General features: G+C 74.4%; 42 protein-coding genes, 6 tRNA genes and 1 riboswitch (1 of these 49 running past the window's edge). Of the genes, 18 read left to right on the forward strand and 30 right to left on the reverse strand.

What is annotated here, in order from left to right; genetic code table 11:
• Positions 1-327: 327 nt before the first annotated feature.
• A complete protein-coding gene (locus ACF1ED_RS28600; protein WP_043232439.1) occupies positions 328-894 on the reverse strand; it encodes a MarR family winged helix-turn-helix transcriptional regulator in 567 nt (188 codons plus the stop codon).
• A 155-nt stretch (positions 895-1,049) separates the two neighbouring features.
• Between ACF1ED_RS28600 and ACF1ED_RS28605 the strand changes: the two genes are divergently transcribed.
• Positions 1,050-2,312, forward strand: a complete 1,263-nt coding sequence (locus ACF1ED_RS28605; protein WP_391765274.1) for an MFS transporter — start codon at positions 1,050-1,052, stop codon at positions 2,310-2,312.
• A 4-nt stretch (positions 2,313-2,316) separates the two neighbouring features.
• On the opposite strand, the gene ACF1ED_RS28610 is transcribed toward ACF1ED_RS28605, so the two are convergent.
• Complete coding sequence (locus tag ACF1ED_RS28610) at positions 2,317-3,981, reverse strand: SpoIIE family protein phosphatase (protein ID WP_391765276.1); 1,665 nt, start codon at positions 3,979-3,981, stop codon at positions 2,317-2,319.
• A 106-nt stretch (positions 3,982-4,087) separates the two neighbouring features.
• Positions 4,088-5,488, reverse strand: a complete 1,401-nt coding sequence (locus ACF1ED_RS28615) for an NAD(P)/FAD-dependent oxidoreductase (RefSeq protein WP_391765277.1) — start codon at positions 5,486-5,488, stop codon at positions 4,088-4,090.
• A gap of 340 nt (positions 5,489-5,828) precedes the next feature.
• Between ACF1ED_RS28615 and ACF1ED_RS28620 the strand changes: the two genes are divergently transcribed.
• Both ACF1ED_RS28620 and ACF1ED_RS28625 read left to right on the forward strand, forming a co-directional pair.
• The gene (locus ACF1ED_RS28620) at positions 5,829-6,653 is read left to right on the forward strand and encodes a TetR/AcrR family transcriptional regulator (RefSeq protein ID WP_391765279.1); all 825 of its coding nucleotides are present in this window, start codon (positions 5,829-5,831) and stop codon (positions 6,651-6,653) included.
• A gap of 216 nt (positions 6,654-6,869) precedes the next feature.
• Positions 6,870-8,903, forward strand: coding sequence for a sigma-70 family RNA polymerase sigma factor (locus tag ACF1ED_RS28625; RefSeq protein ID WP_391765281.1), 2,034 nt, complete (start codon positions 6,870-6,872; stop codon positions 8,901-8,903).
• On the opposite strand, the gene ACF1ED_RS28630 is transcribed toward ACF1ED_RS28625, so the two are convergent.
• On the reverse strand, positions 8,890-12,285 hold the full coding sequence (locus tag ACF1ED_RS28630) for a BTAD domain-containing putative transcriptional regulator (RefSeq protein WP_391765283.1): 3,396 nt from the start codon (positions 12,283-12,285) through the stop codon (positions 8,890-8,892). The genes ACF1ED_RS28625 and ACF1ED_RS28630 overlap by 14 nt on opposite strands.
• Positions 12,286-12,492: 207 nt before the next feature.
• Complete coding sequence (locus tag ACF1ED_RS28635) at positions 12,493-14,715, reverse strand: asparagine synthase-related protein (protein WP_391765285.1); 2,223 nt, start codon at positions 14,713-14,715, stop codon at positions 12,493-12,495.
• Between the two features lie 883 nt (positions 14,716-15,598).
• Between ACF1ED_RS28635 and ACF1ED_RS28640 the strand changes: the two genes are divergently transcribed.
• The 4 genes from ACF1ED_RS28640 to ACF1ED_RS28655 all read left to right on the forward strand — a co-directional run bounded on the left by ACF1ED_RS28640 (position 15,599) and on the right by ACF1ED_RS28655 (position 20,706).
• Positions 15,599-17,050: an MFS transporter gene (locus ACF1ED_RS28640; RefSeq protein ID WP_391765287.1), complete on the forward strand. Its 1,452-nt coding sequence runs from the start codon at positions 15,599-15,601 to the stop codon at positions 17,048-17,050.
• Positions 17,051-17,213: 163 nt separating this feature from the next.
• Complete coding sequence (gene lhgO, locus ACF1ED_RS28645) at positions 17,214-18,398, forward strand: L-2-hydroxyglutarate oxidase (RefSeq protein ID WP_391765289.1); 1,185 nt, start codon at positions 17,214-17,216, stop codon at positions 18,396-18,398.
• A gap of 109 nt (positions 18,399-18,507) precedes the next feature.
• Entirely contained in the window at positions 18,508-19,227 is a 720-nt protein-coding gene (trmB, locus tag ACF1ED_RS28650) for a tRNA (guanosine(46)-N7)-methyltransferase TrmB (protein ID WP_391765606.1), read from the forward strand.
• Between the two features lie 141 nt (positions 19,228-19,368).
• Positions 19,369-20,706 carry a PrsW family intramembrane metalloprotease gene (locus ACF1ED_RS28655; protein ID WP_391765608.1) on the forward strand — a complete coding sequence of 446 codons (1,338 nt, stop codon included), beginning with the start codon at positions 19,369-19,371 and terminating at the stop codon, positions 20,704-20,706.
• A 9-nt stretch (positions 20,707-20,715) separates the two neighbouring features.
• Here the strand turns inward: ACF1ED_RS28655 and ACF1ED_RS28660 are convergent, their stop codons facing one another.
• From ACF1ED_RS28660 to ACF1ED_RS28700, 9 genes are all read right to left on the reverse strand, one after another.
• A complete protein-coding gene (locus ACF1ED_RS28660; RefSeq protein ID WP_391765290.1) occupies positions 20,716-21,669 on the reverse strand; it encodes an aldo/keto reductase in 954 nt (317 codons plus the stop codon).
• An 82-nt stretch (positions 21,670-21,751) separates the two neighbouring features.
• Positions 21,752-22,951, reverse strand: a complete 1,200-nt coding sequence (locus ACF1ED_RS28665; RefSeq protein ID WP_391765292.1) for a M23 family metallopeptidase — start codon at positions 22,949-22,951, stop codon at positions 21,752-21,754.
• 11 nt (positions 22,952-22,962) lie between these two features.
• Positions 22,963-23,114: riboswitch (cyclic di-AMP (ydaO/yuaA leader) on the reverse strand.
• Positions 23,115-23,349: 235 nt separating this feature from the next.
• Positions 23,350-24,600 carry a PP2C family protein-serine/threonine phosphatase gene (locus ACF1ED_RS28670; RefSeq protein WP_391765294.1) on the reverse strand — a complete coding sequence of 417 codons (1,251 nt, stop codon included), beginning with the start codon at positions 24,598-24,600 and terminating at the stop codon, positions 23,350-23,352.
• A 172-nt stretch (positions 24,601-24,772) separates the two neighbouring features.
• Positions 24,773-26,026, reverse strand: coding sequence for an MFS transporter (locus ACF1ED_RS28675; RefSeq protein WP_391765296.1), 1,254 nt, complete (start codon positions 26,024-26,026; stop codon positions 24,773-24,775).
• Positions 26,023-27,075 carry a PLP-dependent cysteine synthase family protein gene (locus tag ACF1ED_RS28680; RefSeq protein WP_391765298.1) on the reverse strand — a complete coding sequence of 351 codons (1,053 nt, stop codon included), beginning with the start codon at positions 27,073-27,075 and terminating at the stop codon, positions 26,023-26,025. The genes ACF1ED_RS28675 and ACF1ED_RS28680 overlap by 4 nt, the downstream gene beginning before the upstream one ends.
• Positions 27,076-27,161: 86 nt before the next feature.
• Complete coding sequence (locus ACF1ED_RS28685; RefSeq protein WP_391765300.1) at positions 27,162-27,584, reverse strand: hypothetical protein; 423 nt, start codon at positions 27,582-27,584, stop codon at positions 27,162-27,164.
• A gap of 134 nt (positions 27,585-27,718) precedes the next feature.
• A complete protein-coding gene (locus ACF1ED_RS28690; protein WP_391765302.1) occupies positions 27,719-28,459 on the reverse strand; it encodes a MerR family transcriptional regulator in 741 nt (246 codons plus the stop codon).
• A gap of 184 nt (positions 28,460-28,643) precedes the next feature.
• Positions 28,644-28,717, reverse strand: a tRNA-Met gene (locus tag ACF1ED_RS28695).
• A 50-nt stretch (positions 28,718-28,767) separates the two neighbouring features.
• Positions 28,768-29,262, reverse strand: a complete 495-nt coding sequence (locus ACF1ED_RS28700; RefSeq protein ID WP_391765304.1) for a rhodanese-like domain-containing protein — start codon at positions 29,260-29,262, stop codon at positions 28,768-28,770.
• A 287-nt stretch (positions 29,263-29,549) separates the two neighbouring features.
• Between ACF1ED_RS28700 and ACF1ED_RS28705 the strand changes: the two genes are divergently transcribed.
• Positions 29,550-30,551, forward strand: coding sequence for a sigma-70 family RNA polymerase sigma factor (locus tag ACF1ED_RS28705; protein ID WP_391765306.1), 1,002 nt, complete (start codon positions 29,550-29,552; stop codon positions 30,549-30,551).
• Between the two features lie 31 nt (positions 30,552-30,582).
• Here the strand turns inward: ACF1ED_RS28705 and ACF1ED_RS28710 are convergent, their stop codons facing one another.
• From ACF1ED_RS28710 to ACF1ED_RS28740, 7 genes are all read right to left on the reverse strand, one after another.
• Positions 30,583-31,269: a phosphatase PAP2 family protein gene (locus ACF1ED_RS28710; protein ID WP_391765308.1), complete on the reverse strand. Its 687-nt coding sequence runs from the start codon at positions 31,267-31,269 to the stop codon at positions 30,583-30,585.
• Positions 31,266-32,717, reverse strand: coding sequence for a diacylglycerol/lipid kinase family protein (locus ACF1ED_RS28715; protein WP_391765310.1), 1,452 nt, complete (start codon positions 32,715-32,717; stop codon positions 31,266-31,268). The genes ACF1ED_RS28710 and ACF1ED_RS28715 overlap by 4 nt, the downstream gene beginning before the upstream one ends.
• A 222-nt stretch (positions 32,718-32,939) precedes the next feature.
• Positions 32,940-33,012: transfer RNA gene (locus tag ACF1ED_RS28720), tRNA-Lys, on the reverse strand.
• Positions 33,013-33,115: 103 nt separating this feature from the next.
• Positions 33,116-36,229 carry a FlgD immunoglobulin-like domain containing protein gene (locus ACF1ED_RS28725; RefSeq protein ID WP_391765312.1) on the reverse strand — a complete coding sequence of 1,038 codons (3,114 nt, stop codon included), beginning with the start codon at positions 36,227-36,229 and terminating at the stop codon, positions 33,116-33,118.
• A 210-nt stretch (positions 36,230-36,439) separates the two neighbouring features.
• A complete protein-coding gene (locus ACF1ED_RS28730; protein WP_391765314.1) occupies positions 36,440-38,752 on the reverse strand; it encodes a DEAD/DEAH box helicase in 2,313 nt (770 codons plus the stop codon).
• 212 nt (positions 38,753-38,964) lie between these two features.
• Positions 38,965-39,705, reverse strand: a complete 741-nt coding sequence (locus ACF1ED_RS28735; protein ID WP_391765315.1) for a hypothetical protein — start codon at positions 39,703-39,705, stop codon at positions 38,965-38,967.
• Between the two features lie 154 nt (positions 39,706-39,859).
• Positions 39,860-40,210, reverse strand: a complete 351-nt coding sequence (locus ACF1ED_RS28740; RefSeq protein WP_043224744.1) for a metallopeptidase family protein — start codon at positions 40,208-40,210, stop codon at positions 39,860-39,862.
• Positions 40,211-40,315: 105 nt separating this feature from the next.
• On the opposite strand from ACF1ED_RS28740, the gene ACF1ED_RS28745 reads away from it, so the two are divergent.
• The 3 genes from ACF1ED_RS28745 (at position 40,316) to ACF1ED_RS28755 (ending at position 40,598) form a co-directional block, all read left to right on the forward strand.
• Positions 40,316-40,388 (forward strand) — tRNA-Glu (locus ACF1ED_RS28745).
• A gap of 40 nt (positions 40,389-40,428) precedes the next feature.
• Positions 40,429-40,502: transfer RNA gene (locus ACF1ED_RS28750), tRNA-Asp, on the forward strand.
• Positions 40,503-40,524: 22 nt separating this feature from the next.
• Positions 40,525-40,598, forward strand: a tRNA-Phe gene (locus tag ACF1ED_RS28755).
• 40 nt (positions 40,599-40,638) lie between these two features.
• Here the strand turns inward: ACF1ED_RS28755 and ACF1ED_RS28760 are convergent.
• Together ACF1ED_RS28760 and ACF1ED_RS28765 are read right to left on the reverse strand one after the other, a co-directional pair.
• Positions 40,639-41,478, reverse strand: coding sequence for a cytochrome c biogenesis CcdA family protein (locus ACF1ED_RS28760; RefSeq protein WP_391765317.1), 840 nt, complete (start codon positions 41,476-41,478; stop codon positions 40,639-40,641).
• Entirely contained in the window at positions 41,475-42,227 is a 753-nt protein-coding gene (locus ACF1ED_RS28765; protein ID WP_391765319.1) for a DsbA family protein, read from the reverse strand. Before ACF1ED_RS28765 ends, ACF1ED_RS28760 begins: the two co-directional genes overlap by 4 nt.
• 129 nt (positions 42,228-42,356) lie before the next feature.
• Here ACF1ED_RS28765 and hrpA point away from each other — a divergent pair, with 129 nt between their 5' ends.
• Both hrpA and ACF1ED_RS28775 read left to right on the forward strand, forming a co-directional pair.
• Positions 42,357-46,370: an ATP-dependent RNA helicase HrpA gene (gene hrpA / locus ACF1ED_RS28770; protein ID WP_391765321.1), complete on the forward strand. Its 4,014-nt coding sequence runs from the start codon at positions 42,357-42,359 to the stop codon at positions 46,368-46,370.
• A gap of 97 nt (positions 46,371-46,467) precedes the next feature.
• Positions 46,468-46,541 (forward strand) — tRNA-Asp (locus ACF1ED_RS28775).
• Positions 46,542-46,976: 435 nt separating this feature from the next.
• On the opposite strand, the gene bldC is transcribed toward ACF1ED_RS28775, so the two are convergent.
• Together bldC and ACF1ED_RS28785 are read right to left on the reverse strand one after the other, a co-directional pair.
• Entirely contained in the window at positions 46,977-47,183 is a 207-nt protein-coding gene (gene bldC / locus ACF1ED_RS28780) for a developmental transcriptional regulator BldC (RefSeq protein WP_003949541.1), read from the reverse strand.
• Between the two features lie 546 nt (positions 47,184-47,729).
• Entirely contained in the window at positions 47,730-48,584 is an 855-nt protein-coding gene (locus tag ACF1ED_RS28785; RefSeq protein WP_391765323.1) for a hypothetical protein, read from the reverse strand.
• 153 nt (positions 48,585-48,737) lie between these two features.
• Between ACF1ED_RS28785 and ACF1ED_RS28790 the strand changes: the two genes are divergently transcribed.
• On the forward strand, positions 48,738-49,820 hold the full coding sequence (locus ACF1ED_RS28790) for a Leu/Phe/Val dehydrogenase (RefSeq protein ID WP_391765325.1): 1,083 nt from the start codon (positions 48,738-48,740) through the stop codon (positions 49,818-49,820).
• A gap of 289 nt (positions 49,821-50,109) precedes the next feature.
• On the forward strand, positions 50,110-50,364 hold the full coding sequence (locus ACF1ED_RS28795) for a DUF3073 domain-containing protein (protein ID WP_189852480.1): 255 nt from the start codon (positions 50,110-50,112) through the stop codon (positions 50,362-50,364).
• 143 nt (positions 50,365-50,507) lie between these two features.
• Here the strand turns inward: ACF1ED_RS28795 and purM are convergent, their stop codons facing one another.
• On the reverse strand, positions 50,508-51,587 hold the full coding sequence (gene purM, locus ACF1ED_RS28800) for a phosphoribosylformylglycinamidine cyclo-ligase (RefSeq protein WP_391765327.1): 1,080 nt from the start codon (positions 51,585-51,587) through the stop codon (positions 50,508-50,510).
• A gap of 44 nt (positions 51,588-51,631) precedes the next feature.
• Positions 51,632-53,158 (reverse strand): amidophosphoribosyltransferase, encoded by a 1,527-nt coding sequence (purF, locus tag ACF1ED_RS28805; RefSeq protein WP_391765329.1) that lies wholly within the window; start codon positions 53,156-53,158, stop codon positions 51,632-51,634.
• A 305-nt stretch (positions 53,159-53,463) separates the two neighbouring features.
• Between purF and ACF1ED_RS28810 the strand changes: the two genes are divergently transcribed.
• Both ACF1ED_RS28810 and ACF1ED_RS28815 read left to right on the forward strand, forming a co-directional pair.
• Positions 53,464-53,556 (forward strand): putative leader peptide, encoded by a 93-nt coding sequence (locus ACF1ED_RS28810; RefSeq protein ID WP_324616102.1) that lies wholly within the window; start codon positions 53,464-53,466, stop codon positions 53,554-53,556.
• Between the two features lie 58 nt (positions 53,557-53,614).
• Positions 53,615-55,006, forward strand: a complete 1,392-nt coding sequence (locus ACF1ED_RS28815) for a sulfatase (RefSeq protein ID WP_391765331.1) — start codon at positions 53,615-53,617, stop codon at positions 55,004-55,006.
• Here ACF1ED_RS28815 and ACF1ED_RS28820 read toward each other — a convergent pair.
• Together ACF1ED_RS28820 and ACF1ED_RS28825 are read right to left on the reverse strand one after the other, a co-directional pair.
• Entirely contained in the window at positions 55,000-55,818 is an 819-nt protein-coding gene (locus ACF1ED_RS28820) for an META domain-containing protein (protein ID WP_391765333.1), read from the reverse strand. The genes ACF1ED_RS28815 and ACF1ED_RS28820 overlap by 7 nt on opposite strands.
• Positions 55,819-55,857: 39 nt before the next feature.
• Entirely contained in the window at positions 55,858-56,646 is a 789-nt protein-coding gene (locus tag ACF1ED_RS28825) for a sterol carrier family protein (protein ID WP_391765334.1), read from the reverse strand.
• Between the two features lie 66 nt (positions 56,647-56,712).
• On the opposite strand from ACF1ED_RS28825, the gene ACF1ED_RS28830 reads away from it, so the two are divergent.
• Positions 56,713-57,120 (forward strand): nuclear transport factor 2 family protein, encoded by a 408-nt coding sequence (locus ACF1ED_RS28830; protein WP_391765336.1) that lies wholly within the window; start codon positions 56,713-56,715, stop codon positions 57,118-57,120.
• Between the two features lie 159 nt (positions 57,121-57,279).
• Here the strand turns inward: ACF1ED_RS28830 and purL are convergent, their stop codons facing one another.
• Positions 57,280-57,671 carry the final stretch of a phosphoribosylformylglycinamidine synthase subunit PurL gene (purL, locus tag ACF1ED_RS28835; protein ID WP_391765338.1) on the reverse strand. 1,858 nt of this gene lie beyond the right edge of the window, so the window shows 392 of its 2,250 coding nt (coding positions 1,859-2,250); the start codon falls outside the window, past its right edge — the gene reads right to left on this strand; it ends in the stop codon at positions 57,280-57,282.

Below are 57,671 nucleotides of genomic sequence, written 5' to 3' on the forward strand. Positions count from 1 at the left end.
CGTTTCGCTTTCGCTCCGGGCCCTTCCGGCGTTTCCGACTCTATCAGATCCTTTCGGCGTCTGATTCCCAGTCAGAGGGGGTTGTCTTCACGGCTGTTGGGCCGTTCCGACGTCTCAGACCTTAGCGGATTCCCTCGGTCAACTCATAATCGAGTCGTTCGAATTGAATTTCGGCACGCCGAAATTCATCCCGTGAGGGAGACCGTGCTGGGTTGAGGTGCCGCTACCGCGGCGGGATGGCTGTCGCAGAACCGTTCCGGCTCCGTGACAACTCGGAGAACACTACGCATCGCCCCGGGGGGTGTCAACCCCCCTCCGGTGGCGTCCTCAGTCGAGGTCCGTGAGCCTGCCGCCGGCGTCGGGCTGGCTCAGCTCCACCCTGCGCAGGAGGCGGATGAGGGCGTCCCCCAGGGCGCCGCGCTCCTCGGGCTCCAGGTCCTGGAGGAGCTTCTCCTCGAAGTCCGTGGCCATGCGCATCGCCTCCAGCCACTTCGTACGACCCTCGTCGGTGAGTTCGACGATCACGCGGACGCGGTTGTTCTCGTCGCGGTCGCGGGTGACCAGCCCCTCGCCGGCCATGCGGTCGATGCGGTGGGTCATGGCGGCCGGCGTGAGGCCGAGCCGCTTGGCCAGTTCGCCCGGGCCCAGACGGTACGGCGCGCCGGAGAGGACGAGGGTCTTGAGGACCTCCCACTCCGCGTTGCTGATGCCGAGGTCGGCGAGCTGGCGGCCGTACGCCACGTTCATCCGGCGGTTCAGCCGGCCGAGGGCGGAGACCACCTTCTCCACCTGGGGGTCCAGGTCGCGGTACTCGCGCTGGTAGGCGGCGATCTGCTCGTCGAGCGTCGGCTCCTGCGGCTCTTGCGAGGCGGGGCGCTCGGGGGTGTCGGACATGGGGCCGAGTATTCCACGCTCCTCGTTGGCGTTGAAGTCCTTCCATGTGTACTGTTAAGGATCGAACTTTAGGATTGAAGTCTTGAGGGTTCAGGCGTACAGGGCTGAACCCGCGACCGAAGTGGGTGAGTGTGACCAAGGCGAGGGGCGCCGCGATGCGCCGGATTCAGGCAGGCAGCGCGCTGAGCGCGTTCGGACTCGGCTTCACCGTGCCGTACCTCTATGTGTACGTGGCGCAGGTGCGGGATCTGGGCGCGACGACCGCGGGTGTGGTGCTGGCCGTCTTCGCCATGGCCGCGCTCGTGGTGCTGCCGTTCAGCGGGCGGGCGATCGACCGGCGCGGGCCCGTGCCGGTGCTGCTGGTCGCCTCGGGACTGGCCGCGGTCGGTGCCGTGGGGATGGGGCTGGCGTCGAGCGTGCCGGCGGCGGTGGGCGCCGCCGCGCTGCTCGGTGCGGGGACGGCGGTGCTCCAGCCGGCGCTGGCCACGATGATCGTGTGGTGCTCCGAGCCCGCCGGGCGGACCCGGGCCTTCGCGCTCCAGTTCTTCCTGCAGAACCTCGGTCTGGGCGTCGGCGGTCTGATCGGCGGCCAGCTGGTCGACGTGAGCCGGCCCGACAGCTTCCTGCTGCTGTTCTCGATCGAGGCGGCGATGTTCCTGGTGCTGGCCGCGGTGGTCGGCACCGTGAAGACGGCCGGCTCGCCCTCGCTCCAGGGCGCGCGGCCCGCCGGGGGCGGCGGGGTCCGGGCGCTGCTCGGCCACAAGGCGATGGTCCAGCTGTGCGTGCTCGGCTTCGTCCTCTTCTTCGCCTGCTACGGACAGTTCGAGTCGGGTCTGGCCGCCTACGGCACCGAGGCCGCGGGCATCGCGCCGTCGACGCTCGGCATCGCGCTGGCCGCCAACACGGCGGTGATCGTGCTGGCGCAGTTCCTGGTGCTGAAGTTCGTGGAGCGCCGCAAGCGCTCCCGGGTGATCGCGGCCGTGGGTCTGATCTGGGCGCTGGCCTGGATCATCGCCGGGTACGCGGGCCTCGGACACGGCAGCCAGGCGATGGCGACGGCCGCGTTCGTCTCCACGTACGCGCTGTTCGGTCTCGGTGAGGCGATGCTGTCGCCGACCGTGGCGCCGCTGGTCGCCGATCTGGCGCCGGAGTCCATGGTGGGCTCGTACAACTCGGCCTTCGCCCTGGTGAAGCAGTTGGCGCTGGCGGTCGGTCCGGCGGTGGGCGGTCCGATGGGCGCGTCGCTGCACGGTCCGTACATCGTGACCTTCGTGCTGTTCTCGCTGCTGGTCACCGTGCTCGCGGTGCGGCTGGGCAGGCAGCTCACGCCGGTGCAGAACCAGCCGTCGCTCGCCGCGAAGCCCTCGCTGGTCGTGGCGCGGCACCAGCCGGAGCGGGAGACGGCCGGCGCCGCCTGACCCGCTAGCCGGGCAGGGCGAACTCGCACCACACCGCTTTGCCGCCGCCCGGAGTGCGGCGGCTCCCCCAGGACGAGGCGATCGTCGCGATGATGGAGATCCCGCGACCCGCCTCGTCCTCCGTTTCCGCCCGGCGGCGGCGCGGCAGGTGGTCGTCGCCGTCGGTGACCTCGATGATCAGGCGGCGGTCGGTGCGGCGCAGCCGCAGGCGCATCGGCGGGGTGCCGTGCTGGAGGCTGTTGGCGACGAGCTCGCTGGTGGCGAGGACGCCGAGGTCGCGCAGTTCGACGGGGAAGCGCCACGAGGAGAGGACTCCGGAGGCGAAGGCACGCGCGCGCGGGGCGGCCTCGACGCCGCCGAGGAGTTCGAGGGCCGCGTTGTGGAACAGCTCGGCGTCGGCGCCGTCGCGGGCGGGGTGCTGGACGACGAGGACGGCGACGTCGTCGTCGTGCTCGGCGGTGACGCCGAGGGCGCGGAGCAGCCGGCCGCAGATCACCTGGGGGGTGCCGCTGGCGCCGGCGAGCGCGCGGGCGAGGGCCTCGACGCCCTCGTCGATGTCCTCGCGGCGGCGCTCGACCAGTCCGTCGGTGTAGAGGACGGCGGTGGAGCCGGGGGGCAGGGCGATGGAGCCGGAGGCGTGCAGCCAGCCGCCGGTGCCGAGCGGGGGCCCGGTGGGGTCGCCGGCCGTGCGGACGGTGCCGTCCTCGTCCCGGACGAGGATCGGGAGGTGGCCCGCGGAGGCGTAGACGAGCTTGCCCTCGTTGGGGTCGTGGACGGCGTAGACGCAGGTGGCGATCTGGCTGGCGTCGATCTCGGCGGCGAGGCCGTCGAGGAGCTGGAGGACCTCGTGCGGGGGCAGGTCCAGGCGGGCGTAGGCCCGGACGGCGGTGCGGAGCTGGCCCATGACGGCGGCGGCGCGGACGCCGCGGCCCATGACGTCGCCGATGACGAGGGCGGTGCGGCCCGCGCCGAGGGTGATGACGTCGTACCAGTCGCCGCCGACGGCCGCGTCGGCGACGCCGGGCTGGTAGGTGGCGGCGATCCGCAGGTCGTCGGGCTGCTCCAGCTCCTGCGGGAGGAGGGAGCGCTGGAGGGTGACGGCGGTCTCGCGGTGGCGGCGCTCGCTGGCGCGGAGCCGCTCGGCGGCCTCGGCGTGGTCGGTGACGTCGGCGGCGTGGACGAGGACGCCGGCGCCTTCGAGGTGCGGGCTGTCGACGGGCAGGCAGGTGACGGTGTACGAGCCGCCGTCGGCGGTGCGGCGGGACTTCACGGTGCGGGGCTTGCCGCTGCGCAGGACCTGGTCGAGGAGCGGCAGCAGGCCGAGCTCCTCGGCCTCGGGGCAGGTGGCGGCGACGGTGGCGCCCGGAGTGCGGGGGCCGAAGGCGGCGGCGTACGCCTCGTTGACGTACGCGATGCGGTGCTCGGGGCCGTACAGGAGTGCGACGAGACCGGGGAGGCGGCCGAGGAGGTCCCGTACGGAGAAGTCCTCCAGGGCGGGGACCTCGGTGTCCACGGTGTCCTCCGCGTGCTCGGGGCCCTCGGCGGTCTCGGCGGATCGCTCCGGCCGCGGACCGTACTCACCGCGGGCGGCGGGCACGGAGCCTTCGCTCCCCCGCGCCGCGCGGCGCTGCGTGCCGGGGAGCCGGGCGCTCCAACGGGTGAAGTTCACGGATCTGTATGCCTCGTGGTGTCGGTGCCGTGCGGAGTCACGCTGTGCAGGTGTGAGCCCACCTATGGTCACACGTCCAGTGTGGACGAGTGCACTGACAGTGATGTCAGGAGGACGTCTTGTCGTTCCCGGCGGAGCCGGGCTCGGGCGGCGGGGGTGGTGGGGCGGCCGCGAGTTCGAACTCGGCCCTGGGGTGTTCCAGGGAGCCGAGGGAGACGACCTCGCGCTTGAAGAGGCCGGAGAGGGTCCATTCGGCGAGGACGCGGGCCTTGCGGTTGGCGGTGGGCATCCGGCTGAGGTGGTAGGCGCGGTGCATGAGCCAGGCCGGGTAGCCCTTGAGCTTGCGGCCGTACACGTGGGCGACGCCCTTGTGGAGGCCGAGGGAGGCGACGGAGCCCGCGTACGCGTGCGCGTACTCCTTGAGCGGGCGGCCGCGGAGGGAGGCGGCGAGGTTCTCGGCGAGGACCTTGGCCTGGCGGACGGCGTGCTGCGCGTTGGGGGCGCAGGGGGTGCCGGGTTCCGCCGCGGTGACGTCGGGGACGGCGGCGGCGTCGCCGGCCGCCCACGCGTGGGGGGTGTCCGCCACGGCGAGGTGGGGGGTGCAGCGGATCCGGCCGCGCTCGTCGAGGGGGAGGTCGGTGGCGGCGAGGACGGGGGCGGGCTTCACGCCGGCGGTCCACACGACGGTGCGGGTGGGCAGGCGGGTGCCGTCGCTGAGGACGGCGACGCGGTCCTCGCAGCTGTCGAGGCGGGTGTCCAGGCGGACGTCGACGTTGCGGCCGCGGAGCTCGCGGACCGCGTACCCGCCCATCTCCTCGCCGACCTCCGGGAGGATCCGGCCGGCGGCCTCGACGAGGACCCAGCGCAGGTCCTCGGGCTTGACGTTGTGGTAGTAGCGGGTGGCGTGGCGGGCCATGTCCTCCAGCTCCGCGAGGGCCTCCACGCCCGCGTAGCCGCCGCCGACGAAGACGAAGGTGAGGGCGGCGTCGCGCAGGGCCGGATCGCGGGTGGAGGAGGCGATGTCGAGCTGTTCCAGGACGTGGTTGCGCAGGCCGATGGCCTCCTCGACGGTCTTGAAGCCGATGCCGTGCTCGGCGAGGCCGGGGACCGGGAGGGTGCGGGAGACCGAACCGGGGGCGAGGACCAGTTCGTCGTAGGTGAGGGTGACCGGCCCCGCGCCCTCCTCGTCGGTGGCGAGGGTGGTGACGATCGCGGTGCGCTTGGCGTGGTCGACGGACTCGGCCTCGCCGATGAGGAGGCGGCAGCGGTCCAGGACGCGGCGGAGCGGGACGACGACGTGGCGCGGGGAGAGCGAGCCGGCGGCCGCCTCGGGGAGGAAGGGCTGGTACGTCATGTACGGGTCGGGGGTGACCACCGTGATCTCGGCGGCGCCGCTGCCGAGCTCCGCCCTGAGCTGCCGCTGGAGGCGCAGCGCGGTGTACATGCCGACGTAGCCACCGCCGACCACGAGAATGCGCGCAGGATCCGTCACCGTCCCATGAGGCATCGCCGTCCGGGGTTTGTCCACAGGCCCGGCGAATTGTGTGACCGGAGGGGTACGGAGGCGCGGGGTGGCGCGCGCGGGGCGGTCGGGTGCAACGGCGCAGGTCACGGCGGACGTGGGTGGTGGGGCAGGGGGAGGGAAACCGGTGGCTTCGGTGCCTTGCTCCGATCGGGGGGCGCACCGTACGGAACTCCCCCTTCTGAATTGACCCGGACTCAACTATGTTCGTAGTTCGTCGGGGTGTCGGGTCGGCGTGCGCGCGGACCGATGCGCACACCGGCCGGGAGCCCCGTATCAGGGCGGGGAGTCTCCGGGGGGAGACATCATGAGCGGGGGAACGCTTATGCAGATTCAGGATTCTCGTTGGCAGTCCGTCGTCGGCGCCGAGCGCGACGACCGGGGCGCGGCGGCCGTGGCCGCCGGGCCGGCGGTCGGGAGCGCGCTGACCGGCGGCACCGTCGCGGGCACGGGCACCGTCGTGGGCGGTCCGGTGGCGGGCGGGCGCGCGGCGCCGCTGCGGGTCGACGCGCAGCGCAACCTGGAGCACGTGCTCCGTGCGGCGCGCGAGGTCTTCGGCGAGCTCGGTTACGGGGCGCCGATGGAGGACGTGGCCCGGCGGGCCCGCGTGGGCGTGGGCACCGTGTACCGGCGCTTCCCCAGCAAGGACGTGCTGGTGCGGCGGATAGCCGAGGAGGAGACCGCGCGGCTGACCGAGCAGGCGCGGGCCGCGCTCGGGCAGGAGGAGGAGCCGTGGTCGGCGCTCTCCCGGTTCCTGCGCACCTCGGTCGCCTCGGGCGCCGGGCGGCTGCTGCCGCCGCAGGTGCTGCGGGTCGGCGTCGACGAGCCGTCGGCCGACGGGGACGCCGAGGGCGCGGCCCGGGTGCCGTACCAGCGGGGTCTCGGCGAGCCGGGCGACACGCGGGTGGTGGCGCCCCGGGCGGTGCCGGCGGACGAGCGGGACGACGCCGGTGCGGCGGAGCTCCTGGAGGTCGTCGGCCGGCTGGTCGACCGGGCCCGTGAGGCGGGTGAGCTGCGGACGGACGTGACCGTGGCGGACGTCCTCCTCGTCATCGCCACCTCGGCACCGGCGCTGCCGGACGCGGCGCAGCAGGCGGCGGCCTCGGCCCGGCTCCTGGACATCCTGCTGGAGGGCCTGCGCTCGCGGTAGACCGCGGCAGCGCGCTCCGGTCGGACGCCCGGCGGTCCGCCGGTCCTCCGGGCCGGGCGGACCAACGGCCCTGACACGAACGTGCGAGCGGTTACGCCGGGTTGCGTGAAGTCGCCCCGGACGAGTGGTAAGTGGTCGCGGCGCTTCGGCGTGCCCGCGTCGTGTGGCAGGCTTGCCCGGTGTTCGGGTCTGCGCAGGCGTACGGGGGCTTCCGCGATGAGCGGTGAAGGTCGGGACGATCCGCTGGGCGGTGGCGGCGCCACGGAGGCCGAGGGGCTGCCGGCCCGGCAGGTGCCGAGCCAGGGGGGCCCGGGCGGGATCACCACCGACGCCCCGGGGCCGTCGCAGGGCACGGCCGAACCGAGCGTGCCGCAGCAGCGCAAGACCGCCTCGGCCGGAGCCGCGCCCCTCGCCGTCCCCCCTCCCCCCGCGGAGGACGATCCGGCGGAGGGCGGTCCGGCGGACGACGGTGGGGGCGAGGGCCTGCTGCCGCCGCCGAGGGAGACGGACCCCTCCGACGCCGACCTGATCCAGCTCATGCGGGACGGCGACGACTCGGCGTACGAGGAGCTGTTCCGCCGCCACTCGGAGGCCGTCCGGCGCTACGCCAGGACCTGCTGCCGGGACGGGCACACCGCCGACGACCTCACCGCCGAGGTCTTCGCCCGCACCCTCCAGGCCGTCCGCGGCGGCGCCGGACCCGAACAGGCCGTCCGCGCCTATCTGATGACCACCGTCCGGCGGGTCGGCGCCGCCTGGGCCAAGACCCAGAAGCGCGAGCACCTCGTCGAGGACTTCGCCGTCTTCGCCGCCGACGCCGCCCGCTCCGCCGAGGTCTCCGACCAGGACACCCTGGACCTCGGCGCCGAGGTCCGGGCCATGCAGGAGGCCGAACAGTCGCTGGCCATGCAGGCGTTCCGCTCGCTGCCCGAGCGCTGGCAGGCCGTCCTGTGGCACACCACCGTCGAGGAGGAGTCCCCCAGCGAGGTCGCCCCCCTCTTCGGCCTGACCGCCAACGCCACCGCCGTGCTCGCCAGCCGCGCCCGCGAGGGGCTCAAGCAGGCCTACCTCCAGGCGCACGTCAGCCAGGCCCTCACGGCCGGCGGCGACTGCGCCCGGTACGCGGACCGGCTCGGCGCCTACGCGCGCGGCGGGCTGCGGATGCGGGCCGAGCGCGGCCTGCGCAAGCACCTCGACGAGTGCGCCAAGTGCCGGGTCGCCGCCGGTGAACTCGCCCACGTCAACGCCGGCATCCCGGCGCTGCTCCCGGTCGCGGTCATCGGCTGGTTCGCCGCCGGCTACTCCCTCAAGGCCGCCGGCATCGTCGCCGGCGGCGCGGTGGGCGCGGCCGGCGCGGGTGCCGCCGCGGCCGCCACCGGCGGGACGGGCTCCGGCGCCGCCTCGGGCGGGGCCGCCGCCGAGGGGCTCGGCGCGCCCGCGAAGGCCGGTATCGCCGCGGCCGTGGCCGTCGCCGCGGCGGCCGGGCTCGTCTGGGCGATGACCGGCGACCCGCAGCCCGTCGCCGCGCCGCGGCCGGCGCCGACGACCACCGCCCCCGCCGCCCCGGCCGCGCCCCCGCCGCCCGCGGCGAAGCCCTCGCCCCGGCCCACCCCGCCGCCCGCGCCGGAGCCCACGACCCCGCCGCCCCCGCCGGAGCCGACGCCCACCCCCACGCCGAAGCCCACGCCGAAGCCGGTGGCGAAGCCCACCCCGACACCGGCCCCGACGACCCCGCCGCCGAGCCCCGAGCCCACCCCGAAGCCGACCCCGAGCCCCACGCCGCCCCCGACGACGCCTCCGCCGCCCGCGCCCGCCGTCTACCAGGTCGACCGGCTCGACTACGACGCCTTCGGCGACGGCACCGCGCCCGAGGTCGTCATGGAGGACGGCACCTGGATGTGGTCGCGCCAGGGCATGTCGATCAGCGACAGCACCTACGCGTACGGCGTCAGCGTGCACGCCCCGTCCTCGCTGCTCATCCGGCTGAACAGGCAGTGCACGAGCTACGACGCGCTGGTCGGCGTCGACGACCTGAGCGCCCCGCTCGGCCCCGGCGGGGTCCGCTTCTCCGTGTACGGGGACGGGGAGCGGCTCTGGCGCTCGCCGGTGGTCCGGCCGGGCGACCCCGCGCTCCCGGTCCGGGTGGACCTCCGCGGCCGCTCCACCCTGCGGCTCGTGGTGGAGGAGCACACGCCGTTCGGCCGGGCGGCCGTCGCCGACTGGGCGGAGTCCCGGATCAGCTGCTCCTGACGGGCCCTTCGGCGGCGTACCGCGCCACCAGGGCCAGGACGTCCTCCTCGCCGAGTCCGTCGCCGGCCGCGCGGGCGGCGGCGAGGCCGTCCTCGCCGAGCGCGGCGCGGCAGGCGGCGGCGACGGTGTCGGCCTCGCGCCGTTCGGGGACCGAGCGGGGGATGTCCCGCCGCCAGGTGTCGACGGCGGCCGCCACGCGCGCGCAGAGCGCCGCGTCGCCGGCCCGGTGCAGGGCGAAGACGAGCCCCTCGGCGAGGCTGATCACGACGATGTCCGCGCAGTGGCCGGTGAGGGCGGAGCGCAGGGCGTCGGTGGCGGCCGTGACGGCGGCCGGGCCCGCGCCCTCCTGGGCCTCGACGCGGGCGACGAACCCGGCCAGGGCGATGGCGAAGTGCGGCGGCGGGGTGCCGTGGCGGATGTGGGCGCCGGCCGAGGCGAGGGCGGCCCGCGCGCCGGCGGGGTCGTTCCGGTCGAGGGCGAGGACGGCGCGCATGAAGTCGACGTAGGCGAGGGCGTCCTGGAGGCGCAGCCGCTCGGCCTCCCGGGCGGCCTCGGCGAGACCGCGTTCGGCGCCGGCCGTGTCGCCGTCGCGGTAGGTCAGTTCGGCGAGCCGGGCGATGAGGAAGGGCGCCTCGGCGTGGGCGCCGACCTCGCGGGCCAGCCCGAGCGCCTCCTCGTACGCCTCCCTGGCCTCCGCGCGGCGGCCCCGCATCATGTTGGCCTCGGCGGCGGCCGAGGCGACCTGGGCGCCCATCCAGCGGTCGCCGACCCGGCGGGTGAGGACGCGGAGCTCGGCCAGGTCCTCGTCGATCCCCCGCATGCCACCGGGCATGTCCACGATCATGTGGGTCCGGAACATCAGGCTCACGCCGGTCTCCCAGTCGCCGCCGTACCGGCGGCAGGTCTCGACGCCGGTGTCGAGGAGGGCGCGGACCACCGGCGGGTCCTCGGTGAGGTACGCGGTGAACGGCCAGAGCAGGCCGGGGAAGCGGGCGGACTCCGGACCGGGGTCCTTGCCGAAGGCGTCCCGGACGCGGCGGACGAGCGCGAGCACGTCGGCGTTCTCCCGGAGGTCGCCGGTGTACATGTTCTCGTCCTCCATCGCGAGGAAGAACGAGAGCATCCGCAGGTGCATGCGCGGCCAGTGGCGGGGGTCGGCCGGGTCGTCGGGGTCCTCCCCCAGGTCGAGCGCGCGCCGGGTCCAGGCCAGGCCCTCCGGGCGGTAGTTGCGCAGCCACCAGAACCAGCCCATGGCGAAGACCAGCCGGAGCCCGGCCCGCTCGTCGGGGTGGGTGACGAGGGTGCGGTGGAGGGCGGCCCGGATGTTGTCGAGGTCCCGTTCGAGCCGGTCGATCCAGGGCAGCTGCTCGCCGGAGCGGAGCTTCGGCTCGGCCTCCTCGGCGAGGGCCGTGAAGTGCGCGGTGTGGGCGGCCTCGGCCGCCGCGCGCAGCTCCGGGGTCTCGGCGGCGCGCTCGGAGGCGTACTCGTGGATGGTCTCCAGGAGGCGGTAGCGCATCGTGCCGTCGTCGGTGGGGGCGGCGACGACGAGGGACTTGTCGACGAGGGCGCCGAGGGTGGTGAGGGTGTCGGGGCCGCCCGCCGGGTCCGGGGCGTCGACGGCCTCGGCGGCCGGGAGGTCCCAGCCGCCGGTGAGCACGGAGACCCGGCGGAGCAGGGCGCGCTCGGCCGGTTCGAGCAGGTCCCAGGACCAGTCGACGACCGCGCGGAGGGTCTGCTGGCGGGGCAGCAGGGTGCGGGCGCCCGAGCTGAGGAGGCGGAAGCGGTCGTCGAGCCGGTCGGCGATCTGGCGCGGGGTGAGCAGCCGGAGGCGGGCGGCGGCCAGTTCGATGGCGAGGGGCAGGCCGTCGAGCCTGCGGCAGATCTCGGCGACGGCGACGGCGTCGGCGGTGGCGGCGCCGTCGGCGTCGTGCGCCCGTTCCTCGTCGAAGGCGGGGCGGACGGCCCTGGCCCGCTCGGCGAAGAGCCGGTGCGCGGGGGCCGGCGGCAGCGGCTCGACCGGGCGGACGGTCTCGCCGGGGACGCCGAGCGGCTCGCGGCTGGTCGCGAGGACGCGCAGGCCCGGGCAGTGCGCGAGGAGGGTCTCGGCGAGGGCCGCGGCGGCGTCGATGACGTGCTCGCAGTTGTCGAGGACGAGGAGGAGGGAGGGGCGGTGGGCGAGGTGTTCGACGAGATGGGCGGTGGGGTCGTCCTGGAGGGCGGTGCCGTCGCGGGTGATCAGGTTGATCTCGCGGAGGCGGAGCGCGGAGAGGACGGCGCCGGGGACGGCCCCCGGGTCGTCGAGCGGGGCGAGTTCGGCGATCCACGCGTCGGGTCCGGCGGTCTGCCGGGCCACCTCCTCGGCGAGCCGGGTCTTCCCCGACCCGCCGGGCCCGGTGAGCGTCACGAGCCGGGACCGGCCGAGGTCGGAGCGGAGCGCGGCCAGCTCCGGCTCCCGGCCGACGAAGGAGGTGAGGCGGGGGCGGATGTTGCCGCCTTCGGGGGCGGGCCGTCCGGAGGGCGCGGGGGCCGGGGGCGCGGCGGGCGGCGGTGACGGCTGCGGCTGTGGGGGCGAAGGCTGTGAGGGCTGCGGCTGTGGGGGCGAAGGCTGTGAGGGCCGCGGCTGTGGGGACGAGGGCTGTGGCGAGGGCGGTGGCTGCGGGGTGCCGGCGGGGCCGAGGAGTTCCCGGTGGAGGGCGGTCAGTTCGGGGCCCGGGTCGGTGCCGAGGGCGTCCGCCAGGGTGCGGCGGGCCGTCTCGTACGCGGCGAGCGCGTCCGCGTGGCGGCCCTCGGCGCGCAGGGCGCGGATGAACTGGGCGTGGAAGCCCTCGTCGTAGGGGTGCGCGGCGGTGAGTCCGGTCAGTTCCGGTACGAGTCCGTCGGCCGCGCCGCGCCGCAGGTCGGCCTCGACGCGGCGGCGCGTGGCGGCGAGGCGCTGCGCCTCGGGGCGGACCCCCGCGGGTCCCGGCAGGTCGGCGAGGGCGGGGCCGCGGAAGAGCCCGAGGGCGTCCCGCAGGAGGGCGGCGGCCGTCCCGGGGTCGCCGGCGTCGAGCCGGGCGGAGGCTTCGGCGGCGCGGCGCTCGAACACGTACAGGTCGATGTCCTGCGGGCCGGCGGCGAGCCGGTAGCCGGGGCCGGGGGTGGCCTCGACCGCCTCCCGGCCGAGGACCCGGCGCAGGCGGGCGACGAGGGCCTGGAGGGCGGCGGGCGCGTCGAGCGGCGGCTCGTCCCCGTACACGTCGTCCACGAGCTCCCCGACCGGGACGGCCCGTCCGCCGCGCAGCGCGAGCGCGGCGAGCAGCGCGCGCAGCCGGGCGCCGCCGAGGGGCAGGGGGGCGCCGTCGGGTCCGAGGGCCTCGGTGGTGCCGAGGATGAGATACCGCACCGGCCCATTCTGTCCGCAGCGCGCGAGGGGCGCCTCGGGGTTTCCCCTGGCGGGTCCCGGAGGGCGTCTCCTCCGGTGCCGGCGGCGGCATGGCCGTGCCGGACCTCCTTCGCCCGGTGCGACGCCCTCAGGTGAGGACGGGCGCCCGGACCGGGTCAGGGGCGCGTTCACCCGCGCGGGCATGCGGTGACGTTTCGCCCGCGGGGCTCAGCGCGCCGGCAGCGACCGCGACGCCGGGATCAGCGGCCCCTGGACCGCGCGGGGCGCGCGCGGGGTGGCCGTGTCGGTCCAGCAGGAGCCCCGGCGGGCGAGGAGGCGGCGGAGCCAGAGTTCGGTGGAGACGAGGTCGGCGAGGCCGTCGAGGGGGACCCGGGCGCCGTCGGCGGCGGCTCGCAGGGCCTCGCGGACGGTGCCGGCCTCGACGAGGCCCGCGTCGGCGAGGAGCGGGGCGTCGAAGAGGGCCAGCAGGGTCGGGAGGGCGGCACGCAGGCCCGCGCGCGCGGTGGCGGCGGGGACCGCCGGGTAGGGGGCGCCCCAGCCGGGCGGCAGGTCGCGGATGCCGGTGTCCGCGAGGACCGTGCGCAGCACGCCGGCCCGCGCGTCGGGCTGGACCCGGAGCGCTTCGGGGAGGGCCCGGCAGGCGCGGACGACCTGGTTGTCGAGGAAGGGGGCGTGCAGCCGCTGGCCGCGGATCTCGGCGGCCTGCTCCAGCACCCGGTGGTCGGCCGCGGCGCGGGCGAGGGCGGCACGCGCGCGTGCCTCGCCCGGGCGCTGGACGGCCGGCGGCAGGATCGCCGCCCTGGTGAGGCGGGCCGACACCTCGGCCAGCGCCTCCCCCGTCAGCCAGCGGGCCGCGGGGCCCGGCCGGGCCCAGGCGAGGGCGGAGAGCGAGGCCGCCAGCGGGCCGTGGGCGTCGCCGGGGGCGCGGTTCGCGTCGAGGACGTGCCGGGCGGCCGTCTCCAGGCCGGCCCGGTAGGGCGTACGGGCGAGCCTGCGCGCCGCGCGGTAGACGGTGACCGGCACCAGGAAGGAGCCCGCCGACGGGCCGCTCGCCTTGGCGAGGGCCGTCACGGGACGGACCAGGGAGCGGCGCCTGCGGTCCATCAACAGGTCCGCCAGGCGCGCCGGGTGGGCGTCCAGGGCCTGCTTGGCGCCCAGTCCGGTGAAGTGGTCGGCGCTGCCGCCGACGAGCCGCCTGCGGTGCCGTTCGGCGGTGACCAGCGCGGGCCCCGGCTCGTCGGTGAGGGGGCCGTCCAGGGTGGCGTACGGGAGGGCCTCCTCGCCCGCCGTGACGACGACGTGGCGCAGCCGGGGGTCGGCCGCCAGCTCGCGGGCCCGCTCCAGTTCGGCCGCCCGGCCCGGCCCCGGTTTGTTCGCCAGGTCGCTGAAGGTGACGGCGAGGAGCCGCTCCCCCGCGCCCGCGTGCCCGAGGACCGTGCCGGGCACGCCGGGCAGTCCGGCGGCGAGCAGGGCGAGCGTGGCGGAGGCGCTGCCGCCGGACAGGTCGGCGCCGATGCCGGGGGCGGGGCCCGCGCCGCGGGCGGCCCGCCGGTCCGCGGGCCCCATGCCGGGGACCGGTCCGGGGTCGGGCAGCGGTGCCTCGGGCGCGTGCCGGGGCGCGGTGAGCCGGGCCCGTACGGACTCCACCAGCGCGTCCCTGACCGCCTCGACGGCCTGCCGGGGGTCGGCCTGCGGGGCGGCGACGGCGAGCGAGGCCACCGTCTCGTACCCGGCGATCTCGCGGGAGCCCTCGCGCAGGATCAGCGCGTGGCCGGGCGGGACGCGGCGGACGCCCTCGTAGGGCGTCGAGTCGCGCAGCGCCTCCGGGGACTCGGGGCAGGCGAGCAGGGCGGCGAGGTGGCCGATGTCGAGCTGGGCCTCGACGAGGTCGGCGAGCGGGAGGGCGGCGGTGGCGAAGGCGGTGCCGCCCTCCCAGGGCGTGTGGAAGACGGGGCGGGCGCCCGCGAGGTCGCCGGTGACGGTGACCCGGCGGCCGGCCTTGACGACGGCGGTGTAGCTGCCGGGCCAGGCGGTGAGGTGGCGCAGGGCGCCGCCGCGCGCGGTGACGAGGCCGCGGCGGAGTTCGTCGTCGCCGGCGGCGCAGCAGCCGAGGACGGCGAGCCGGGTGCCGTCGTCGAGGCCGACCACCCGCACTTCGTCGGGGCGCCAGTCGCCGACCGCCCACAGCGGGTCGGGGTCGCCCCAGAGGAGCTGTGCGCCCACCGGCTGCACCGTGCGCCCCCCGACGTGCCCGCCGCTCTCCGCGAACGGCTGTGCCTGGGGCGGGACTCCGGATCCGTAGGCGCCGGGTCCGGTGTGGCCGCGGAAGCCGCCGGGCGCGCCCTGGGCGCCGTTCGCCGCTCCGGTGCGCGCTCCCGCGGCCGTGGCGTACCCCGCGGCGACACTGCTCCAGCCCACCAGCCATCGCATCGGCGCCTCCACGTCCGTTTCGGTGGGGCCATGCTGCCATGACAACGGCGCACGGGGCGGGGTCCGGGTGCACGCGCGCGAAAGCCGAATGCGCCCCTGGCATGGGCCGGTTGGCCGGGCGGGGGGCGTGCGGCGAGCGGAGGGGGGCGCGGCGGTGACGAACGGGTGGAGGAGCGGGCGGGCGGAGGGCGGACGGGCGGAGGCCCGGCGGCCCGGAGGTCTCCCGCCGGCCCGGCCGCGGCTCCTCGTGGGGCTCCGGCACGACACCGACGCGACACCGGCTCGGCATCAACACCGCACCGGCATCGCCACCGGCTCGGCACCGGCTCGGCATCAACACGGCACCGGCACCGCCACCGACGCGGCTCCCGCACGGCTGCGGTCCCGGAGAATTCGGCCGATTCTCGCCTCTGTAAGGAGGTTTGACCTTCCGTCAGTCGACGAAGGGATCAAGGCTCCGGAGGCCGTCCTCGCGGCGCCGTCCACGCGCCGGCGGCCCGCCGTCCGGCAGTCCGGGAGGCGACCCGCCTCCCGGCGCCGTCCGCCGCCCGCGGGGAATGGAGCGGCGGTGTCCCCCAGCCCACCGGTGCGGAACCCGCAGCCCGAAGGGGCTCCGCCTCCCGGCCGGACGGGCCGACCCACGCGGCACCCATCGAAGCCCTCGGGGTCCGGAGCGACGAGAGCGCACGGCCGGGCGCACGGCCACACGGGCGGAGCACGGTCCGGCGGGAGGCCGCCCCCGGTGGGTTGTTCACACAACAATCTCGCCATACGGAACTCCGCCCCTTAACGGTGGGGATGCGGCGAACTACGCTGTGTTTACGAATGCCGCCTGCCTATGCCCGGCGTCGCGGCGGCCGTCTGGATGTCGAGGGGTGGCGTCATGTCCAGGGAGCAACGCGGGCCGAACGAGAAGCTCGGCGCCGTTCTCGCCCTCGCGGGAATCAGCAACGCCGGCCTGGCCCGGCGCGTCAACGACCTCGGTGCGCAGCGCGGGCTGACGCTTCGGTACGACAAGACCTCGGTGGCCCGCTGGGTCTCCAAGGGGATGGTGCCGCAGGGCGCCGCGCCGCACCTGATCGCCGCCGCGATCGGGCAGAAGCTGGGCCGGCCCGTGCCCCTGCACGAGATCGGGCTGGCGGACGCCGACCCGGCGCCCGAGGTGGGCCTCGCCTTCCCCCGGGACGTCGGCGAGGCCGTCCGCGCCGCCACCGACCTCTACCGGCTCGACCTCGCCGGGCGGCGGGCCGGCGGGGGCGGGATCTGGCAGTCGCTGGCCGGTTCCTTCTCGGTCAGCGCCTACGCGACCCCGGCCTCCCGGTGGCTGATCACCCCCGCCGACCCGTCGGTGGAGCGGGAGGCGGGACGCCCGGGGGGCGGCGGTCCCGGGCCGGGGCCGGCCGAGTCCGGGGAGCACGTGCGCGTGGGGCACAGCGACGTCGCCAAGCTCCGGGAGGCCGCCGAGGACGCGCGCAGGTGGGACTCCAAGTACGGCGGCGGGGACTGGCGGTCCTCGATGGTGCCCGAGTGCCTGAGGGTGGACGCGGCGCCGCTGCTGCTCGGCTCGTACTCGGACGAGGTCGGCCGGGCCCTCTTCGGCGCTACCTCCGAGCTGACCCGGCTCGCCGGGTGGATGGCCTTCGACACCGGGCAGCAGGAGGCCGCCCAGCGGTACTACATCCAGGCGCTGCGGCTCGCCCGGGCCGCCGCCGACGTGCCGCTCGGCGGCTACGTGCTCGCCTCGATGTCCCTCCAGGCCACCTACCGGGGCTTCGCCGACGAGGGGGTGGACCTCGCCCAGGCCGCGCTGGAGCGGAACCGGGGGCTCGCCACCGCCCGCACCATGTCCTTCTTCCGGCTCGTCGAGGCCCGGGCGCACGCCAAGGCCGGCGACGGGCCCGCGGCGGCGGCGGCGCTGAAGTCCGCCGAGGGGTGGCTGGAGCGCGCCCGGGAGGGCGACGCCGATCCGACGTGGCTCGGCTTCTACTCGTACGACCGGTTCTGCGCGGACGCCGCCGAGTGCTACCGGGACCTGCGGATGCCGCGGGAGGTGCGGCGCTTCACCGAGCAGGCGCTGTCGCGGCCGACGGAGGAGTTCGTCCGCTCGCACGGACTGCGGCTCGTCGTCTCGGCCGTCGCCGAACTGGAGTCCGGCAACCTCGACGCGGCGTGCGCGGCGGGCACGCGCGCGGTGGAGGTGGCCGGCCGGATCTCCTCCGCGCGGACCACGGAGTACGTGCGGGACCTGCTCCACCGCCTGGAGCCGTACGGGCACGAGCCCCGGGTCATGGAACTGCGGGAGCGGGCCCGGCCCCTCCTCGTCGCCCCGGCGTGACGGGCGGGGACCCGAGGGGGCGCGCGCGGGCGGGCGCGGCCCGTGACGGGGGCGCGGCCCGTCGCGGGGGCGTGCGCGGGAGCGTGACGCGCGTCCCACGACGTGGGCGTTTAACGGGGTTGTCAGTGGGCCAGTGCACTATCAGGGGTGGGAGGTGGCGCTGGTGTTTGACTGTGACGTGCTGGTGATCGGCGGCGGGATCGTCGGTCTGTCGACGGCGTACGCGCTCCAGCGCGCCGCCCCCGGCACCCGCGTCGCCGTCCTGGAGAAGGAGGAGGGCCCGGCGCGCCACCAGACCGGGCGCAACAGCGGGGTCATCCACAGCGGCATCTACTACCGGCCCGGCTCCCTGAAGGCGCGGTTCGCCGTCGAGGGCGCGGCCGAAATGGTCAAGTTCTGCGCGGAGTGGGACATTCCGCACGAGGTGACGGGCAAGCTCGTCGTCGCCACCGAGCGCGAGGAGCTGCCCCGCCTCCACGCGCTGGTCCAGCGCGGCAGGGAGAACGGCATTCCGGTGCGCGAGCTCGGCCCGTCGCAGATCACCGAGTACGAGCCCCGGGTGCGGGGCCTCGCCGCGATCCACGTCGGCACGACCGGCATCGTCGACTACAAGGCGGTCGCGCGCCGGCTCGCCGACTCCTCCGGCGCGGAGATCCTCTACGGCGCGGAGGTCACGGCGATCGACCGGCGCCCGTGGGGCGTCGCCGTGCGCACCGCCGACCAGCGGATCCTGCGCGGCAAGGTGCTGGTGAACTGCGCGGGACTGCACTGCGACCGGATCGCGCGGCTCGCCGGCGACGACCCGGGCATGCGGATCGTCCCCTTCCGGGGCGAGTACTACGAGCTGGCCGACCCCTCGCTGGTGCGGGGCCTGGTCTATCCGGTGCCGGACCCCGCCTTCCCGTTCCTCGGGGTGCACCTCACCCGGGGCATCGACGGCGGCGTCCACATCGGGCCGAACGCGGTGCCGGCGCTCGCCCGCGAGGGCTACGACTGGGGCGTCGTCCGCCCCGGCGAGCTCGGCGGCACGCTCGCGTGGCCCGGCTCCTGGACCATCGCGCGCCGCCACTGGCGGTACGGCGCGGGCGAACTGCGGCGCTCCCTGTCGAAGCGGGCCTTCACGGAGGCGGTGCGCCGGCTGCTGCCCGGGATCGACGAGTCCGACCTGCGGCCGGCGGCCGCGGGGGTCCGGGCCCAGGCGGTGCTGCGGGACGGGACTCTGGTGGACGACTTCCTCATCCGCGAGGCGGCCCGCACCGTCCACGTCCTCAACGCCCCCTCCCCCGCCGCGACCGCGTCCCTCCCCATCGGCCGGGAGATCGCCCGCCGGGCCCTGACCCTGCTGTAGCCGCCGGGCGCGGACCGCGGCGGTGGGGCCGCGGGCCCGTACCATGGGCGGCATTGTGTCTGAGCAGCATGAGAACCGCACCGAGTCCGTCGCCCGCCGGGGCAGCCGCATGTTCGCGCCCGGTGAAGGGCCCTCGCCCGACCCCGCGGGGGCGCACTTCGAGCGCCGGATCCGCAGTTTCCAGCCGCGCCGCAGCCGGGTGACGGCCGGACAGGCCGAGGCCATGCTGAAGCGGTGGCCTGACTGGGGCCTGGACATCGACGGCAAGCGGGTGCTGGACCTGCGGGAGCTGTTCGGCGGACTGCCCGTGGTGATGGAGATCGGCTTCGGGATGGGCGAGGCGACCGCGCAGATGGCCGCCGCCGACCCCGGCACCGGCATCCTCGCCGTCGACGTGCACACGCCCGGCCAGGGCAACCTCCTCGGCCTCGCCGACCGGGGCGGGCTCTCCAACATCCGGGTCGCCAACGGCGACGCGATCATCCTGCTGCGCGAGATGCTCGACCCGGCCGCCCTCGACGGCTGCCGCGTCTACTTCCCGGACCCGTGGCCGAAGAAGCGGCACCACAAGCGGCGCCTCATCCAGCCCGAGTTCCTGACCCTGCTCGCGACCCGGCTGAAGCCGGGCGGGGTGCTGCACTGCGCCACGGACTGGGAGCCGTACGCGGAGCAGATGCTGGAGGTGCTGTCCGCGCACCCCGACTTCGAGAACACCGCCCCCGACGGCGGCTACGCCCCCCGCCCCGACTTCCGGCCCCTCACCCGCTTCGAGGGCCAGGGCCTGGACAAGGGCCACGTCGTGCACGACCTGCTCTTCCGCCGGAAGTAGACCTGCTCCTCCGCCGGAATCAACGGATCTGGGGGGAAGTCCATCGCCCCTGTCGGTGGCGGTCGCTAGGGTCGAGGCGTGTCCTCACCCCTGCCGCCGTCCACGCCGTCCGAGCCGTTCGCGCCGCCGGTCACCGCCTCCCTGCCCGCGCAGGCCGGGCCGCCGGCGGTCGAGAGCCACGTCCCGGTCCGTGACGGGGACGAGCCGTCGTTCGCCGTGGCCGCCGACCGGAGCCAGTGGCGGTACCGGCCCCGGAAGGCCTTCTGGCGGAGCCGGATCGTGCGGGCCGTCGCCCTGGTCACGCTCCTCGCGCTGTGCGCCCTGGTGATCCTGGCGCTGGTGCGCGAGCAGACCGGCACGGAGGGCTTCCTCGTCGGCCTGGGGCTCGCGGTGTTCCCCGTACCGCTGCTCATGGCGGCGTTCCGCTGGCTCGACCGGGTCGAGCCTGGGCCGTGGAAGAACCTGCTGTTCGCCTTCGCGTGGGGCGCGTTCGCCGCCGCCCTGGTCGCGATCCTCGCCAACACCTTCGCCGTCCGCTGGATCGCCACCGCGACCGCCGACCCGGCCTCGGCCGACGACCTGGGCGCCACCGTGATCGCCCCGGTGGTGGAGGAGTCCGCGAAGGCCGCCGCGATCCTGCTGCTGTTCCTCTTCCGGCGGCGGGACTTCCGGAGCCTGGTCGACGGCGTGGTGATCGCCGGCTTCACCTCGACCGGCTTCGCCTTCACCGAGAACATCCTCTACCTCGGCACCGCCTTCGGGGAGGACCAGGACACCGGCGACGGCGGCATCGGCGCGGTCACCGCCGGCACCTTCTTCGTCCGGGTCGTGATGTCGCCGTTCGCGCACCCGCTCTTCACCGTGCTCACCGGCATCGGCTTCGGCCTGGCCGCGCTCGCCCCGCGCGGCAGGCGGCGCAGACCGCGCAAGGTGCTGCTGCCGCTCGCCGGGCTGCTGCTCGCGATGGGCGTCCACGCGCTGTGGAACGGCTCGGCGACCTTCGGCGGCCCGCTCGCCTTCTACGCCGTGTACGCGGTCTTCATGGTGCCGGCCTTCGGACTGCTGACCTGGCTCGCCGTGTGGAGCCGGCAGAAGGAGCTGCGCACCATCGCCGGGGTGCTCCCGGCGTACGCGGCGGCGGGCTGGCTCTCCCCGGAGGAGCCGCTGGCGCTCTCCTCGATGCGGGCCCGCCGCACCGCGCGCGCGGTGGCGTCCCGTACGTACGGCAAGGCGGGGGCGCGGGCGGTCGGGGAGTACGAGTCCTTCGCCACGACCCTCGCCTTCCTGCGCGAGCGGGCCCGCCGGGGCACGGTCCCGGTGCCGGACTTCGCCGCGCGGGAGCAGGAGCTGCTGCACCACCTGTGGGAGCGCCGGGCGACGGCCTCGCCCGCGCTGTCGTACGCGGCGCGGGCGACGGGCCGGGTGTGGGTGCCGCCGCAGTACCTCGACTACGCCGGCTACAACCCGTACAAGGGCTGACCCCGGGTCTCAGGCCGTCTCGGACGCGGCCGTCAGGCGGGCCAGCTCGGCTTCGGTGAGCGTGAGGTCCGCGACCGCGACGAGCGCGGGCAGCTGCTCGACCGTGCGGGCCGAGGCGATCGGCGCGACGACGGTGGGGCGGGAGGCGAGCCAGGCGAGGGCGACGGTCGCGGGCTCGGCGCCGTGGGCCTCGGCGACCTCGTCGAGGGCGGCGAGCACGGCCTGGCCGCGGGCGGTCTCGGCGAGCGGGGAGGCGCCGCGGGCGCGGACGCTCTCGACGGTCCGGCCGGGCCGGTACTTGCCGGTGAGGAAGCCGGAGGCGAGGCCGTAGTACGGGACGGCGGCGAGGCCCGTCCCGGCGGCGGTGTCGAGGAGCGGGCCCTCGTACGTGGCGCGCGAGACGAGGTTGTACTGGGGCTGGAGCGCCACGTACCGCGCGAGGCCCTCGGCCTCGGCGAAGTCGAGGGAGGCCCGCAGCCGCTCGGGGGAGATGTTGGAGGCGGCGACGGCCCGCACCTTGCCGTCCCGCACGAGCTGGTCGAGGGCGGTGACGATCTCCTCCACCGGCACGGACTCGTCGTCGAAGTGGGTGTAGTAGAGGTCGATGTGGTCGGTGCCGAGGCGGCGCAGGGACTCCTCCGCACCGGCCTTGATGGTGGGGGCGCTCAGGCCCTTGAAGCGGGAGTGGCCGCCGACCTTGGTGGCGACGACGATGTCGGAGCGGTTGCCGCGGGAGGCCAGCCAGCGGCCGATGATCGTCTCGGACTCCCCGCCCTCGTTGCCCTCGACCCACTCGGAATAGACATCGGCGGTATCCACGAAATTGCCGCCCGCGGCCGCGTAGGCGTCGAGGACGGCGAAGGACCGCTCCTCGTCGGCGCTCCAGCCGAAGACGTTGCCGCCGAGGGCGAGCGGGAAGACGCGCAGGTCGGAAGTGCCCAGCGGGCGCAGGGGTGAGGTCATGACGACCCCAACCACCTGCGCCGCCGGGCGTATTCCGGTCGGGGAGCCTGAACCCCGGCCGGAAGAACTCCACGGTTCGGGGTCAGACGGACAGGCCCTTGGAACGCAGCCACTCCGCCGGGTCGATGCCCGAGCCGTCGGGGGTGTGGACCTCCATGTGGAGGTGCGGGCCGGTGACGTTGCCGGTGGCGCCGACGCGGCCGATGGTCTCGCCGGTGGTGACGGTCTGGCCGGCGGCGACGGTCATCGAGGAGAGGTGGCAGTACCAGACCTCGGTGCCGTCCTCCAGCTCCAGGACGATGCGGTAGCCGTACGAGCCGGACCAGCCCGCCGACTTGATCGTGCCGCCGTGCACCGCCTTGAGCGGGGTGCCGGTGGGCGCGGCGAAGTCGAGGCCGGTGTGGTAGCCGGAGGACCACATCGAACCGGACTGCATGTAGGTCGAGGTGAGCGTGTACGAGGAGAGCGGCATGGAGTAGCTGGCGGCCAGCTTGGCGAGCCGCTCGGCCTCCGCCTTCTCGGCGGCGATGCGCTCGGCCTCGGCCTTCTCGGCGGCGAGCCGCTCCGCCTCCGCCTTGGCCTTCGCCTCGGCCTCGGCCTTCGCGGCGGCGTCCGCCTGGGCCTTGGCGTCGGCGGCGGCCTTCTCCGCGGCGGCCTTCTCGGCGGCCAGCTTCTCGGCGGCGACGGCGGCCTGCTGCTGCTGTTCGGCCTGCTGGAGGATGCGGGCGCGCAGGGCCTCGCCGGCGTCGGCGGCGGAGGCGGTGCGCTCCTCCGTGGCGGTGGCCGCGCCGGCGGCGGTGTCGGCCGGGGCGTTGTACGTGATCGAGGTCAGCGGCTTCGCGGCGGCGCCGCCCGCCGCGACCGGCGCGGAGTCCCGCGCCGGGGCGGTCTCCTCGTCGTCGCCGAGGAGGTCGCCGAAGCCCGGCAGGTCGTGGGCGTCCGGCAGGCCCAGGTCGGGGAGGTCCGGGAGCGAGATCGCGACCGGGGGCTTCTCCTGCGCGGTGGCGAGGCCGCCCGCGCCGACGGCGGCGATGACGCCGACGCCGAGGACGGTGGAGGAGCGGGCGAAGTTGGAGCGCTGCTTCACGACGCGGTGCCGGCCGCCGGAGCGGTTCTCGGCGCGCAGGGAGCCCTCGGTCGGGTTCCACTCGCCGGGCGCGGGGGTGAAGGAGGCGGTGTCGTACGCGTCCGGCGCGAAGCCGTCCGGGTCGTCCGCTCCGACGGCACCCGGGCCGCCGAACGGTTCGAAGGGGGCACCGGGTACGGGGGTGTTGGACGCCACGGAGGCGCGCTCCTTTCCTTCCTTCTCGCCTACCGGGTTAGCTGACGGGTTCGGAGCAGGAAGGTCTCCTACGGGCGTGTTCGCACGGGGGGTGTGCGAGGGGCCCGATTCACCCCAAGGGTTGGTTCCCCGGTTCCCTTGCGGGATTCGGCGCGTGCGCACGGAGCCGTCTCTTGCGACGGCTGGGACGACCGCGCTGCGTTATCGAACGTTAATAGACACGACGGTCCGATTCCAAGCCGTTCCCCTTGATCATTCATTGAATTGGCAGGAATTCGCCCGAGTTGAGCCCCCTTCAGTGAGGCACGGCCAAACCCGCCGGATCTGACGTTATGTCAATTGTTATCTCTGCGGCACCTGGTGACCACACACGGTGACGGCGCTCTCCCGGGCCCCGGTCAGTGGGGCGCCGGCCCCGGCGGCACCACCGGCATCGTCCGCCGCCGCTCCGGCGCCCCGGCCGCCGGCCGGCTCACCGCGAGCAGCGCCATGTCGTCCGTCGAACCGCCGCCGGTGTGCCGCCGCACGTCGTCCACGAGCGCGTCGAGCAGCTCCTCCGGCCCCGGGAAGACCGCCCCCGCGAGCCGGGCCGCCGGATCGTAGAAGACGCCGTGCCCGTCCCGCGCCTCCGACAGGCCGTCCGTGTAGAAGAGCAGCGTCGCGCCCGGCGGGTACGGCCGCTCGTCGGCCCGGTCCGGCCAGACCGACAGCTCCCCCATCCCGAGCGGCAGCGCCGGCTCGGCCGGCTCGGCCGCCTCCAGGCGCCCGTCCCCGTACAGCAGCAGCGGCGGCGGGTGCCCCCGGTTCACGATCCGTACGACCCCGCCCTCGCGCGGGACCTCGGCGATCACCGCCGTCGTGAACCCCTCGAAGGCGTCGAGCCCCTCGCGCCGGGTCCCCTCCCGCGTGAGGGCCCGCTCGAGCCGCTGCGCCACCCCCTCCAGGGTCGCCTCCTGCTCGGCGGCCTCCCGGAAGGAGCCGATGACCACGGCCACCGCCTCCACCGCGTCCATCCCCTTGCCCCGCACGTCCCCGACCACCAGGCGCACCCCGTAGGGGGTGTCCTGCACCGCGAACAGGTCGCCGCCGATGAACGCGTCCGCCTGCGCCGCCTCGTACCGCGCCGCGCACTGCAGCCCCGCGATCCGCTCCGCCGGCATCGGCAGCACCGCCCGCTGCGCCGCCTCCGCGATCACCCGCGCCGAGGCGAGCCGCTCCCCGCTGCGCCGCACCACCAGGTTGACCAGCATCGCCAGCGCCGAGACGGTCACCACCGTCAGGGTCTCGGTGAGCGAGGGCACGTCGGAGAGCGTCCGGTTGTAGGCGTGCAGCCCGACCGATGCGAGGATCGCCGCGATCCCGGTCAGCAGGGTCGTGAGCCGGGAGAAGAACGGCGCGGCGATCAGCGGGGCGGCGGAGAAGAGCGGCGCCGCCGTGTAGGCGGGTGGGGTGAGCAGGTCGAAGACCACCCCGCCCACGATGATCAGCGGCGGCAGCGCCCGCAGGAACCTCCGGGCGGCCCCGTAGGGGGCCGACGAGGGTTGCGGCTCGCGCCCGTAGAGCCCCTGGGGCACGGCGGAGCGGACGGCGCGACCGCCGGGCCGCTCGCCCCGCCGCCCACCGCCCGCCGCTCCCCGAGGCTGCGCCACCTGAGTACTCCTGACCGGTCGGGGCCCGCCACCGGGCCGTGCGGGCCGGGCCGGGACCCGCGACCGCACACCCTCCAGGGTCCCCGCCCCGGCGCCGGGCGGCGACCGGCGGGGGGCCGACCGGCGTACGCGAGCGGCGCGCGGACGGGTCCGGCGCCGTGGCCGCCCCCGCTCACTCCGTACGGAGCCGCCCGCCCCTCCCCAGCGCCGCGACCGCCGCCGCGCAGCCCAGGCCGACGGCGCAGAGCGCCAGCCACGGCACCGCCGTCCAGCCCGTGACGTCGAGCAGCACGCCCGTACCGAGGTTCCCGAGGGTGATGCCGATCCCGCACACGGTGTTGTAGAGCCCGTAGTGGGTGGCCACCCAGCGCCCCCGGGAGAGGGCGACGACGGTGTCCATCTCGTACGGGTAGAGCACCGCGTTCGCCACCGCGAGGACCGCCGCGCACAGCAGCAGCGCCGGCGTGCCCCGGCCGAGCGCGGCCGGCAGCAGGAAGGCGCCGCCCATCAGCGCCAGGCCGAGGACGAGGCTCCGCTCGCGGGAGAGCCGGGCCGCGCACCAGGCGGTGATCCGCAGCTGCCCGGTGAGCGCGACGAGCGCGGAGACCACGAAGAGCGCGGTCGTCACGCCCGTGCCGCCCGCCGCGAGCGGCAGCGCCAGGTAGACCTGGAAGGAGAGGACGTACGAGCCGGTCATGGCGAGCGAGAAGAGCCAGAAGACCCGGTTGCCGAGGACGGTGCGCAGCTGGCCCCGGGTCCCGCCGTCCCCGCCGTCCCCGCCGTCCTTCCGCGGCGGCCGGCCGCCGCCCGCCGAGGCGGGCAGGTGCCGCAGCTGGACGAGGGTCAGCCCCAGGAAGAGCAGGGCCGCGACCAGGCACGTCAGCCGGAACGACACCCCGGTGAGCGCCACCCCGGCCAGCGGGCCGAGCAGGATGCCCGCCTGGTAGTAGGCGTTGAACAGCGCGAAGGCCTCCACCCGGCGCTCCTCCCCCGCCTCCGCCGCCAGGCACGCGCGGACGGCCGGGTTGAAGAGCGCGCCCGCGAGGCCGGTGGCGAGCGAGGCGGCGATCAGGAACGGCAGCGACTGGGCGAAGGCGAGCGCCCCGAAGCCGACGGTCCGCAGCGCGCAGCCGGCCACGATGAGCGGCTTGAAGCCGAGCCGGTCGGCGAGCGCCCCGCCGACGAGGAACATGCCCTGCTGGGAGAGGTTCCGGACGCCGAGGACGAGCCCGACCGCCCAGGCCGCCATGCCGAGCCCGCCGGACAGATGGGCGGCCAGGTAGGGCATCAGCATGTAGAAGCCGAGGTTGATGGTGAGCTGGTTGAGGAAGAGGAGCCGGACGGCCGGGTCGAAGCTGCGGCTCCGCTTCCACGGCCCGCCGGACGGCGGGACGGTCCCGGCCGTGGTGCCCGTGGTGGTGCTCAACGCGCCGCCCCCGCCCACCGGTCGGCCGCCGTCCGGTCCAGGACCCTGCGGGTCCAGGCCTCGACGCCCTCCGGCCCCGCGTAGGCGGCCGGTTCGTCGCGCACGGGTCCGTCGAGGAGGCCGTGGGCGGCGCAGTACGCGTCGTTGAAGACGGTGTCGAAGTAGCGCTGCGGGCCGTCGGGGAAGACGGCCGCGATCCGGGTCCCCCGCGGGCGGGTGCGGGCCAGCCAGCCGGCCACGAGGGCGACCGCGCCGACGCTCCAGCCGCCGGTGGCGTACTGGCGGGCGGCGAGCCTGCGGGCCGAACGGACCGCCTCGGCGGGGGCCACCCAGTGGACCTCGTCGAAGGCCGCGTGGTCGACGTTGGCCGGGTGGATGGAGGAGCCGAGCCCGCGCATCAGCCGCTCCCCGGCGGGCAGTCCGAAGACGGTGGAGCGGATCGAGTCGACGCCGACGAGCTCCAGGGCGGGGCTGCTGGTGGCGCGCAGCGCGCGGGCGATGCCGGCCGAGTGGCCGCCGGTGCCGACCGCGCAGACGAGGACGTCGATCCGGTCGAGCTGTCCGGAGAGTTCGGCGGCGAGCCCGGCGTAGGCGGCGGGGTTGTCGGGGTTGCCGTACTGGTCGGGCCACCAGGCGCCGTCGAGATGGGCGAGGAGTTCGGCGACCCGGTCCTTGCGGGCCTGCTGCCAGCCACCGTGCGGGTGCGGCTCGGTGACGGCGTGGACGGTGGCGCCGTGGGCGACGAGCATCCGCTCGACGATCGGCTCGAGACCGGGGTCGGTGACCACGTGCACCGGGTGCCCGTGGAGCACTCCGGCGAGGGCGAGGCCGAGCCCGAGGGTGCCGGAGGTCGACTCGACGATCGGGGCGCCGGGCCGCAGGTCGCCCCGGCGGCGGGCCTCCTCGACCATGTGGAGCGCCGGGCGGTCCTTGATGCCGCCGGCGTTGAAGCCTTCGAGCTTGGCCCAGTAGCCGTCGTCGGTCCACAGCACGGGCGTGTTGCCGACGGTGGGGTGCGCGGGGGAGAGCAGGGGGGTCTGCGGAGGCATGGCTGTGTCCTCGGAGTGGGTGGTGCGCGGTGCGCGGTGCGCGGGAAGGGAGGGGCCGGGCCGTCGCGGGAGGCGACGGGGCGGTCTCAGTTCCGGTCCACTCCGAGGGAGATGAGGAGCCGTCCGGGCTCGGGGCAGGGCCCCGCCCGGGTGCGCGCGTGCCGGAGCCGCGCCGACGCGGGCGGCGGGGCGGCGTGCCCGGCGGCGACGGCCGCGCCGGGTCCCGGCGGGTCGAGCTGCGGGGCGGCGGCCGTCTGCGCGGGGAGCGGCAGCTCGGCGGAGTGCCCGCCGCCGTCCTCCCCGCAGCCGTGCGGGTCGGCCCCGTGGGCGGGGCCGACGACGGCGACGGCCGCGCCGGTCGCCGGATGCCCCGGCGGGGCGGGTTTCGGGTGGCCGGGGGCTCCGTGGCAGAGCCCCGCGAAGAGCGCGAGGAACGCGAGGAGCAGCAGGAGGACGGGCGCCCGTCCTCCTGCTGCTCCTCGTCCGGCCGTCACGCTCTCGTCACCCATGGCGCTCGTGACGTTACTTTCCGCGTTCGCTCCCGCGCAAAGAGGCGGGCGCGGACCGGTACGGTTTCGGCCGCCCTTCACTTCGGGCACCGGGGGCGGCGCGGGTCACTTCGGGCGCGGGGGCGGCGCCGGCCTCACAGGTTCCGCTCGGCCCACACCGTCAGGGCGTCCCGCACCAGGACGGCGGTGCCCTCGCCGTGCTTGTCGTAGTTCTTGGTGAACCTGGGGTCGTCCACGTACATCCGGCCGAGCCCGATCAGGTACTCCTTCGTCGGCGTGGTGGTGACCGACAGCCACTCGTACTGCCTCCGGGCCAGCGCCTGCACCTCGTCGCTGTCCGCCGCGAGCCCGGCCGCGGCGGCGGCGCCGAAGTCGCGGGCGATGCCGGCCTGCGTCTCCATGAACTCCTTCTTCTCGGCCTCGCCGAGCGACCGCCACCAGCGGTCGCCCCGCTCGTACGCCTCGCGGCCCCACCGTTCGGTGGCCTCCGCCTCGTACGCCGTGTGGTCGAAGCCGTCGAAGACTTCCTCGGCCATGAGCCGTTCTCCTCTCTCGGTCTTGTGGAGAGTGGTCCGTACGGCCTCGATCTGCCGCCCGATGCGCTCGCGCTCCTGCTGGAGGAGGGCCAGATGCGTGCGCAGGGCGGCCGAGGTGTCCCGCTGGCCTTCGAGGACCTCGGCGATGGCGGGCAGCGAGAGCCCGAGCTCGCGCAGCAGCAGGATCCGCTGCAGCCGGACGAGCGCCGCCTGGTCGTAGTACCGGTAACCGTTCGCACCGATCCGGCTCGGTTCCAGCAGCCCCAGCTCGCCGTAGTGGCGGAGCGTGCGGCTGGTGGTGCCGGCCTTCCTGGCGATCTCCTGGATCGACCACTCCATGCCGAGAACGGTAGAACTTGACGTTGCGTAAAGGTCAACCCGGAACCGGGCGCCCGAAACCGGCGGGTCCGGGAACGGCGAGTCCGAAACCGGCGCGCCGGGAACAGTGGGCCGGGAACAGTGGGTCCGGGAACGCCGAAGGCCCGGATCGTCTGGAGACGATCCGGGCCTTCGGGCTACTGAGTAGCGGGGACAGGATTTGAACCTGCGACCTCTGGGTTATGAGCCCAGCGAGCTACCGAGCTGCTCCACCCCGCGTCGGTGAATATGACCTTACGGCATGGGCGGCGGAAAGCGAAATCGGTTCCTCAGCAGCCGCAGTCCTCGGCGCCGACCGGGGCCGTCAGCGGGTCCGCGGCCCGCCGCGCCGGACCCTCCCAGGTCTCGTACGCGAAGCCCTCGCGCGCCCAGTACTCGAAGCCGCCGAGCATCTCCTTCACCTGGAAGCCCAGCTCGGCGAGGGCGAGCGCCGCGCGCGTGGCGCCGTTGCAGCCGGGGCCCCAGCAGTACGTGACGACCGGCACGGCCCTGTCGAGGAGCCGCTCCGCCTGCTCGGGGACGAGCGCGGTGGGGAGGTGGACGGCCCCGGGGACGTGCCCCTGGTCCCAGGAGGCGGTCGAGCGGGTGTCGATCACCACGAAGCCGGGGTCGGTCCCGTTGGTCCGGGCGGTGGCCAGGGCGGAGGCCACGTCGGAGACGTCCGCGTGGAAGGCGAGGCTGGCGGAGAAGTAGGCGGCCGCGGCGGCGGGCGGGGCCGGCGGGGTGCGCAGTACGGGGTTGACCTGGGTGCCTGTCGTCGTCATGGTGATCAATCTACGGATGGTGATCAGCGCACTGAAGGGACGTTCCACGGCCCTCACGACTCTCGGCCGGGGAAACCCTGGCGATGCGCTCCGGACGGCGTGGATCTCACGGGCCGAGACCGGTGGGAGCGGCGGGAGCGGCGGGAGCGGCGGGAGCCGTACGCGCGGGGAGCGGCCCGAGCCGTACGCGCGGCCCACGCGCGCGTGCCGCCCTCGTCCCGCTGTCACACCCGTGGATCCTGATCCGTCATGAAGGCATGACGGGACGCGAAGGGGGAGACCGACGGATGGACGACAGCACGGTGGAGCGGGCCGGAAAGGGCGAGTCCGGAAAGGGCGGGCCCGGGAAGGGCGAGTCCGGAAAGGGCGGACCCGGAGAGGGCGGGTCCGGCACGGACGCGCTGGCGCGCCGCTTCGACGCCGACCGCGGACACCTGCGGGCCGTCGCCTACCGCATGCTCGGCTCGCTCAGCGAGGCGGAGGACGCGGTCCAGGAGACCTGGTTCAAGCTCAGCCGCACCGACGTGAGCGGGGTCGCCAACCTCACCGGCTGGCTCACCACGGTCATCGGCCGGGTCTGCCTGGACATGCTGCGCTCGCGCGGCTCCCGCCGCGAGGACCCGCTCGACCACTTCGTCCCCGACCCGGTCGTGCACGTCCCCGGCGCCGGCGACCCGGAGCACGCCGCCGAACTGACCGAGTCGGTCGGCCTCGCGCTCCTCATCGTGCTGGAGACCCTCGCCCCGGCCGAGCGGCTCGCCTTCGTGCTGCACGACATGTTCGCCGTCTCCTTCGACGAGATCGCGCGGATCGTGGACCGCACGCCGGCGGCGACCCGGCAGCTGGCCAGCCGGGCGCGGCGCCGCGTCCAGGACGCCGACCCGGGGCCCGGCCCCGACGCGCGCCGCCAGCGGGAGATCGCCGACGCCTTCCTCGCCGCCTCCCAGGGCGGCGACTTCGAGGGGCTGCTCGCCGTCCTCGACCCGGACGCGGTGCTGCGCGCCGACGGCGGGGTGCTCCTGGCCGGCACCTCCAAGGTGGTCCGCGGCGCCGAGGCGATCATCCGGCAGGCCGTCATGTACGCGAGCTTCCGCAAGGCGTCGTTGCCGATCGTCGTCAACGGCCGGCCGGCCGTCCTGTCGGTCGTCGACGGCAAGCCGACCGCGCTCATGGCCTTCACCATCGTCGGCGAGCGCATCGTCCAGCTGCACGTCCTGGCCGACCCGGACCGCGTCGCCGCCCTGGGCATCCCCCAGGAGGCCCTGGACCGCGCCGTCTACCCGGACTGACCCGCCGGGGGCGCGGACTCCCGCGACCGCGTCAGCCGGCGGCCACGCGGCGCTTCAGCAGCGACGCGCCGAGGGCCAGGGAGGCGGCGCCGCTGGCGAGCCCGAGGACGGCGCCCGCGGCCACGTCGCCGGGGTAGTGGACCCCGGTGTGGACGCGGGAGTAGCCGACCGCCGAGGCGAGCAGCCCCAGCGGCACCGCCGCGGGCGGCAGCGCCACGCCCGCGGCGGTGGCGAAGGCGACCGCGGAGGCGGTGTGGCCGGACGGGAAGGAGGCCGACTCCGGCATCGGGACGTGCCGGCCCGCGACCACCCGGGCCGCCTCCCGGTCCGGGCGCGGCCGGCGGACCAGCCGCTTGCCGAGGACGTTCGCCGAGGCGGAGGCGATCGCGATCGCGCCGACGCCCGCGAGCGCCGCGCGGCGCGGCCGGCCCGGGAAGAGGGCGAGGGCGGCGGCGACGGCGAAGGAGATCTTCGAGTGGTCGGCGGCGTTCGACAGCCGGCGCAGGCCCACGTCCAGGGCGGGCGTCGGCGTGGCGGCCACCGCCGCGTACACGGCGCCGTCCACGGCCCGCAGGTCGTGCAGCACGGCCCTGCCGGTGAAGACCGCGGCCCGCGACCGGTCCCGCAGCCGCCCCGGCCCGGCCGCCGGGGCGGTGGACGCGTCCCGCCGCCCCTCACCGGGCCCGGGGCCGGCCTCGTACGTGCTCTCGTCACTCATGCGCCACTCCTGTAGGGGTCTTCGGACGGGGTCCTCGGACGGTTCGAAGGGCCGGAACCGTACTGGTCCGGGAAGGCGAGCCGGATGATCCGCCGCCAGTCCAACGGCGGGGGCGGCGGAACCACTCCCGGCCGGGCGCGCGGAACCAGCACCCGCAGGGCGCCCGGCCGCAGTTCGCACACGACCGGGGTGGGCAGGACGAGCGCCTCCCCGTCCACGGCCACCGGCACGGTCCCCTCCGCCTTCGGCACGCCGGCGTTGGTGACCCCTCCGTGGACTTCGACGCGCCGCGCGGTCAGGACGTTGAGCGCGGTGGACTGGGTGCCGAGCACGGCCAGTTCGGCGGCGTGCGCCGCACCGTCCACCCGGATGCCGACGACCCCGAGCCTCCCGCTGTCCAGACGGGTGCGGTGCCCGGCGCCCGCGCCGAACGGATCGGGCGCGGCGTACGGGTTGTTGCTCACCAGGATCGCCTGCTGGCCCGGCAGCCGGGTGGCGTCGGCGGTCGCGTCGAGGCGGTCGCCCAGGCCGCCCCGGAGCAGGTCGGGCAGCACCTCGAACGCGGTCTCCGCCTTGGCGTCGCGGTACTCCGGCCGCTGCACCACGTCCGCGTACACCCCGAAGGAGACGGTGTTGACGAACGGCCGGCCGGCGACGTCGCCGAGGTCGACGCGGAGCTCCTCGCCGTCGGTGAGCGCCTCCAGGCAGGCCGCCGGGTCGTTCCGGTCGAGTCCGAGGTCCATGGCGAAGTGGTTGCGGGTGCCGGCGGAGACCACCAGGAACGGCAGGTCGTGCTCGGCGGCGACCGCCGCGACCAGGGCCTGGGTGCCGTCGCCGCCCGCGACCCCGAGCAGGTCCGCGCCGTCCGCGACGGCCTTCCTGGCGAGCGCCGTGACGTCGGCGGGGGCGGACGGGTCGAGCAGCACGACCCGGGCGCCCAGCCGTTCGGCCTTGCCGACGAGGCCGAAGCGCCCGACCTTCCCGCCGCCGGACTTCGGGTTCATGATCAGTACGGCGTTCCGGGGCCGGGCGGCGGCCACGGCCGGCGCGGGCCCGTCGGGCACCTCGCCCGGCTTGCGCAGCGCGGTCCGCGCACACCCCAGGGCGACGCCCCACAGCCCGAGGGCGGCCAGCGCGAAGACCCACAGCCCGCCGACCACGTACAGCACGAGCACCGCGACCGGCGCCCCCACCAGCAGCACCGCCCCCGCGACCCGCAGCGGCCCCCGGTGCGCGACGAACCACCACAGCCCCACGGCCCCCGCCACGAGCCCCACCACCCCGCTGAGCAGCACCAGCAGCCCGCCGCCCCTCAGCGCCAGCAGCAGCACGACCACCGCCGCCCCCGCCGCGGCCAGCGCCCACCGCGCCAGGTCCCGCGCCGCGTCCGCGGCCCTCCGGGCACCCCCACCCGAACCGCCGTCCCACCACCGCGTGTCCCCGGTCACCGACCCCACCTCCGTCCTTCCCAGACTCCCCCAGGCTGCCCCGGGTCACCCCGTGGAAGCAGCCGTTCGACGGAAGATCATCACGCCGGTGACACCGGGTCAGGCACGAACCCGCACCATGAGACACGGATCACCCCGCGACACCTCCCGCCCCCGCCCCCCGCTACGGAGAACGACGAAGCGCCCCGGCCGGGGGTTCCGGCGGGGCGCTTCGGGTGTCGGTAGGCCGTGTGGGACTCGAACCCACAACCAATGGATTAAAAGTCCACTGCTCTGCCAATTGAGCTAACGGCCCGTGTGCGAGCACTCCGTGCAGCATAGCGGGACGGGCCCGGGGAACCGATCGGGTATCGGATCCCGCCGCGCCGCGCCCCGGGCGGGGGCGCGGCGCGGGGTGGTCAGAAGAGGGCGCGGAAGGTGTTCCAGCCGCCGGTGCCGATGAGCTCGCGGGGGGCGAAGGGGGCGGTGGTGCGGCCCTGGGCGTAGCTGTAGTAGGCGTGGAGGCGGCCGGAGGAGTCGCGGGCGACGAGGTCGCCGTCGCCGTCGCCGTCGAGGTCGCCGACGCCCTGGAGGGCGGTGTACGCCTGCCAGCCGCCGCCGACCCGCACGCGCGCGGTGACGCCGCCGGACGGGGTGCCGTAGTAGGACCAGAGGACGCCCGCGGCGTCGACGCCGAGGAGGTCGCCGCGGCCGTCGCCGTCGAGGTCACCCGCACCGGTGATCCGCTTGTAGAGCCTCCAGTCGACGCCGATCCTGAGGCGGGACTTGAGGCGGTGGTCGGCGGTGCCGGCGTAGAAGTACATGTCGCCGGTGGTGGTCTGGCGCGCGATCAGGTCGGCGTACCCGTCGCCGTTGACGTCGCCGGGCGAGGTCAGCACGTCGTACTGGGCCCAGCCGGCGCCGATGGCGGTGTACGGCGAGGAGGCCGTCACGACCTTGCCGCAGCCCGGCCGGTAGGCGCGCAGTTCGTTCCCGACGCGGCCGAGGACGTCGGCGCAGCTGTCCGCGTTCACGTCGCCGAAGGGCACGAGGAGGGTGCCGGAAGGGAAGGCCGCGCCGGAGGCGGTGGTGCGGGCGGAGAGGCCGCCGAGGCCGTTGCCGCGGTAGAGCGAGACGGCCCCGGCCGTGTCGACGGCGAGGAGGTCTCCCTGGGCGTCGTTCCCCGCGAGGTCGCGGAAGGCGGGCCGGCTGCCGGAGACCGTGAACGAGCCGGAGGCGTACAGGTCGCGGCCCTTGCCGTCGGCGGTGAGGGCGCGCACCTCCCAGACGTACCGCCCGTTCGGCACGGGCACGCCCGCCGCGTCCCGCCCGTCCCAGGCGAGGGCGATCCGCCCGCGCGTCTCCGCCCCCCGGTAGGTCCGCACGGGCTTGAAGCTGTACCCGTTCAGCACCCTCGCCTCGTAGGACGAGGCGGGCTTGGACAGCGTCCAGGACGCCTGCCAGCTCCCCGGCATCCGCAGCCCGGCCGGGACGGAGGCGGAGGCGGCGGTCAGGTCGGAGGCGGGCACGTCGGTCCAGACGGCGTGCACCCGCTGGTCGGCGCTCCGGTAGGCCACGGCACCGCCGAAGCGGTCGACGGTCCAGGTGACGCGGCGTTCGCCGGTGACGGGCGCCGCGGCGTCGAGGAGGCCGGTCCGGGCCTGCCCGGCGCGGACGTCGGTGACGCGCAGCCTGCTGCCGCCCGGCTCGCGGTCCACGACGTAGCCGTCGCCGAGCAGGACCCCGCTCGGCGCCCTGGTGCCGAGGTCGGTCTTCGTCCGGGTGCGGAGGTCGTGGACGCCCTGCCGGCCGTCGGCGCACGTCCAGTACAGCCAGCGGCCGGCGGCCGCCTGGTACTCGGTCACGGGGCACGGGGCGACGCCGGTGAGCTTGCCGAGGTCCTTGCCGGTGGCGAGGTCGGTCCGGGCGACCTCGCCGGTCACGGCCGTCGTGGTGAAGAGGGTGTCGCCCCAGACGGCCGCGGCCGTCCGCGTCAGGCGGTGCGGGATCTGGGTGCCGCCGGCGGGTGCGTCGAGGTCGACGACGAGGGTCCGGGTGTCGCCCTGGAAGACCGCCCACCGCCCGAAGGCGTCGGCGATCTGCCCGCGGGCCTCCCCGGTCGGCACCCGGGTCACCTGGCCCGATGCCTTCCGGGCGACGACCTGCCAGGTGCCGGCGTCCTTCGCGAGGTGGACGGTCCGGCCGTCGCCGCTGTCGAGGAGCGGGGTGCCCGGGTCCACGCCCTGCGTCCCGGTGCCGAGCCGGACCGGCTTCGACTGGCCGGTGTGCAGCGGGCCGACGGGCAGGGACCGCTCGGCGAAGCCTCGGCCGGCCGCGCCGCCGTCCTCCAGGGTGGAGAGCCGTCCGGCGCCGAGCGCCAGGGACTCCACGGCGGCGGGCACCGGCGGCACGGGCGCGGCGAGCTTCTCCAGGAGCGGCGTGCCGTCCTTGCCGGGCACCACCTTGAGCAGCGACCAGTCGGTCGCGCCGGTGCCGCCGACGACGGCGGCGGCGTCCCCGCCGGCCTGGTTGATCTCGGCCTGGGCCCGCTGGAGGAGCGTCACCTCCGGCTTGTCCGGGTGGAGGGCGACGATCCGCCGCCGCAGCGCCGCGTCCGCGCCCTGGGCCTGGCCGGCGGCGAGCACCCACTCGCCGACGAGACCGATCCGGCCGCCGCCGTCGAGGCCGTCGGGGAGCGGGAAGGTGCGCTCCGCGCCGGACGGGTCGGTGCGGAGGCGGACGTGCACGGTGCGGGCGGCGTCCACCCAGGCGAGCCGGTCCGCGCTGAGGGCGACGGGCGCGAGTCCGCCGCCGCTGCCGGTGGGCGTGGTCGCCCGCACGGCGGTGACCTGACCGGTCCCGAGGTCGACGAGGCCCAGCCGGGTGAAGGTGTACGGGTCCTCGCCGGCCGTCGCGAAGCGGATGACCGCGGTGGACCCGTCGCCCGCGACGAGCCGTGCGGTGGACAGGTCCGCGTCGCCGGGCCAGCCGGTGACGGCGGTCGGGGTGCCGGCGGGCGCGGCGGCGGACACCAGCTGGAAGCCGGCCCCCTTGCGGAGGAGCACGGTCCCGCCGAGGAGACCCGCGTAGGTGGTGTCCGACGGCAGGGTGAAGGCCCGCTGGACGCCGGTGGCGAGGTCGCGGACCGCGTACGTGCCCGGGGCCGGCTCCAGGTACGCGTACCGGCCGCCGATCCCGGCCTCGCCGAACCACTCGTGCGCCGCGTACCCGAGCCGGGTGTCGGTGCCGCTCGCGAAGTCCGTCCACACCAGCGGGTCGTCGGTGAGGTCGCTCCCGTCCTCGGTCGCGTGCGCGTAGCCGGACGCCGAGACGGAGGTGACGACCTCGCCCCGGGGCACGGCCCGCCAGTCCGGATCGATGTCCAGCTGGTCGATGCCGACCACCGGCGCCCCGGGCGCGGCGAGCGCGACGGGCGCGGTGACGGGCGCGAGCCCCGCCCCGGCGGCCGCCAGGACGGCGGCGAGCAGGACGACGCGCGCGCGGGAGCGTGGCGCGGATGCGGTGCGGTACAAGGAGGCCCCTCCCCGGGAGGTGATCCATCGGTGCGACAGGACATGGACACCGGACGGGCGAGCGTATCCCGCGTCCATGTACGAGACGGGCCCGGCCCCGTGACGGTTGTACGTCCGGGGGCGGGCCTTCGCGGAAACCTCTCCGCACGGCACAGGGCCCGTACGGCACGGAGTGCTCGTACGGGCCCTGTGTCAGCGGGTCACGCCAGGTCAGCCGTTGCGCTTCCAGCGGGGCTTGTCGTCGCGGCGGCCGCCCCCGAAGGAAGAGGAGGAGGAACCGGACGGGCGGTGGTCGTCGCGACGGAAGCCGCCGGACGGGCGGTCGTCGCGGCGGAAGCCGCCCGAGGGACGGTCGTCGCGGCGGTCGCGGTTGAACGGACGGTCGTTGTCGCGGCGGAAGCCACCGGACGGACGGTCGTCGCGGCGGAAGCCGCCCGAGGGACGGTCGTTGTCCCGGCGGAAGCCGCCGGACGGACGGTCGTCGCGACGGAAGCCGCCACGGTCACCGCCACGGTCGCCACCGCGGTCGTCACGGTCACGGAAGCCGCCCGACGGACGGTCGTTGTCCCGACGGAAACCACCGGACGGACGGTCGTCGCGGCGGAAGCCGCCACGGTCGCCACCGCGGTCGTCACGGTCACGGAAGCCGCCCGAGGGACGGTCGTTGTCCCGACGGAAACCGCCCGACGGACGGTCGTCGCGACGGAAGCCGCCACGGTCGCCACCGCGGTCGTCACGGTTGAAGCCGCCCGACGGACGGTCGTCACGGCGGAAGCCGCCGGACGGACGGTCGTTGTCGCGACGGAAGCCACCGCGGTCACCGCCACGGTCGCCACCGCGGAAGCCGCCGCGGTCACCGCGGTCGTCACGGTTGAAGCCACCGCGGTCACGGCGCTCGTAGTTGCCCCGCTCGTCGCGGGCCGGGCGCTCCTCGCGGCGCTGCTCCTCGCGGGCGGCGCGCTCGGCCTCGGCAGCGGCGGCGGCGACCTCGGCCTCGGCGGCCTCGGTCACCTCGGCGACGGCCGAGTCCGGGTCCTCGCCGCGCTCGCGGGCGGCCTGGGCGACGAGGCGGTCGGCCTCCTCGCGGAGCTCGACGGCGCGGCGCTGGAGGCGCTCCAGCTGCTTGGTCAGGTCGACGACCTCGCGCTCGGCCTGCTTGGCCGAGTTGTTCGCGGAGTCGGCCTGGACCTCGGTCAGCGAACGGGCGCCGGTGATCTCGGCGACCTCGGGGTCGAAGGCGCCGGCGCCGCCGACGATGTGGCGCGTGGCGTCGACGCCCGCGTCCTCCATCAGGCGGAAGATCTGGCGGCGCTGGTGCGGCAGGGCCAGGGAGACCACGACACCGGAGCGGCCGGCGCGGGCGGTGCGGCCCGAGCGGTGCAGGTAGTCCTTGTGGTCGCCGGCCGGGTCCACGTTCAGGACCAGGTCGATGCCGTCGACGTGGATGCCGCGGGCGGCGACGTCGGTCGCGACGAGCGCGTTGACGTAGCCGTCCTTGAAGTCCGCCAGGGTGCGGGTGCGGGCGCCCTGGGTCATGCCGCCGTGCAGGGCGTCGGCCTTCACACCGGCGTCGCGCAGCTGCTCCGCGATGCGGTCGGCGCCCAGCTGGGTGCGGACGAAGATGATGGTGCGGCCCTTGCGCGCGGCGATGGCGGCGGTGACCGGGGCCTTGTCCTTCGGCTTCACGACGAGGACGTGGTGGGTCATGGTCGTCACGGCGCCGGCCGAGGGGTCGACCTCGTGCGTGACCGGGTTCACCAGGTAGCGCTTGACCAGGCTGTCGATCTCGTTCTCCAGGGTGGCGGAGAAGAGGAGGCGCTGGCCGCCGGCCGGGACCTGGTCGAGCAGCTCGGTGACCTCGGGCAGGAAGCCCAGGTCGGCCATCTGGTCGGCCTCGTCGAGGACGGCGATCTGGACCTGCTCCAGGGAGCAGGCGCCCCGGTTGATGATGTCGCGCAGACGGCCCGGGGTGGCGACGAGGATGTCGACGCCGCGCTCCAGGGCGTAGATCTGGTTGCCCATCGACGTACCGCCGCAGACGACCTTCATCTTGAGGCCGAGCACGTCGCCGTAGGGCTGGAGGGCGTCCGCGACCTGCATCGCGAGCTCACGGGTCGGGGTGAGGATGACGCCGCGGGGCTTCTTCTTCTCGGTCTGGCCGCCGGACAGGGTGGCGAGCAGCGGGAGGCCGAAGGAGAGGGTCTTGCCGGAGCCGGTGCGGCCCCGGCCCAGGATGTCCTTGCCGGCCAGGGCGTCCGGGATGGTCGCCGCCTGGATCGGGAAGGGGGTGGTCACGCCGTTCTGCGCGAGCTTGCGGACGACGCCCTCGGGCAGACCCAGGTCACCGAAGGTGATCTCGGGGGCCTGGTCGGTGTCGTCGGCCTCGTCGGCCGCGTCGGAGAGCTCGGCGTCGAGGGCCTCGACGGCCTCGTCGGTGATCTCCGCGTCGTCGGCCAGCTCGACGATCTCGGTGATCTCGTCGTTCTCGGGCATGACGGTGTGGTCAGAACTGGAAATGGACATGCGAAATGCGAAACCTTCCGGAGTCTCGGCACGCGCCCGTCAACTCCGTGTTTCGCCTTAAAGACCGCCTCAATGCGGTCAGCCACGGCAAGGGAGAGTACGCGCCAGTCACGGCGCTCTTCGATGGTGGCGCCGGGCAAATGGGATCAAACGATCTACCACCATACGCACTCACCCCCACCGCTGGCAAACCGACCGGGGTGATCCACGTCTCACACCGGGCTGACCTGCGGCGATGCCGCCGGTTCGGTGGCCGCCCCGGCCGCCCGCAGCCCTCCCAGCTGGGTCGAGGGCCCCTCGCTCGGCGGATCGGTGGGGTTCGAAGTGGGCTCGGGCGTGGGCTCCGGAGTCGGCTCCTGGGTCGGCTCCTGGGTCGGGGTCGGCTCCGCCGTGGGCTCCGGGGACGGGGTGCCCCCGCCCCCGCCCGGCGCGCCTCCCGCCTCGCCGCCGGTCCCGCCCGTGCCGCCGCCGTCCCCGCCGCCGCTCCCGCTGCCCCCGCTGCCGCCGTCCCCGCCCGCGTCCCCGCCGCCCGCCGCGCCCCCGTCCGCGCCGCCCGTCCCGGCGTGACCGCCGGCGTCCGCGCCGCCCGCGGGCGGCGTCCTGGAGGGCAGGGCCCCGCCGGGCTCGCCCGGCACCGGGGTCCGCGCGCCCGCGGAGGGCGAGGCGGAGGCGGAGGGCGAACCGCTCGGCACCGGGGACTTCCCGCCCCCGCCGGCCACGTCGGGGCCGCCGGGCCGCTCACCGCGCCCGCCGCCGTACGCGCCCCCGCCGCCGTCCGGCTCCCCGGTGCCGCCGCCGTCCGGCTCGGCCGAGGCCCCCGGCTTCCCCCCGCTCGCCCCCGGCGCCGGCCGGGCGCTCTCGTCGCCGACACTCATACAGCCGCTCAGACCGGCGCACGCGGCGACCGCGAGGGCGGCGGCGGCCCATCGAACGCGGGTGGGGAAATGGCGCACGGAGGCACCTCCAGGACACATAAGGGCGGGGAAGGAACGCGTCCCCCTGCCCAACTCCCCAGGCGCCGCAAGGGACACGGCGCGACGGCCCCCTGTTCGAGTTCCCTCCGCCCGCCCCGGCCCCCGTCCCCGCCCCCCCTGGGGGCCGGCCGGCTCAGCCGTAGCCGAGCGCGTGCAGCCGCTCGTCGTCGATGCCGAAGTGGTGGGCGATCTCGTGGACCACGGTGATCTCGGTCTCGGCCACCACGTCCTCCCGGGACTCGCACATCCGCAGCGTCGGCCCCCGGTAGATCGTGATCCGGTCGGGCAGCACGCCCGCGTACCACTCGCCCCGCTCGGTCAGCGGCGTCCCCTCGTAGAGCCCGAGCAGCTCGGGATCGTCCGGAGAGGGCTCGTCCTCCACGAACACCGCCACGTTGTCCATCAGCCGCGTCAGCTCCGGCGGGATCCGGTCCAGGGCCTCGCCGACAAGCTCCTCGAACTCCTCGCGCGTCATCTCCAGCACGGGCCCATTCTCCCTCCGGCGGAAACCGTTTTGGCGATACCGCCCGCCATCCCATATGCTTCTCACGTCCCCGACGCGCTGAGAAGCGCCCAGGTGGGGCCGTTAGCCCTCATCGTCTAGTGGCCCAGGACGCCGCCCTTTCAAGGCGGTAGCACGGGTTCGAATCCCGTTGGGGGCACGCACAACCGTGTGCGAGACTAGTGCTCGTACACAAGCAAGGCTCTGTGGAGCAGTTGGTTAGCTCGCCACCCTGTCAAGGTGGAGGTCGCGGGTTCAAGTCCCGTCAGAGTCGCCGAAGCTGGAAACAGCTTCGTGGCTGGGTAGCTCAGTTGGTACGAGCGATCGCCTGAAAAGCGATAGGTCGCCGGTTCGACCCCGGCCCCAGCCACAGCGAGAAGGGCCCCGTTCGTGAGAGCGGGGCCCTTCCTCTATTCCGGCTGCTCCGCCCGCCGCACCCGGCCACGGCCCCGCAGCGCGAGGACGAGACCGACCGCCGCCACGACCCCGACCAGCAGGGCCCAGTCCGGGACCGCCCGGCCCCACTCGGCCACCCGGCGCTCCACGGCGAAGGAGTCGTCCACCGAGAGCAGCCCCGGCAGCGCCGTCGTCCCGTCGAAGACCAGGAACAGCGTGCCGAGCGCCACGAAGAAGAGGCCCGAGGCCAGCGAGGTCGAGTGGACCTCGAAGCGCCCGAACCGCAGCGGCCGGCCGCGCAGCCAGCGCCGCCGCCCCAGGTCGTACCGCTCCCACAGCAGCGCCAGCGCGAACAGCGGCACCGCCATGCCCAGCGCGTACACCGCGAGCAGCAGACCGCCGTACGCCGGGCTGCCGCTCAGCGCCGCCACCGTCAGGACGCTGCCGAGGATCGGGCCCGCGCAGAACCCCGCCAGGCCGTAGACCAGGCCGAGGGCGTAGACCGAGACCGCCGAGGTCGGCCGGATGCGGCCGCTCGCCTCCGACATCCGGCGGGAGGCGAAGCCCAGGCCCAGGACCTGGAGGACGCCGAGCCCGATGATCAGCCAGCCGCCCGCGGTCACCAGCAGGTCCCGGTGGCCGTAGAAGAAGCGGCCCGCGAGCGAGCCCGCCGCGCCCAGCGGCACGAGGGTGGTGGCGAGGCCCGCGTAGAGGATCGCGGTCCGCGCCACCAGCTTCGCCCGGTTCTCGATCGAGTACGCGAAGAAGGCCGGCAGCAGCAGGGCGCTGCACGGGCTGAGGAGGGCGAGGAGGCCGCCGAGGAAGGCGGCGAAGTAGCCGATCCCGGAGGTCACCGGCCGGCCTTCGCCGAGGTGCGGGCCTTCTCCGCCGCCGCCTCGATGGCCTCCGTGAAGGTCTCCAGGGGCTGGGCGCCGGCGATCGGCCGGCCGTTGACCAGGAAGGACGGGGTGGAAGAGGCGCCGAGCGCGTACCCCTGCTCCTGGTCCTTCCGCACGGCCTCGCGGGCCGCCGCGCTCTCGCTGTCCTTCCCGAACCGCGCCAGGTCGGGCACCCCGGCCTCGGCCGCGAGGGCGCGCAGCCGCTCCGTGCCGAAGCCCTTCTCCTTGGCCCCGTCCGCGTACGCCGCCTTGTGGAACTGCCAGAAGCGGCCCTGCCGCCCGGCGGCCCAGGAGGCGCGGGCCACGGCCTCGGACTCCTCGCCGAAGATCGGGAAGTTCCGCCACTCGATGCGCAGGGTGCCGTTCTCGACGTACTTCTCCACCAGGGCGGGCTCGGTGTCCCGCGCGAACTGTCCGCAGTAGCCGCACTTGAAGTCGGCGTACTCGATCAGCACGACCGGCGCGTCGGCGCGGCCCAGGGCGAGCCCGTCGGACGCGTCCCGGCGGGCGTACTTCTCCAGCTGCTCGTAGACCCCGGCGTCCGGGTCGGCGGAGACCTCGGCGACGGAGGAGGAACCGGAGGCGGACGGGTCGGCCGGCTTGGTGGCGGTGTACGAGACGAGACCGAGCAGCGCGGCGGCGACGGCCACGCCCGCGACGATCAGGACGGGACGGGTCTTGGAGGGGGACTGGGGGCTGGACATGGCATGCACTCTAGACACGGCCCGGGAACACTCCGTGAGCAAGGGGTCCAAGCCGTCACAATCCGGCCGCCACGACGCTCGTAAATCGGTTCGCCGCTTCTCGGCCGCAGGTGCGATCCTGGATTCCGTATGTCTACTTCCTTCGCCGCCCTCCAGTCCGTCCTGGCCGGGGTCTCGCTGCGGGACTCCCACCGGCTCGGCCGTCGTCTCGAAGGCGCCCGCCGCATCCGCAAGCCCGAGGCCCGCGAGGCCGTCCTGGACGAGATCGCCGCAGAGGCGGCCAAGGCCAAGGAGCGCGTCGACGGGCGCGCCGCCCGCGTGCCCGCCGTCAGCTACCCCGAGCAGCTCCCGGTCTCGCAGAAGAAGGACGAGATCCTGGAGGCGATACGCGACCACCAGGTCGTGATCGTCGCCGGTGAGACCGGCTCCGGCAAGACCACCCAGATCCCGAAGATCTGCCTGGAGCTCGGCCGGGGCGTCCGGGGCATGATCGGCCACACCCAGCCCCGCCGGATCGCCGCCCGCACGGTCGCCGAGCGCGTGGCCGAGGAGCTGAGGACCCCGCTCGGCGAGGCCGTCGGCTGGAAGGTCCGCTTCACCGACCAGGTGAACCCCGACGCGACCTTCGTGAAGCTGATGACCGACGGCATCCTGCTCGCCGAGATCCAGACCGACCGCGAGCTGCGCGCCTACGACACGATCATCATCGACGAGGCCCACGAGCGGTCCCTCAACATCGACTTCCTGCTCGGCTACCTGGCCCAGCTGCTCCCGAGGCGCCCCGACCTCAAGGTCGTCATCACCTCCGCGACCATCGACCCGGAGCGCTTCTCCCGCCACTTCGGCGACGCCCCGATCGTCGAGGTCTCCGGACGGACGTATCCGGTGGAGGTCCGCTACCGGCCCCTCCTGGAGGAGGACTCCGAGGAGTCCGACCGGGACCAGATCACCGCGATCTGCGACGCCGTGGACGAGCTCCGGAAGGAGGGGCCCGGGGACGTCCTGGTCTTCCTCTCCGGCGAGCGGGAGATCCGCGACACCGCGGACGCGCTCACCAAGAAGAAGCTCTTCGACACCGAGATCCTCCCCCTGTACGCCCGGCTCTCCCACGCCGAGCAGCACCGCGTCTTCCAGGCGCACTCCGGCCGCCGGATCGTCCTCGCGACCAACGTCGCCGAGACCTCGCTGACCGTCCCCGGCATCAAGTACGTGATCGACCCGGGCACCGCCCGCATCTCGCGCTACTCGCACCGCACCAAGGTCCAGCGCCTCCCCATCGAGGCGATCTCGCAGGCCAGCGCCAACCAGCGCAAGGGCCGCTGCGGCCGTACGTCGGACGGCATCTGCATCCGGCTGTACTCCGAGGACGACTTCCTCACCCGCCCGGAGTTCACCGACGCCGAGATCCTCCGCACCAACCTGGCCTCCGTCATCCTCCAGATGACCGCGGCCGGCCTCGGCGAGATCGAGAAGTTCCCCTTCATCGACCCGCCGGACCACCGCAACATCCGGGACGGCGTCCAGCTCCTCCAGGAACTCGGCGCCATCGACCCCGCCGAGAAGGACCCGAAGCGGCGGCTCACCCCGCTCGGCCGGAAGCTCTCCCAGCTCCCCGTCGACCCCCGGCTCGCCCGCATGGTCCTGGAGGCCGACAAGAACGGCTGCGCCCGCGAGGTCATGGTGATCGCCGCCGCGCTCTCCATCCAGGACCCGCGCGAGCGGCCCTCCGAGAAGCAGGCCCAGGCCGACCAGCAGCACGCCCGCTTCAAGGACGAGACCAGCGACTTCCTCGCCTTCCTCAACCTGTGGCGGTACGTCCGCGAGCAGCAGAAGGAGCGCGGCTCGTCGTCCTTCCGCCGGATGTGCAAGCAGGAGTACCTGAACTTCCTGCGCATCCGCGAGTGGCAGGACATCTACGCCCAGCTGCGGACGGTCGCCAAGCAGATGGGGATACAGCTCACCGAGCCGCGGGACGACGAGGCCTTCCCCGAGCAGGCCATCCACGTCTCCCTCCTCTCCGGCCTCCTCAGCCACATCGGCCTCAAGGACGTGAAGGACTCCAAGGACGGCAAGGACGGCGCGAAGGACGGCCGGCGCGAGGGCGCCCGGGGCGAGTACCTGGGCGCGCGGAACGCCAAGTTCGCGATCTTCCCCGGCTCGGCGCTCTTCAAGAAGCCCCCGCGGATGGTGATGTCCGCCGAACTGGTGGAGACCTCCCGGCTCTGGGCCCGGGTGAACGCCCGGATCGAGCCCGAGTGGATCGAGCCGCTCGCCCAGCACCTGGTGAAGAAGACGTACAGCGAGCCGCACTGGGAGAAGGACCAGGCGGCCGTGATGGCCTTCGAGAAGGTGACCCTGTACGGCGTCCCGATCGTCGCCGACCGCAAGGTCAACTACGGCCGGATCGACCCCGAGGTCTCCCGCGAGCTCTTCATCCGCAACGCCCTGGTGGAGGGCGACTGGCGCACCCATCACAAGTTCTTCGCCGACAACCGCAAGCTGCTCACCGAGGTCGAGGAGCTGGAGCACCGGGCCCGGCGCCGGGACATCCTCGTCGACGACGAGACGCTCTTCGACTTCTACGACAAGCGGGTCCCCGAACACGTCGTGTCGGGCGCCCACTTCGACTCGTGGTGGAAGCACAAGCTCCACGAAGGAGGCACTGCGCCGGAGTTCCTCGACTTCGAGCGCGAGATGCTCATCAACGAGAAGGCCGGGGCCGTCACCAAGGACGACTACCCGGACTCGTGGCGGCAGGGCGCGCTCAAGTTCCGCGTGACGTACCAGTTCGAGCCGGGCGCGGACGCGGACGGCGTGACCGTCCACGTGCCGCTCCAGGTGCTGAACCAGGTGACGGACGAGGGCTTCGACTGGCAGATCCCGGGCCTGCGCGAGGAGGTCGTCACCGAGCTGATCCGCTCGCTGCCGAAGCCGATCCGCCGCCACTACGTGCCCGCGCCGAACTACGCCGGCCGCTTCCTGGACGCGGTCGTGCCGGTGCAGGAGCCGCTGACGACGGCGCTGGCGCGCGAGCTCCGGCGGATGGTCGGGGTACCGCTGACGCCGGAGGACTTCGACTGGGCCAAGGTCCCCGAGCACCTCAAGATCACCTTCCGGATCGTCGACGAGCGGCGCCGGAAGCTGGCCGAGGACAAGGACCTGGAGACGCTGCGCCTCAAGCTGCGCCCCAAGGCCCGCCAGGCGCTCTCCAAGGCCGCCCAGGCGGCCACGGCGGGCCCGGACGGCTCCGGGCCCTCCCTGGAGCGCGCGGGGCTCAGGGACTGGACGATCGGCACGCTGACGAAGGTCTTCGAGACCAAGCGCGGCGGCCAGCCGGTCAAGGCGTACCCGGCGCTGGTCGACGAGGGCGACTCGGTGGCCGTACGGCTCTTCGACTCGGAGGCCGAGCAGGCGGGGGCGATGTGGCGGGGCACCCGGAAGCTGATCATGCTGAACATCCCGGTGAACCCGGCGAAGTTCGCCTCCGACAGGCTGACCAACCAGCAGAAGCTGGCCCTGTCGGCCAACCCGCACGGCTCGATCCAGGCGCTCTTCGACGACTGCGCCACCGCCGCCGCCGACCGGCTGATCGCCGACCACGGCGGCCCGGCGTGGGACGAGGAGTCCTTCCGGAAGCTGTACGACAAGGTCCGCGCCGACCTGGTGGAGCTGACGATCCGCACGGTGGGCCAGGTCCAGCAGGTCCTGGCGGCCTGGCAGGCGTGCGAGCGGCGCCTGAAGGCCACCACGAGCCCCGCGCTGCTGCCGAACCTCCAGGACGTCCGGACGCAGCTCTCCTGGCTCGTGCCGGCCGGTTTCGTGACCCGTACGGGGCTGAAGCGGCTGCCGGACCTGATGCGCTATCTGGTGGCGGTGGACCGGCGGCTCCAGCAGATGCCGACCGGGGTCCAGCGGGACACCACCCGGATGGAGAAGGTCCACGAGATGCTCGACGAGTACGCGTGGCTCCTGGAGCAGCTGCCGAAGGGCCGGCCGGTGCCGGCCGAGGTCACGGACATCCGCTGGATGATCGAGGAGCTGCGGGTGAGCTACTTCGCGCACGCGCTGGGCACGGCCCATCCGGTGTCGGACAAGCGGATCGTGAAGGCCATCGACGCGGCGGTGCCGGGCCCGGCGCGGTAGGCGTCCCCCCCTGCGGGCCGTCCGCCGGTGGTGAGTTCGACCGGACCGCTGACCTGCTGTACAGTTCTTCTCGCAGCCAAGAAAGACCGGCTGCGAGGGCTCTGTGGAGCAGTTGGTTAGCTCGCCACCCTGTCAAGGTGGAGGTCGCGGGTTCAAGTCCCGTCAGAGTCGCTTTCGTAGAAGGCCCGCATCATCTCGATGCGGGCCTTCTTCGTGTGCCGGCACGCGGGTTCCAGCTCCACCCGAACGGGGGACCTTGGACCCACGGGCCGGGGACCAACGGCGGGTCGGGAGGCGCCCGCGGGGTGACAGGCTGTTCAGTGGCAAGCCTCCGGTGATGTGACGGGAGTCACTCGAAGTCCCTCCAGGACCCCCTCATTTACACCACCCCTACAACAGCTCGATTTAATACGTGCAATTGCACCCATGGCCGACGGGTGACCCGGGGCACAAAAAGACGATCGCGCTGGACCCGGCGGAGTCCAGCGCGATCGGTGACGGTGACCTGTTGGGGCAGGACCGCCGGCAGAGCTGTGGGACGGGCGACCGGATTGGGGGACCCGGACGTGCCCGGTACTACGGGGTGTTGCGTGTCTCGCCGAAGCCTCAGGCCTCGCTGCGCTGCTGCGGAATGCCCGCCAGCAGAGCGCGAACCTCGGCCTCGCGGTACCGGCGGTGCCCACCCAGGGTGCGGATGGACGTGAGCTTGCCGGCCTTGGCCCAGCGAGTGACCGTCTTCGGGTCCACGCGGAACATCGTGGCGACCTCGGCAGGGGTCAGCAGCGGCTCGGCATCAGGGGTGCGAGCGGTCATGAGCGGCCTCCTCGGGAGAACCGAACCTTCTCGGTTCTTTCCTCTAAATTCTGCACCTTGACCCGCCTTGCCCGAAATGGCAGAAGCGGGTCGAGTCGGTTATAGGACGAACGGCTTGTCCTCGGCACTACAACTACACCATCCGTCCAGCCGCGTCGGCCAAACCGATGGAATTGCCCTCGCAGGTGTTCATCAGCGGCGGAAGTCGACTGACCATGCCATAACGGACAGTCACACCACTGTGACGATCAGTCACAGAGCGATCAGGAGTCCTCAGACCCCCCATAGAGTGCAATGCTGAGCGTTCCGCCCAAAGTTGGACGGAAGGAACCCTCCCCGGACTCCTTGTCCTATTTTGGCACGAGGGTGGGCGATCGACGCAAGGGTGCGTTTAGTGCTGTCCGTCACGCTTGAGCCAAAGGCCCGGTTCAGGACCAACGTCCCGCCGGATCCGGACAGATCGATCCGGCCAGACGCCATGAAGATCATTTACCCCGACGGGACATGTCTTGTCCATGCACACCTGACGAAGATGCCCGACCTATGTCAATTCGCGTGGCGCAGGTCCCTGACGGCCCGCCAGCGCTCCGCGAGCCGGGCGTACACCTCGCCCGCCGCCTTCTCGTCCCCCGACCGCAGCGCCGCGAGCCCCTCCGCCACGTCCGCCGCCGACCGGTCCGCCGCCAGCCGCTCCCGGTCCACCGCGTGCACGAGCCCGCCGTAGTCCAGCTCCACGAGCGCCCGCGGGTGGAACTCCTCCAGCCAGCGGCCCACCTCGACCAGACCCTCCGCCATCGACCCCTCGTCCAGCGAGTCCCGCAGCGCGCGCAGCGCCCGCGCGAGCCGCCGCCGCGCCTGGGCCATCGTCGTCCGGTAGCGCAGCACCGGCGCCCGGCCGGCCGCCCGGTCCCCCGGCTCGTACACCCGCTCCTCGTCCCCGAAGAGCGCGAACCAGCGCAGCGGGACCTGCCACGCCGCCGTCCGGATCCACGGCCGCGCGTCCGGGTTCCGCTCCAGCCACCGCTCGTGGTCCGCCTCCACCTGGGCCCGTACGACCGGCGGCAGCATCGCGTCGAGCACCGGGGCCGGCAGCCCGCTCTCCGCCACCAGCTCGCGCAGCGCCAGCCAGCCCCGCAGCCGGGTCCGCCACGGGCAGACGACCACCACGCCGTCCAGGTGCGCCACGAAGGCCTCGCCGCTCTCGTGCACCGGCACCGGGACCGGCGGCACCGGCACCAGGTCCGCCAGCGAGCGCCGCAGTTCGTCCTGGGCCCCCGGGACGCACGGCCTGCGGACGTACCGCGACCAGTGGGTCCGCTCCGGCTCGGGGAACGCCGCCAGTGGCTCGTACACCCGCAGATAGGAGGCGTACGGGACGAGCAGCGCGGAGTCGACCGACATGTCCCGATCCTTCCACGCGGGTACTCCGCGAGGGGGTGATCCGGCCCACTCCGCCCCTCCTACGCCCAGGTAGGACTTAATCTCGTGGCGCAATGTGTCCTCCCCCACCCGCAGGGGGGACATTCCGCCGCTTCGTACCCGGGAGTCACCACCGTGACCGCTGTATCCGACGGCGTCCTGCACACCCTGTTCCACTCGGAGCAGGGCGGACACGAGCAAGTCGTGCTCTGCCAGGACCGCGCCACCGGCCTCAAGGCCGTCATCGCCCTGCACAACACCGCGCTGGGCCCCGCCCTCGGCGGCACCCGCTTCTACCCGTACGCGACCGAGGCCGAGGCCGTCGCCGACGCCCTCAACCTCGCGCGCGGCATGTCGTACAAGAACGCCATGGCCGGGCTCGACCACGGCGGCGGCAAGGCCGTGATCATCGGCGACCCCGAGCAGATCAAGACCGAGGAACTGCTCCTCGCCTACGGCCGCTTCGTCGCCTCCCTCGGCGGGCGCTACGTGACCGCCTGCGACGTCGGCACCTACGTCGCCGACATGGACGTCGTGGCCCGCGCCAACCAGTGGACCACCGGCCGCTCCCCCGAGAACGGCGGCGCCGGCGACTCCTCCGTCCTGACCGCCTTCGGCGTCTTCCAGGGCATGCGCGCCTCCGCCCAGCACCTGTGGGGCGACCCGACGCTGCGCGGCCGGAAGGTCGGCGTCGCCGGCGTCGGCAAGGTCGGCCACTACCTCGTCGAGCACCTGGTCTCCGACGGGGCCGAGGTCTTCGTCACCGACGTCCGCGAGGAGTCGGTGCGCCGGATCACCGAGAAGTTCCCGCAGGTGACCGTGGTCGCCGACACCGAGGCCCTGATCCGCGTCGAGGGCCTGGACGTCTACGCGCCGTGCGCGCTGGGCGGCGCGCTCAGCGAGGAGACGGTGCCGTTCCTCACGGCGAGGATCGTCTGCGGCGCGGCGAACAACCAGCTCGCCCACCCGGGGATCGAGAAGGACCTCGTGGAGCGCGGCATCCTCTACGCCCCCGACTACGTGGTGAACGCCGGCGGCGTCATCCAGGTCGCCGACGAGCTGCACGGCTTCGACTTCGACCGCTGCAAGGCGAAGGCCGTGAAGATCTTCGACACCACCCTGGAGATCTTCGCGCGTGCGAAGGCGGACGGCATTCCGCCGGCCGCCGCCGCCGACCGCATCGCCGAGCAGCGGATGGCCGAGGCCCGGCGCGGCTGAGCCGCCCCGGTCACGGGGAGTGACCGGCCCGCCGTCCGCGAGACTTCGCTCACGCCGGTCGGCGGGTCGACCCCCCGGAAGGGGTTAAAATCGCGATTGACCAGCGAGGAAAGGGCACCTCGATGGTTCTGTACCGGGGTATGTGATGCGCGCGGCGTACCGTAGACCCGAGGAAACAGGTACCGTTGAAGCCCTGCGGGCCGGTCTCTCCATCGAGAGTCCGTTTCGCATCATGAACGCGTGTCAAGACTCTGGGGCCAGCGAGCCCCGTCACCGAGGGGGTCGAGCCATGGGGCGCGGCCGGGCAAAGGCCAAGCAGACCAAGGTCGCCCGCCAGCTGAAGTACAGCAGCGGCGGGACTGACCTGTCGCGTCTGGCCAATGAGCTGGGCGCTTCGACTTCGAGCCAGCCGCCGAATGGCGAGCCGTTCGAGGACGACGACGAGGAAGACGACCCGTACGCGCAGTACGCGGATCTCTACAACACGGACGACGAGGACGAGGACGACGAGTCCGGTCCGCAGTCGTCCCGGCGTCGCGCTTGACCTTTTGAACGCCGAAACTCGGTCCAGGACATCCCGGACCGAGTTTTCGTGCTGCTCAGGGGCGGTACGAGCGGTCCGGAGACCATGAGGAAGGGGCACCCCGCCCGGCGGGGTGCCCCTTCTTCCGTGTACTCGGGTTCCGACTACTTCGCGTAGTCGCCGACCAGCTCCGCGCCGGAGTCCTTGTCGCCGCGCTCGGTGATCTCGCCGGCCACCCAGGCGTCGAGCCCGCGGTCGGCCAGCGTGGCGAGGGCGGCGTCGACCGACTCGGCGGGGACGACGGCCATCATGCCGACGCCCATGTTGAGGGTCTTCTCCAGCTCCAGGCGCTCCACCTGGCCGGCGGTGCCGACGAGGTCGAAGATCGCGCCGGGGGTCCACGTGGAGCGGTCCACGGTGGCGTGCAGGCCGTCCGGGACGACCCGGGCGAGGTTGGCCGCGAGGCCGCCGCCGGTGATGTGGCTGAAGGCGTGCACCTCGGAGGTCCGGGTGAGCGCCAGGCAGTCCAGCGAGTAGATCCTCGTGGGCTCCAGGAGCTCCTCGCCGAGGGTCCGGCCCAGCTCCTCGACCCGCTGGTCGAGCCGCATGCCGGCGCGGTCGAAGACCACGTGACGGACGAGCGAGTACCCGTTGGAGTGAAGCCCGGAGGAGGCCATGGCGATGACCGCGTCCCCCGTACGGATGCGATCGGCGCCGAGCAGGCGGTCGTGCTCGACGACGCCCGTGCCCGCGCCGGCCACGTCGAAGTCGTCCGGGCCGAGGAGGCCCGGGTGCTCCGCCGTCTCGCCGCCGATCAGGGCGCAGCCGGCGAGGACGCAGCCCTCGGCGATGCCCTTCACGATGGCGGCGACCCGCTCCGGGTGGACCTTGCCCACGCAGATGTAGTCGGTCATGAAGAGCGGCTCGGCGCCGCAGACGACGATGTCGTCCATGACCATGGCGACCAGGTCGTGGCCGATGGTGTCGTACACGCCCATCTGGCGGGCGATGTCGACCTTCGTGCCGACGCCGTCGGTCGCCGAGGCGAGCAGCGGGCGCTCGTAGCGCTTGAGGGCGGAGGCGTCGAAGAGGCCGGCGAAGCCGCCGAGGCCACCGAGGACCTCGGGGCGCTGCGTCTTCTTCACCCACTCCTTCATGAGCTCGACGGCGCGGTCGCCCGCCTCGATGTCGACGCCCGCAGAGGCGTAACTGGCGCCGCCTGCGGCACTGGCGATCTCAGACATGGGTTGAGAACTTTCGTGTCGTCACTGCGGGGTGCAGCGGGGTCTCACGGACGGCGCAGGGCGTCGGCGGCCGCGGTCGCGGCGGGGCCGGCGGCCAGCTCCGTCTCCAGGAGCTGCTTGCCGAGCAGCTCGGGGTCCGGCAGCTCCATCGGGTACTCGCCGTCGAAGCAGGCACGGCAGAGGTTCGGCTTGGCGATGGTGGTCGCCTCGACCATCCCCTCCAGGGAGATGTACGAGAGCGAGTCCGCGCCGAGCGACTTGCCGATCTCGTCGACGGACATGCCGTTGGCGATCAGCTCCGCGCGGGTGGCGAAGTCGATGCCGAAGAAGCAGGGCCACTTGACCGGCGGCGAGGAGATCCGGATGTGGACCTCGGCCGCGCCGGCCTCGCGGAGCATCCGGACCAGGGCGCGCTGGGTGTTGCCGCGGACGATGGAGTCGTCCACGACCACGAGCTTCTTCCCCTTGATGACTTCCTTGAGGGGGTTCAGCTTGAGGCGGATGCCGAGCTGGCGGATGGTCTGCGAGGGCTGGATGAAGGTGCGCCCGACGTAGGCGTTCTTCACCAGGCCGGCGCCGAAGGGGATGCCGGACGCCTCCGCGTAGCCGATGGCGGCGGGGGTGCCGGACTCGGGCGTCGCTATGACCAGGTCGGCCTCGACGGGGGCCTCCGCGGCGAGGCGGCGGCCCATCTCGACGCGGGAGAGGTACACGTTCCGGCCGGCGATGTCCGTGTCGGGGCGGGCCAGGTACACGTACTCGAAGACACAGCCCTTCGGCTTCGCTTCTGCGAAGCGGGAGGTGCGGATGCCGTTCTCGTCGATCGCGATCAGCTCGCCCGGCTCGACCTCGCGGACGAAGCTGGCGCCGCAGATGTCGAGGGCGGCGGACTCCGAGGCGACGACCCAGCCGCGCTCCAGCCGGCCGAGGACCAGCGGGCGGATGCCCTGCGGGTCACGGGCCGCGTAGAGCGTGTGCTCGTCCATGAAGACGAGGGAGAAGGCGCCCCGGACGTCGGGGAGGACCTTCGCGGCGGCCTGCTCGATGGTGAGCGGCTTGTCGTCCTCGTCGACCTGGGCGGCGAGGAGCGCCGTCAGCAGGTCGGTGTCGTTGGTGGCGGCGACCCGGGTGGCGCGGCCGTCCTTCTTGGGAAGGTCGGCGACCATCTCGGCCAGCTGCGCCGTGTTCACCAGGTTGCCGTTGTGGCCGAGCGCCAGGGACCCGTGGGCGGTGGCCCGGAAGGTCGGCTGGGCGTTCTCCCACACGGAGGCCCCGGTGGTCGAGTAGCGGGCGTGACCGACCGCGATATGACCCTGGAGGGAACCGAGAGAGGTCTCGTCGAAGACCTGGGACACGAGGCCCATGTCCTTGAAGACGAGGATCTGGGAGCCGTTGCTGACCGCGATTCCCGCGGATTCCTGACCCCGATGCTGGAGGGCGTAGAGCCCGAAGTACGTGAGCTTTGCGACCTCTTCACCCGGAGCCCAGACACCGAAGACGCCGCAAGCGTCCTGGGGGCCTTTCTCCCCGGGGAGCAGATCGTGATTGAGTCGACCGTCTCCGCGTGGCACGTCTTCGAGTCTAGGGGACCTCGACCACTGGTCCGAATTGGGGAACGGGGCGGAAACCGCCCTCGTGTGATCACACCAAAAGATCGCCGTCTACTTGGATGGCCCTACAAGGCAGGCGCGGGAAGGGTTCCCACCGCCGGGCCGCTCCGCCCGGACGCCCGTACCACCCCCCTCCGCCCGCCCGCGATGTGACGCAGAACGCATACACCGAGGGTTTCCCCGGCATTTCGATCACGCGAACTACGCGCGTCAACCCGGCCTTCCGGCGTTGACGCCCCCGGCCCGCTCGACCAGGCTCCTGGCCCATGCAGCCCCCGCGTGACCGCTCGGTCACCCTCGTCCAGCGCCGGCACGTGGACCTCGTCCGTGTCGCGAGCGCCGGCTGTCGCCGCGCCTGAACGCGCCGCCCCCCACCTCCCCCTTCTGCTTTCTCTTCGCTCCCTCTGGAGATCCCGCATGTCCACGTCCCTGTCCCGCCGCGCCTTCGGCGGGGCCGCCGCCGGCGCCGCCGCCGCGGCCGCCGTCGGTGCCGCGCCCGCCGCCGCGGCCACGCCCACCGCGGAGCGCCCCTTCCGGGCCGCGCGCCCGCGCCGCCACTCCCGGCGGCCGAACATCCTCTTCATCCTGGGTGACGACCTGGGCTGGGCCGACCTCTCCTCGTACGGCTCCCCGCACATCCGCACCCCGCACCTCGACCGGCTCGCCCGCGACGGCGTCCGCTTCACCGACGCCTACTCCGGCTCCGCGACCTGCTCCCCCACCCGGTTCAGCCTCTACACCGGCCGCCACCCGGGCCGTACGAAGGGCGGCCTCGCCGAACCGATCGCCGACAGGTCCGTCGGCCTGGAGCCCACCCACCCCACGCTCGCCTCGCTGCTCCGCGACTCCGGCTACGCCACCGCCCTCATCGGCAAGTGGCACTGCGGCTACCTCCCCGACTACTCCCCCACCAAGTCCGGCTGGGACGAGTTCTTCGGCAACTTCGGCGGCGCCCTGGAGTACTACTCCAAGCTCGGCCTCGGCGGCGAGTACGACCTCTACGAGGGCGACGCCGAGTACCGGGACCTGCGGTACTACACGCGGATCCTCACCGAGCGGGCGAGCGAGTACGTGAGCCGGGAGCACGAGGGGCCCTGGCTGCTGAACCTGAACTTCACCACCCCGCACTGGCCGTGGATCGCCGACGGCGACGAGGAGGCGAGCGCCGGGATCGTGCGCCGGATCAGGGCCGGCGACCGCTCCGCCCTCTGGCACCAGGACGGCGGCTCGGTCGAGAAGTACAAGGAGATGGTCGAGGACCTCGACCGCTCGGTCGGGCAGGTCCTCAAGGCGCTCAAGCGCTCCGGCCAGGAGCAGGACACCCTCGTCTTCTTCGCCAGCGACAACGGCGGCGAGCGCTTCTCCTACAACTGGCCCCTCGCCGGCAACAAGGGCTCCCTCCAGGAGGGCGGCATCCGCGTCCCCTCCGTCCTGCGCTGGCCCGCCCGGATCGACGGAGGCCAGGTCAGCGACCTGCCCGTGTACACGCCCGACTGGACCGCGACCCTCCTCGAACTCGCCGGCGCCCGGCCCCACCCCGCGTACCCCCTCGACGGCACCAGCCTCGCCGGGCACCTGCTGCGCGGCGAGGACGTGCCCGAGCGGGACCTCTTCTGGCGGGTGCGGGGCGAGCGGGCGCTGCGCCGCGGCGACTGGAAGTACTACCGCGGCGAGAACGGCCGCGACCAGCTCTTCCACCTCTCCGAGGACGCCCGCGAGCAGGCCGACCGGGCGCCCTTCGAGCAGGCGCGGCTGGCCGAGCTGCGGGCCGCCTGGGAGCGCGTCGACGCGGGACTGCTGCGCTACTGAGCCGGCCCGGCGACCGCCGTCAGCCCCTCGCCCGACCCGTCGGTGAGGGTCAGGGCGCGGTGGTCCAGCCGGTAGGAGAGGGGGCCGTCGAGGAGCTCGTAGAGCTTCGTCTCCAGGGCCATCTGGGGGCCCGTGCACATCATGCGGGTGGTGGCGGCCGGACCCTCGACGGTGAGGGTGCGGGCCCGCTCGTCGAGCTTCGCGGTCGCGGAGAAGCCGTTGCAGCCGAGGTTGCCGGTGATCCGGCCGTCGGCGCCGATGACGAAGCGGGCCTTCTCCCCGCTCCCGGCCGGGAGGGAGGCGGCCGTGTCGCCGGAGACCAGGCCGTCGACCTTCCAGGAGGTGCCGCGCAGCGGGACGGACGCCTCGGCGGTCAGCTCCACCTTCTTCGTCCCGTCGGAGGAGGCGAGGGTGAGCGCGCCGTCCGCCGGCGTGCCCCTCAGCGGCCCGGTGAAGGCGGCGAGGAAGGCGGTCTCGAAGCGCTGCCGGTCCTCGGGGCAGCCCATCTCCGTGACCTCCTCCGAGGAGACGGTCACGGTGGCGCCGGCCACGGCGACGGCCGCGCCGAAGCGGTTGCAGCCGGTACTGCCCTGGGCCCGCCCCTCCCCGGTGAAGTCGACGCGGGCCCCCTCGGGGGCCTTCGAGCGGCTGCCGTCGACGGTGACCGCGGCCACGGTCCAGTGGGTGCCGGTGAGCGGGAGGTCGGGGTCGCCCGCCCCCGCTCCCCCGGCCCCGCCCCGTCCACAGGCGGTGAGGGAGGCGAGCGTGACGAGCAGGACGGCGGCGGCGAGGGTGCTGCGCGGCTTCGGCATGCCGGTGGGACGCGGCGCGCGCCCGCCGGGTTCCCGGACTCAGCCCATCAGGGGAAGCAGCTGCTCCAGATCCGCCCGCTCGCCGCTGGCAGCGATCCGGGCCGCGTCCAGCTCGGCCGCCCAGGCGGTACGCCCGGTGGCCAGGCGGATCCAGGTGAGCGGGTCCGTCTCGACGACGTTCGGCGGGGTGCCCCGGGTGTGCCGGGGGCCCTCCACGCACTGCACCACCGCGTACGGCGGGATCCTGACCTCCACCGCGCCGCCGGGGGCCTTCGCCGCGAGCGCGTCGGCGAGCAACCGGGTGCAGGCGGCCAGCGCCTGCCGGTCGTAGGGGATCTCCGTGCCGGTCGCGGCGGCGAGGTCGTCGGTGTGCACGACCAGCTCGACGGTCCGGGTGACGAGGAAGTCGGCGAGCGTCATGGCGCCGAAACGGGTCGGCACGAGCCGCTCCCCGTCCGCGCCGGCGACCAGCTCCCCGTACCGCTCCGCCGTCCTCGCGTACAGCCCCGGCAGGTCGGCGGTGTCGGTGGCACGGACGTCCTCGTCGATCCGCCCGGCGGCGGTCGCGGTGGCCGGGGGCCAGTCCAGCAGGGCGAGTTCGCGCGCGGCCGGTTCGGGCCCTTCGAGGCCGCGGACGACCGCGCCGAGCGCCGTGGTCACGTGCCCGGCCAGGTCGCGCACCGTCCACTCCCCCAGCCGGGTGGGGCCGTCGAGGGCCTCCGGCGGCAGGGCGAGGACCGCGTCCCGGACGTGCCCGAACTGGGCGGAGACGGCGGCCCGGGTCTTGGCGGGGTCGTAGCTGCGGGTGCGTTTCCTGGCGGGTGGCATGGCCCGAGGCTAACGCCGAGACTTGAGGGGAGGGGGGAAACCCCTGTGGAAAGGCAGTGGGGGACCATGACCCATCACGAACACCCCGACGCGGCTGTCGTGCGCCGGGGGTACGAAGCGTTCGGTGCCGGCGACGTGGAGACGCTCGCCTCCCTCATGACCAGCGACTGCACGCACCACTCGCCCGGCGAGAGCCAGATGTCCGGGCACTTCAAAGGCCGGGACAACGTCCTGGCCCACTACGGGATGCTGGCCGAGCTGACCGGCGGAACCTTCCGGGTCGAGCTGAAGGGCGTCTACCCGGACGGCCGGGGCCACGTGATGTCCGTCCACCGGTGGCACGGCGACCGGGACGACCGGGGCATCGAGATGGACGGCGGCCTCTTCTTCACCCTCGTCGGCGGCAGGATCACCGACATCGACGAGTGCGTGGCGGACATCCCCGAGTCGGACGCCTTCTGGGGCGCGGGCTAGGACACCGGCCGCTCCCCGACCGGCGCGGTGAGGGACCCGCCGTTCCGGGGGGGGCGTGCGGGGCCGCCGTCCCGGAGGGCGTACGGGGCCGTCGTCCCGTACGCCGGGGAACGCGGAAACCCCCGCCCGAGCGGAGCGGGGGTTTCCGGTGGAACCGACTCAGGCCAGCAGGCCCGGGATCGTCGCCTCGTGCGCGGTGCGCAGCTCCTCCAGGGTGAGCGCGAACTCGCCCTGGACGTCGACCGCGTCGCCGTCGACGACGCCGATGCGGGTCGCCGGCAGGCCGCGGGCGCCGCACATGTCGGTGAAGCGGAGCTCCTCGCTGCGCGGGACGGCGACGACCGCGCGGCCCGCCGACTCCGAGAAGAGGAACGTGAAGGCGTCCAGGCCCTCGGGGACGACCAGGCGCGCGCCGTTCCCGCCGCGCAGGCAGGACTCGACGACCGCCTGCACGAGACCGCCGTCGGACAGGTCGTGCGCCGCGTCGATCATGCCGTCGCGGGAGCCCGAGATCAGGATCTCGCCGAGCAGCTTCTCCCGGTCGAGGTCCA

Origin of the sequence: Streptomyces sp. NPDC014656 (assembly GCF_043084305.1) — a bacterium.
Lineage (GTDB): Bacteria > Actinomycetota > Actinomycetes > Streptomycetales > Streptomycetaceae > Streptomyces.

Coding starts and splice junctions, on each gene's coding strand:
- bldC (WP_003949541.1), bottom strand. CDS start 47,183: ATGACCGCTCGCACCCCTGATGCCGAGCCGCTGCTGACCCCTGCCGAG.
- ACF1ED_RS28685 (WP_391765300.1), bottom strand. CDS start 27,584: ATGGGTGACGAGAGCGTGACGGCCGGACGAGGAGCAGCAGGAGGACGG.
- ACF1ED_RS28705 (WP_391765306.1), top strand. CDS start 29,550: ATGGACGACAGCACGGTGGAGCGGGCCGGAAAGGGCGAGTCCGGAAAG.
- ACF1ED_RS28690 (WP_391765302.1), bottom strand. CDS start 28,459: ATGGAGTGGTCGATCCAGGAGATCGCCAGGAAGGCCGGCACCACCAGC.
- ACF1ED_RS28825 (WP_391765334.1), bottom strand. CDS start 56,646: ATGCCACCCGCCAGGAAACGCACCCGCAGCTACGACCCCGCCAAGACC.
- ACF1ED_RS28830 (WP_391765336.1), top strand. CDS start 56,713: ATGACCCATCACGAACACCCCGACGCGGCTGTCGTGCGCCGGGGGTAC.
- ACF1ED_RS28620 (WP_391765279.1), top strand. CDS start 5,829: ATGCAGATTCAGGATTCTCGTTGGCAGTCCGTCGTCGGCGCCGAGCGC.
- ACF1ED_RS28795 (WP_189852480.1), top strand. CDS start 50,110: ATGGGGCGCGGCCGGGCAAAGGCCAAGCAGACCAAGGTCGCCCGCCAG.
- ACF1ED_RS28660 (WP_391765290.1), bottom strand. CDS start 21,669: ATGACCTCACCCCTGCGCCCGCTGGGCACTTCCGACCTGCGCGTCTTC.
- ACF1ED_RS28785 (WP_391765323.1), bottom strand. CDS start 48,584: ATGTCGGTCGACTCCGCGCTGCTCGTCCCGTACGCCTCCTATCTGCGG.
- ACF1ED_RS28635 (WP_391765285.1), bottom strand. CDS start 14,715: ATGCGATGGCTGGTGGGCTGGAGCAGTGTCGCCGCGGGGTACGCCACG.
- purM (WP_391765327.1), bottom strand. CDS start 51,587: ATGTCTGAGATCGCCAGTGCCGCAGGCGGCGCCAGTTACGCCTCTGCG.
- ACF1ED_RS28820 (WP_391765333.1), bottom strand. CDS start 55,818: ATGCCGAAGCCGCGCAGCACCCTCGCCGCCGCCGTCCTGCTCGTCACG.
- hrpA (WP_391765321.1), top strand. CDS start 42,357: ATGTCTACTTCCTTCGCCGCCCTCCAGTCCGTCCTGGCCGGGGTCTCG.
- ACF1ED_RS28600 (WP_043232439.1), bottom strand. CDS start 894: ATGTCCGACACCCCCGAGCGCCCCGCCTCGCAAGAGCCGCAGGAGCCG.
- ACF1ED_RS28700 (WP_391765304.1), bottom strand. CDS start 29,262: ATGACGACGACAGGCACCCAGGTCAACCCCGTACTGCGCACCCCGCCG.
- ACF1ED_RS28640 (WP_391765287.1), top strand. CDS start 15,599: ATGTCCAGGGAGCAACGCGGGCCGAACGAGAAGCTCGGCGCCGTTCTC.
- ACF1ED_RS28625 (WP_391765281.1), top strand. CDS start 6,870: ATGAGCGGTGAAGGTCGGGACGATCCGCTGGGCGGTGGCGGCGCCACG.
- ACF1ED_RS28765 (WP_391765319.1), bottom strand. CDS start 42,227: ATGTCCAGCCCCCAGTCCCCCTCCAAGACCCGTCCCGTCCTGATCGTC.
- ACF1ED_RS28615 (WP_391765277.1), bottom strand. CDS start 5,488: ATGCCTCATGGGACGGTGACGGATCCTGCGCGCATTCTCGTGGTCGGC.
- ACF1ED_RS28815 (WP_391765331.1), top strand. CDS start 53,615: ATGTCCACGTCCCTGTCCCGCCGCGCCTTCGGCGGGGCCGCCGCCGGC.
- ACF1ED_RS28680 (WP_391765298.1), bottom strand. CDS start 27,075: ATGCCTCCGCAGACCCCCCTGCTCTCCCCCGCGCACCCCACCGTCGGC.
- ACF1ED_RS28710 (WP_391765308.1), bottom strand. CDS start 31,269: ATGAGTGACGAGAGCACGTACGAGGCCGGCCCCGGGCCCGGTGAGGGG.
- ACF1ED_RS28605 (WP_391765274.1), top strand. CDS start 1,050: ATGCGCCGGATTCAGGCAGGCAGCGCGCTGAGCGCGTTCGGACTCGGC.
- trmB (WP_391765606.1), top strand. CDS start 18,508: ATGTTCGCGCCCGGTGAAGGGCCCTCGCCCGACCCCGCGGGGGCGCAC.
- ACF1ED_RS28810 (WP_324616102.1), top strand. CDS start 53,464: ATGCAGCCCCCGCGTGACCGCTCGGTCACCCTCGTCCAGCGCCGGCAC.
- ACF1ED_RS28730 (WP_391765314.1), bottom strand. CDS start 38,752: ATGTCCATTTCCAGTTCTGACCACACCGTCATGCCCGAGAACGACGAG.